General features: G+C 71.2%; 44 protein-coding genes and 1 pseudogene (2 of these 45 cut by a window edge). 17 read left to right on the forward strand and 28 right to left on the reverse strand.

Annotated features, from left to right (window positions below; all coding sequences use genetic code 11):
• Both ACIRJR_RS00230 and ACIRJR_RS00235 read left to right on the forward strand, forming a co-directional pair.
• Positions 1–1,095, forward strand: the 3' portion of a protein-coding gene (locus ACIRJR_RS00230; protein WP_403771414.1) for an MFS transporter. 252 nt of this gene lie to the left of the window's left edge; the window shows 1,095 of its 1,347 coding nt (coding positions 253–1,347); its start codon lies beyond the left edge, outside the window; the stop codon is at positions 1,093–1,095.
• A 96-nt stretch (positions 1,096–1,191) separates the two neighbouring features.
• Positions 1,192–2,190 (forward strand): ester cyclase, encoded by a 999-nt coding sequence (locus tag ACIRJR_RS00235; protein WP_403771417.1) that lies wholly within the window; start codon positions 1,192–1,194, stop codon positions 2,188–2,190.
• Between the two features lie 217 nt (positions 2,191–2,407).
• Here the strand turns inward: ACIRJR_RS00235 and ACIRJR_RS00240 are convergent, their stop codons facing one another.
• The gene (locus tag ACIRJR_RS00240; protein ID WP_403771420.1) at positions 2,408–3,874 is read right to left on the reverse strand and encodes a non-reducing end alpha-L-arabinofuranosidase family hydrolase; all 1,467 of its coding nucleotides are present in this window, start codon (positions 3,872–3,874) and stop codon (positions 2,408–2,410) included.
• A 559-nt stretch (positions 3,875–4,433) separates the two neighbouring features.
• Between ACIRJR_RS00240 and ACIRJR_RS00245 the strand changes: the two genes are divergently transcribed.
• The gene (locus tag ACIRJR_RS00245) at positions 4,434–5,867 is read left to right on the forward strand and encodes an endo-1,4-beta-xylanase (protein ID WP_403771423.1); all 1,434 of its coding nucleotides are present in this window, start codon (positions 4,434–4,436) and stop codon (positions 5,865–5,867) included.
• Between the two features lie 361 nt (positions 5,868–6,228).
• Here ACIRJR_RS00245 and ACIRJR_RS00250 read toward each other — a convergent pair whose 3' ends face one another.
• The 4 genes from ACIRJR_RS00250 to ACIRJR_RS00265 form a co-directional block, all read right to left on the reverse strand.
• Positions 6,229–6,705 (reverse strand): hypothetical protein, encoded by a 477-nt coding sequence (locus ACIRJR_RS00250; protein WP_403771426.1) that lies wholly within the window; start codon positions 6,703–6,705, stop codon positions 6,229–6,231.
• Positions 6,706–7,236: 531 nt separating this feature from the next.
• The gene (locus tag ACIRJR_RS00255) at positions 7,237–7,944 is read right to left on the reverse strand and encodes a B3/4 domain-containing protein (protein WP_403771429.1); all 708 of its coding nucleotides are present in this window, start codon (positions 7,942–7,944) and stop codon (positions 7,237–7,239) included.
• Between the two features lie 58 nt (positions 7,945–8,002).
• On the reverse strand, positions 8,003–8,641 hold the full coding sequence (locus ACIRJR_RS00260) for an FMN-binding negative transcriptional regulator (RefSeq protein ID WP_403771432.1): 639 nt from the start codon (positions 8,639–8,641) through the stop codon (positions 8,003–8,005).
• Positions 8,642–8,667: 26 nt separating this feature from the next.
• Positions 8,668–9,504, reverse strand: coding sequence for an EamA family transporter (locus tag ACIRJR_RS00265; RefSeq protein ID WP_403771435.1), 837 nt, complete (start codon positions 9,502–9,504; stop codon positions 8,668–8,670).
• 116 nt (positions 9,505–9,620) lie between these two features.
• Between ACIRJR_RS00265 and ACIRJR_RS00270 the strand changes: the two genes are divergently transcribed.
• A complete protein-coding gene (locus ACIRJR_RS00270) occupies positions 9,621–10,196 on the forward strand; it encodes a helix-turn-helix domain-containing protein (RefSeq protein ID WP_403771438.1) in 576 nt (191 codons plus the stop codon).
• Between the two features lie 374 nt (positions 10,197–10,570).
• Here ACIRJR_RS00270 and ACIRJR_RS00275 read toward each other — a convergent pair whose 3' ends face one another.
• A complete protein-coding gene (locus ACIRJR_RS00275) occupies positions 10,571–11,458 on the reverse strand; it encodes a helix-turn-helix domain-containing protein (protein ID WP_403771441.1) in 888 nt (295 codons plus the stop codon).
• Positions 11,455–12,252, reverse strand: a complete 798-nt coding sequence (locus ACIRJR_RS00280) for a peptidoglycan-binding protein (RefSeq protein ID WP_403771444.1) — start codon at positions 12,250–12,252, stop codon at positions 11,455–11,457. The genes ACIRJR_RS00275 and ACIRJR_RS00280 overlap by 4 nt, the downstream gene beginning before the upstream one ends.
• A 342-nt stretch (positions 12,253–12,594) precedes the next feature.
• Here ACIRJR_RS00280 and ACIRJR_RS00285 point away from each other — a divergent pair, with 342 nt between their 5' ends.
• Both ACIRJR_RS00285 and ACIRJR_RS00290 read left to right on the forward strand, forming a co-directional pair.
• Positions 12,595–13,056, forward strand: a complete 462-nt coding sequence (locus ACIRJR_RS00285) for a hypothetical protein (protein ID WP_403771447.1) — start codon at positions 12,595–12,597, stop codon at positions 13,054–13,056.
• Between the two features lie 304 nt (positions 13,057–13,360).
• Complete coding sequence (locus ACIRJR_RS00290) at positions 13,361–15,151, forward strand: PP2C family protein-serine/threonine phosphatase (RefSeq protein WP_403771449.1); 1,791 nt, start codon at positions 13,361–13,363, stop codon at positions 15,149–15,151.
• 155 nt (positions 15,152–15,306) lie between these two features.
• Here the strand turns inward: ACIRJR_RS00290 and ACIRJR_RS00295 are convergent, their stop codons facing one another.
• Positions 15,307–15,801: a TspO/MBR family protein gene (locus ACIRJR_RS00295; protein WP_403771451.1), complete on the reverse strand. Its 495-nt coding sequence runs from the start codon at positions 15,799–15,801 to the stop codon at positions 15,307–15,309.
• A gap of 264 nt (positions 15,802–16,065) precedes the next feature.
• Here ACIRJR_RS00295 and ACIRJR_RS00300 point away from each other — a divergent pair, with 264 nt between their 5' ends.
• The gene (locus ACIRJR_RS00300) at positions 16,066–16,644 is read left to right on the forward strand and encodes a suppressor of fused domain protein (protein WP_403771454.1); all 579 of its coding nucleotides are present in this window, start codon (positions 16,066–16,068) and stop codon (positions 16,642–16,644) included.
• Positions 16,645–16,670: 26 nt separating this feature from the next.
• Here ACIRJR_RS00300 and ACIRJR_RS00305 read toward each other — a convergent pair whose 3' ends face one another.
• The gene (locus ACIRJR_RS00305; protein ID WP_403771457.1) at positions 16,671–16,979 is read right to left on the reverse strand and encodes a hypothetical protein; all 309 of its coding nucleotides are present in this window, start codon (positions 16,977–16,979) and stop codon (positions 16,671–16,673) included.
• An 89-nt stretch (positions 16,980–17,068) separates the two neighbouring features.
• Between ACIRJR_RS00305 and ACIRJR_RS00310 the strand changes: the two are divergent.
• The 4 genes and pseudogenes from ACIRJR_RS00310 to ACIRJR_RS00325 form a co-directional block, all read left to right on the forward strand.
• Positions 17,069–17,278: pseudogene (locus ACIRJR_RS00310) on the forward strand (hypothetical protein); the annotation flags it as partial.
• A 246-nt stretch (positions 17,279–17,524) separates the two neighbouring features.
• On the forward strand, positions 17,525–17,776 hold the full coding sequence (locus tag ACIRJR_RS00315; protein ID WP_403771460.1) for a hypothetical protein: 252 nt from the start codon (positions 17,525–17,527) through the stop codon (positions 17,774–17,776).
• Between the two features lie 262 nt (positions 17,777–18,038).
• Positions 18,039–18,422 (forward strand): hypothetical protein, encoded by a 384-nt coding sequence (locus ACIRJR_RS00320; RefSeq protein WP_403771463.1) that lies wholly within the window; start codon positions 18,039–18,041, stop codon positions 18,420–18,422.
• 177 nt (positions 18,423–18,599) lie between these two features.
• Complete coding sequence (locus ACIRJR_RS00325; RefSeq protein WP_403771466.1) at positions 18,600–18,953, forward strand: cupin domain-containing protein; 354 nt, start codon at positions 18,600–18,602, stop codon at positions 18,951–18,953.
• 70 nt (positions 18,954–19,023) lie between these two features.
• Here the strand turns inward: ACIRJR_RS00325 and ACIRJR_RS00330 are convergent, their stop codons facing one another.
• The 4 genes from ACIRJR_RS00330 to ACIRJR_RS00345 all read right to left on the reverse strand — a co-directional run bounded on the left by ACIRJR_RS00330 (position 19,024) and on the right by ACIRJR_RS00345 (position 22,908).
• Positions 19,024–19,974 carry a formylglycine-generating enzyme family protein gene (locus ACIRJR_RS00330; protein ID WP_403771469.1) on the reverse strand — a complete coding sequence of 317 codons (951 nt, stop codon included), beginning with the start codon at positions 19,972–19,974 and terminating at the stop codon, positions 19,024–19,026.
• Positions 19,975–20,237: 263 nt separating this feature from the next.
• A complete protein-coding gene (locus ACIRJR_RS00335; protein WP_403771472.1) occupies positions 20,238–20,972 on the reverse strand; it encodes an esterase/lipase family protein in 735 nt (244 codons plus the stop codon).
• A 140-nt stretch (positions 20,973–21,112) separates the two neighbouring features.
• Positions 21,113–21,898, reverse strand: coding sequence for a class II aldolase/adducin family protein (locus ACIRJR_RS00340; protein WP_403771474.1), 786 nt, complete (start codon positions 21,896–21,898; stop codon positions 21,113–21,115).
• A complete protein-coding gene (locus ACIRJR_RS00345) occupies positions 21,895–22,908 on the reverse strand; it encodes a C-terminal binding protein (RefSeq protein ID WP_403771477.1) in 1,014 nt (337 codons plus the stop codon). Before ACIRJR_RS00345 ends, ACIRJR_RS00340 begins: the two co-directional genes overlap by 4 nt.
• A 211-nt stretch (positions 22,909–23,119) precedes the next feature.
• Between ACIRJR_RS00345 and ACIRJR_RS00350 the strand changes: the two genes are divergently transcribed.
• The 3 genes from ACIRJR_RS00350 (at position 23,120) to ACIRJR_RS00360 (ending at position 27,378) form a co-directional block, all read left to right on the forward strand.
• Positions 23,120–24,019, forward strand: a complete 900-nt coding sequence (locus ACIRJR_RS00350; protein ID WP_403771480.1) for an Lrp/AsnC family transcriptional regulator — start codon at positions 23,120–23,122, stop codon at positions 24,017–24,019.
• 200 nt (positions 24,020–24,219) lie between these two features.
• Positions 24,220–25,872: an amidohydrolase gene (locus tag ACIRJR_RS00355; protein ID WP_403771483.1), complete on the forward strand. Its 1,653-nt coding sequence runs from the start codon at positions 24,220–24,222 to the stop codon at positions 25,870–25,872.
• A gap of 144 nt (positions 25,873–26,016) precedes the next feature.
• The gene (locus ACIRJR_RS00360) at positions 26,017–27,378 is read left to right on the forward strand and encodes an MFS transporter (RefSeq protein ID WP_403771486.1); all 1,362 of its coding nucleotides are present in this window, start codon (positions 26,017–26,019) and stop codon (positions 27,376–27,378) included.
• A gap of 108 nt (positions 27,379–27,486) precedes the next feature.
• Here ACIRJR_RS00360 and ACIRJR_RS00365 read toward each other — a convergent pair whose 3' ends face one another.
• A complete protein-coding gene (locus tag ACIRJR_RS00365; RefSeq protein WP_403771489.1) occupies positions 27,487–28,116 on the reverse strand; it encodes a class I SAM-dependent methyltransferase in 630 nt (209 codons plus the stop codon).
• Positions 28,117–28,318: 202 nt separating this feature from the next.
• Here ACIRJR_RS00365 and ACIRJR_RS00370 point away from each other — a divergent pair, with 202 nt between their 5' ends.
• Positions 28,319–29,170, forward strand: coding sequence for a helix-turn-helix transcriptional regulator (locus tag ACIRJR_RS00370; protein ID WP_403771492.1), 852 nt, complete (start codon positions 28,319–28,321; stop codon positions 29,168–29,170).
• A gap of 48 nt (positions 29,171–29,218) precedes the next feature.
• Here the strand turns inward: ACIRJR_RS00370 and ACIRJR_RS00375 are convergent, their stop codons facing one another.
• Positions 29,219–33,322, reverse strand: coding sequence for a S8 family serine peptidase (locus ACIRJR_RS00375; RefSeq protein ID WP_403771495.1), 4,104 nt, complete (start codon positions 33,320–33,322; stop codon positions 29,219–29,221).
• A gap of 340 nt (positions 33,323–33,662) precedes the next feature.
• On the opposite strand from ACIRJR_RS00375, the gene ACIRJR_RS00380 reads away from it, so the two are divergent.
• Complete coding sequence (locus tag ACIRJR_RS00380; RefSeq protein WP_403771498.1) at positions 33,663–37,934, forward strand: S8 family serine peptidase; 4,272 nt, start codon at positions 33,663–33,665, stop codon at positions 37,932–37,934.
• 118 nt (positions 37,935–38,052) lie between these two features.
• Here ACIRJR_RS00380 and ACIRJR_RS00385 read toward each other — a convergent pair whose 3' ends face one another.
• A complete protein-coding gene (locus ACIRJR_RS00385; RefSeq protein ID WP_403771501.1) occupies positions 38,053–41,634 on the reverse strand; it encodes a S8 family serine peptidase in 3,582 nt (1,193 codons plus the stop codon).
• Between the two features lie 121 nt (positions 41,635–41,755).
• Complete coding sequence (locus tag ACIRJR_RS00390) at positions 41,756–45,298, reverse strand: S8 family serine peptidase (protein ID WP_403771504.1); 3,543 nt, start codon at positions 45,296–45,298, stop codon at positions 41,756–41,758.
• A gap of 1,160 nt (positions 45,299–46,458) precedes the next feature.
• On the opposite strand from ACIRJR_RS00390, the gene ACIRJR_RS00395 reads away from it, so the two are divergent.
• Positions 46,459–47,301 (forward strand): GH25 family lysozyme, encoded by an 843-nt coding sequence (locus ACIRJR_RS00395; protein WP_403771507.1) that lies wholly within the window; start codon positions 46,459–46,461, stop codon positions 47,299–47,301.
• Between the two features lie 125 nt (positions 47,302–47,426).
• On the opposite strand, the gene ACIRJR_RS00400 is transcribed toward ACIRJR_RS00395, so the two are convergent.
• The 11 genes from ACIRJR_RS00400 to ACIRJR_RS00450 all read right to left on the reverse strand — a co-directional run.
• The gene (locus tag ACIRJR_RS00400) at positions 47,427–48,923 is read right to left on the reverse strand and encodes an alkaline phosphatase family protein (RefSeq protein ID WP_403771509.1); all 1,497 of its coding nucleotides are present in this window, start codon (positions 48,921–48,923) and stop codon (positions 47,427–47,429) included.
• Positions 48,924–49,060: 137 nt separating this feature from the next.
• On the reverse strand, positions 49,061–50,122 hold the full coding sequence (locus ACIRJR_RS00405; protein ID WP_403771512.1) for a 2-aminoethylphosphonate ABC transporter substrate-binding protein: 1,062 nt from the start codon (positions 50,120–50,122) through the stop codon (positions 49,061–49,063).
• A 49-nt stretch (positions 50,123–50,171) separates the two neighbouring features.
• Positions 50,172–50,969 (reverse strand): ABC transporter permease, encoded by a 798-nt coding sequence (locus ACIRJR_RS00410; protein WP_403771515.1) that lies wholly within the window; start codon positions 50,967–50,969, stop codon positions 50,172–50,174.
• The gene (locus tag ACIRJR_RS00415) at positions 50,956–51,891 is read right to left on the reverse strand and encodes a 2-aminoethylphosphonate ABC transporter permease subunit (RefSeq protein ID WP_403771518.1); all 936 of its coding nucleotides are present in this window, start codon (positions 51,889–51,891) and stop codon (positions 50,956–50,958) included. The genes ACIRJR_RS00410 and ACIRJR_RS00415 overlap by 14 nt, the downstream gene beginning before the upstream one ends.
• Entirely contained in the window at positions 51,884–53,011 is a 1,128-nt protein-coding gene (locus tag ACIRJR_RS00420) for an ABC transporter ATP-binding protein (protein ID WP_403771521.1), read from the reverse strand. The genes ACIRJR_RS00415 and ACIRJR_RS00420 overlap by 8 nt, the downstream gene beginning before the upstream one ends.
• Positions 53,008–53,721, reverse strand: coding sequence for a phosphonatase-like hydrolase (locus tag ACIRJR_RS00425; protein WP_403771524.1), 714 nt, complete (start codon positions 53,719–53,721; stop codon positions 53,008–53,010). Before ACIRJR_RS00425 ends, ACIRJR_RS00420 begins: the two co-directional genes overlap by 4 nt.
• Complete coding sequence (locus ACIRJR_RS00430; RefSeq protein ID WP_403771526.1) at positions 53,718–54,842, reverse strand: TIGR03364 family FAD-dependent oxidoreductase; 1,125 nt, start codon at positions 54,840–54,842, stop codon at positions 53,718–53,720. The genes ACIRJR_RS00425 and ACIRJR_RS00430 overlap by 4 nt, the downstream gene beginning before the upstream one ends.
• A gap of 155 nt (positions 54,843–54,997) precedes the next feature.
• On the reverse strand, positions 54,998–55,765 hold the full coding sequence (locus tag ACIRJR_RS00435) for a GntR family transcriptional regulator (protein ID WP_403771529.1): 768 nt from the start codon (positions 55,763–55,765) through the stop codon (positions 54,998–55,000).
• A gap of 143 nt (positions 55,766–55,908) precedes the next feature.
• Positions 55,909–56,433 carry an O-acetyl-ADP-ribose deacetylase gene (locus ACIRJR_RS00440; protein ID WP_403771532.1) on the reverse strand — a complete coding sequence of 175 codons (525 nt, stop codon included), beginning with the start codon at positions 56,431–56,433 and terminating at the stop codon, positions 55,909–55,911.
• A gap of 88 nt (positions 56,434–56,521) precedes the next feature.
• Positions 56,522–57,100 carry a transposase gene (locus ACIRJR_RS00445; RefSeq protein ID WP_403771535.1) on the reverse strand — a complete coding sequence of 193 codons (579 nt, stop codon included), beginning with the start codon at positions 57,098–57,100 and terminating at the stop codon, positions 56,522–56,524.
• A gap of 24 nt (positions 57,101–57,124) precedes the next feature.
• A protein-coding gene (locus ACIRJR_RS00450; protein WP_403771538.1) for a hypothetical protein crosses the window boundary here: on the reverse strand, positions 57,125–57,671 show its 3' end. 2,255 nt of this gene lie beyond the right edge of the window; the window shows 547 of its 2,802 coding nt (coding positions 2,256–2,802); its start codon lies off the right edge, out of view; it ends in the stop codon at positions 57,125–57,127.

The following is a 57,671-nucleotide window of genomic DNA, read 5'->3' on the forward strand; positions in this document are numbered from 1 at the left end:
ACCCTCGTGGGCCGCTGGGGCGACCGGGTGGGCCGTAAGAAGACCCTGCTGTGGACGATTGTCGCCATGGGGGTGACCACCGCCCTGATCGGGGCGCTGCCCACGTACCAGCAGATCGGCATCGGCGCCCCGGTGCTGCTCCTGCTGCTGCGCGTCGTCCAGGGCTCCGTCTCCGGCGGTGAGTACGTCGGAGCCGTCGCGTTCATCGTGGAGTGGGCGGAGCCGAACCGACGCGCCTACTACACGTCGTACGCCTCCAACAGCTGCTTCGTCGGCACCCTCGCCGGTGCCGGTACGGCGGCCCTGACCAGCTGGGTGTTCGAGGGCGACGCCCTCGACTCGTACGGCTGGCGGCTCCCCTTCCTGCTGGCGATCCCGCTCAGCCTGGTCGGGGTGTGGCTGCGCCGTCACATCGAGGAGACGCCGGAGTTCGTCCGGGCGACCAACGAGGGGGCGGACGTCGTCAAGGACCCGATCCGCGAGGCGCTGCGCTCGCAGTGGCGGCCGATCCTGGTCTTCTGCGGGATCTCGATCATGCTCGCGATCCTGTCCTACACCTGGGTCACGTTCTATCCCCAGTACCTGACCGACACCCTGGGCCTGCCGCGGTGGATGGCCCTGACGTCGAACGCCATCTCCATCGCCGTCCTCATCCCGATGCTGCCGCTGGCCGGCATCCTGTCGGACCGCATCGGGCGCAAACCGATGCTGGTCACCGGCGCCATCGCCTCCATCGTGCTGGTCCCGGTCGCCTTCATGGTCGGCGAGCACGGCACGTTCGGGACGGCCGTCGCCAGCCAGCTCATCTACCTCGTGCCGGAGTTCTTCCTCACGGGCATCGTCACCGTCTGCGCGGCCGAACTCTTCACCACCCGCACCCGGTTCAGCGCCAGCGCCATCGCGTACAACAGCTCGTTCTCCATCTTCATGGGCACCACGCCGTTCGTCGCGACCCTGCTGGTCAGCACCTTCGGCACCATCTACGCCGTCTGGGCCTACCTGGCGGTGGGCGCGCTCCTGGCGCTGGCCGTCGTGAGCGCCTTCATGACGGAGACGTACCGCAGTCAGCTCGGCGCGGACAAGTTCGCCCGCTAGCCCCCGACCGGGCGGCGCCGGCCCCCGGCTACCCTCATGACCAGCCGTCCGCATACGCATTCACACACGCACCACACCACTGGAACGGAAAGCACCATGGCCCTGGACCCTGTCGCATACCTCCCCTACAAGGACCCGGACGACTTCATCCGCGAGGTGACCGACCGCATCTGGGTCGACCGCGACATCGCCCACATCGTCGACAACTACGAGCCCGACTCGATCGTGCACGCCAGCCTCGGCACCGTCGTCGGACGTGACGGCGTCATCGAGGGCAGCACGATCCGCATGGGCAGCACGCCGGGCCACATCGGCCAGGCCGAGGACGTGGTGTGGGAGGCGCGCGGCGACGACGCGTTCCTCAGCTCGCACCTGGTCTTCTCCGCCGACGAGCACCTGGTGGACGGCCGCAACATCCGCATCCGCAAGCGCACCGTGGCCAACTGCCTCTACCGGCGCGGCCGGATGGTGGAGGAGTGGGTCGTGCGCGACGACCTCGCGGACTGTCTGCAGCGCGGCCAGGACCCGGCCGAGGCGGCCCGTGAGCTGACCTTCCAGGGCTACAGCGGCTCGATGCTCGACGAACCGCCGCAGGACGTGCTGGTCAACGGGGTCAGCGGTGAGCGTCCGGACGAGTTCCGCCCCGAGTGCGAGATGGTGCTCCGGTTCATCGACGAGGTGTGGACGCAGCGTCAGCTGAACAAGGTCCACGACTACATGGACCGTGACCTGTTCCTCCACACGATCGGCGACCGGACGGTCATCCGGCCCGAGCGCTACCAGGCCGATCTGCTCGCCATGGTCGGCCCGTTCCCCGACGCGCGGTTCGCGGTCCGGGACATCCAGACGAACTTCTCCCCGCGCTACGCGGGCCTGCGCGTGGCAGTCCTGTGGACCATGCACGGCACCTACCGCGGCGCCCCGTCCTTCGGGCCGATCACCGGCAAGCCGGTCACGGTGCTCGGCGTCTCGCAGTTCCTGATCCAGGAGGGCCGCATCGTCAAGGAGGTCCGTGTCTACGACGAGATCTCGCTGCGCGCGCAGATCAACGCCGGCCGCGAGGAGGGCTCGCAGATCGAGGCCAACATCTACTGAGCACCCTCGGCACGGGCGGCCGCCACCGGTCTTCCGGTGGCGGCCGCCCGCCTCGTCGACCGGCCCGTCTCCCGGCGGCCGTGATCAGCTGTGCGGCCTTCTCCCCGGCGAGGACGCTCGGATCGTCTCTGCCCTTCTGCGGAGAACCGGGCGGGCTCGGCAGTCCGCCGAGCCCGCCCCGCCGGTCCCGGGCCGGAGCCGGACATGCGCCACGTCGTCAGCGCTGCAGCGTCAGCAGACCAGGCCGGTAGGGCAGGAGGCCGTAGTCGCCGCCGGAGTTGGGGCTGCGTCCCTGGTAGAGCAACCGCAGGTTGCAGGGATCGACGGTCATGGTCTGGTCAGGGCTGGTGCGGATCAGTTCGCCGTGGCTGATGTCGTTGGTCCAAGCCGCACCGCTGTTGGCCTTGCCTGCGAAGGGGTTGCTCTCGGTCGCGGCCTGGGGTGTCCAGGCGCCGTTCAGACCGGTTGCCGTGAACGAGCGGAAGTAGCGCCCCTGTGAGCCGATCGCCTCGACGATCATGAGGTAGCGGTTCTGGCCCTGCAGCTTGTAGACCTGCGGGGCTTCGAACAGGTTGTTCGTCGTATCGCTCATGACCACTGTCGAGGTCGCACCGAAGCTGCCCGGGAAGTTCCCGATCGGCATACTGGCCCGGTAGATCTTGCCGTTGTCGCCGGCGAAGAACAGGTACATGTTCGTCCCGTCACCGATGATCGTCTGGTCGATGGGTCCTGTTCCGGAGTCGGGAATGCTTCCGGAGAAGAGCACCTGCGGGGATGACCAGCCGTTCGGGTTGGTGGGATCGCTCGATGTCCGGTAGGAGAAGGCGGACCCGCCCCACTGGTAGGCGAGCACCCAGATGCCCTTCGGCGCGAAGTAGAAGAGCGTGGGCGCGACGGTGGGAGCTGACATCGCGTTCTGGCCGGCCGAGGCCATCTCCGGCCAATCGGAGAACAGGCCGAAGTTCATCGAACCCCAACTCGTCCCCGAGTCGTGCGTCGTCGCGTAGACGAGCTGTTTCCCGTCGTAGGGGACGACGGTGAAGTCCTTCAACGAGACCCACCCCGGCTTGGGCTGCGCCAACGGGCCCGATGATGCCCATCGGTATGTCCCCGGAAGGTCGCACGGGCCGGTGTTGCCGCCGCCGACCTTGACGAGCTGCCACTGCTGGTTGGTGCCACCCCAGTCGTCGTACTGGACGGTGTTCGCGTTGTCGGCGGTGGAAGCGCCCTGGACCTCGAGTGCCTTGCCACTGTGGCGCGAGACGAACCTTACGTAGCCGTCCGAGCTGTCCGCGAGTCGCCATTGCTGGTTGGCGGCGTTCAGGTCGGCCCACTGGACGATCGATCCGCCGTTCGCGGTGGACCAGTTGTGGACGTCCAGCACCTTGCCCGAGTGGCGGGACTTGATGCGGTACCAGCCGCCCCCGGAATCGACGAACTGCCACTGCTGCTGCGCCTGGTCGTTCCTGGTCCACTGCGTGATGCGGGCGCCGTCGGCGGTCGCCATGTTGTAGACGTCCAGAGCCTTGCCACTGTTGCGGTTGACCAGCACGTACGAGGCGTTGGGGTCCACGGTCGCCGCCTCGGCGGGCTGGGCGCCGAGGAAGGTGGCCACGAGCAACAAGGGCGCAAGGACCGCGAGCAGGCGTCTTGTCCGGGCCGAGAACGAAGGGCGGTACCACATGAGCTGCGCCTCCTGGGGCTGGGTCGGGGTGACCCTGACGAACAGCGGAGCGGAAAGTGCCGTGGGTCCGGGACAGTTTCGAAAGTTTCGAGAATTCCCGGATACTTCGAGGCCACAAGCTAGAGATGCGGCGCACTCCGGTCAAGGCTTGACCCTGATCTGTCCACAAACAGCACCTCACCCCAGGCCCGACAGGGGATCACGCGGACCGGACATCTCCTGGCGGTGCGGGTACAGTCCGCCAGCCCAAGGTGCATTCGCCGAGGTGAGAGACCGAGCAAGCAGCGTCCGCACACTGCCCGGCCGCGGCCCTACGGCGCCATGCCGGCCGCGGCGCCGGGACTGCATTCCGACTCACCAGGGTTAAGAAAGTTTCGGATAAAAAATCGAAACATCTTCTGCGGGGAGTATTGACGGCCCCTCACTGATGCCTCAATCATCCGTGTCTGAGGAACTGGCCATGGTCCGAGATACCGAACGTCGGCCTCGGCATTCCGTGCTGCACGGCAGATCCGCGCACCCTCAGTCCTTTCGTGATTTCCACCTTGGAGGCACAGTCATGGGCTCCTACGCCCTTCCACGACCCGTTGTCCGCCGGAAAGCTCGCAGCCTGCTGTTGACGCTGGTCGTCGGCGTCCTCGGTGCGTCCGCCGCGCTGGTCGCGCCACCGGGAGCACACGCCGCCGAGAGCACGCTGGGCGCCGCGGCGGCGCAGAGCGGCCGGTATTTCGGCACCGCCATCGCCTCGGGCAGGCTGGGCGACTCGACGTACACGTCGATCGCGAACCGTGAGTTCAACATGGTGACGGCCGAGAACGAGATGAAGATCGACGCCACGGAGCCGCAGCGGGGCCAGTTCAACTTCAGCTCCGCCGACCGCGTCTACAACTGGGCGGTGCAGAACGGCAAGGAGGTGCGCGGCCACACCCTGGCCTGGCACTCGCAGCAGCCCGGCTGGATGCAGAGCCTCAACGGCAGCGATCTGCGCCAGGCGATGATCGGCCACATCAACGGCGTGATGGCCCACTACAAGGGCAAGATCGTCCAGTGGGACGTAGTGAACGAGGCTTTCGCCGACGGAAGTTCGGGAGCCCGACGCGACTCCAACCTGCAGCGCAGCGGCAACGACTGGATCGAGCTCGCCTTCCGCACCGCGCGCGCCGCCGACCCGTCCGCCAAGCTCTGCTACAACGACTACAACGTCGAGGACTGGACCTGGGCCAAGACCCAGGCCATGTACTCCATGGTCCGGGACTTCAAGCAGCGCGGCGTGCCGATCGACTGCGTCGGCTTCCAGTCGCACTTCAACAGCGGCAGCCCCTACAACAGCAACTTCCGCACCACGCTGCAGAACTTCGCCGCCCTCGGCGTCGACGTGGCCGTCACCGAGCTGGACATCCAGGGCGCCTCGCCCACGACCTACGCCAACGTGACCAACGACTGCCTGGCCGTCGAGCGCTGCCTCGGCGTCACCGTCTGGGGCGTGCGCGACAGCGACTCCTGGCGAGCGGAGCACACACCGCTGCTGTTCAACAACGACGGCAGCAAGAAGGCCGCCTACTCCGCCGTCCTCGACGCACTCAATGCCGGCGACACCACTGAGCCCCCGGCGGGCTCCGGACAGATCAAGGGCGCCGGTTCGAGCCGCTGCCTGGATGTGCCCAACGCCAGCACCAACGACGGCACCCAGCTCCAGCTGTGGGACTGCGGCAGCGGCACCAACCAGCAGTGGGCGGCCACCGACTCGGGTGAGCTCCGGGTCTACGGCGACAAATGCCTGGACGCCGCCGGCACGAGCAACGGCAGCAAGGTCCAGATCTACAGCTGCTGGGGCGGCGACAACCAGAAGTGGCGCGTCAACTCCGACGGATCCATCGTCGGCGTTCAGTCCGGCCTCTGCCTCGACGCCGTCGGGACCGGCACCGCCAACGGCACCCGGATCCAGCTCTACTCCTGCTCGAACGGCAGCAACCAGCGCTGGAGCCTCACCTGACGGGGCCTGCCACAGAAGAACGGGCGAAACCGATGACGGCCTGCGGTGCGGCTTCCTTCGCCCTCCGGTCGGACATCGGACTGCGGGGCCCCTGGGACTTCTCTGGGACTTTCGGCCGCATGAACGTGCACGCACGGGAGACATCCGAAAGTTGACCCACGCAGTTCAACGCACTGCAATCGCGTATCGCCGCAGGCCACGGAACCGCGTGGTGTCTTCCGGGACATCTGAAAGCCTTCAGAAGAGGCACCGTCACACCCCTTCCGAGCTGCACACATACGAGGTGAGGTGGGGTGTGACGGATTCTCTGGGACTTCTCTGGGACTTTGAACCAGGAGCGACAGCTTCCGTGCACCGCGCTTCACATGATGAGACATCGGAAGCACGTCACCGGCCGTCGATGTGGGAGAAAGTGCAGGCCAGATGGGTTTCCTCGGCTCTGCAAGCGGGCTTCCAGGGCCCGGATCGTCACATGAGCGTCACGGCCGGTGCGCACGGATTCCTGCTCCCCGGCAGGCCACATCCTTGCCCCGGCCGTAGGTGTGGAACAGGCCCGCTCCGGTGACGTGCGGAAGCCGGACCGCATCCGACAGTAGAGGTCAGCGGTCTGCACCACCCCGTCGCCCGCCGCCTGCGGCCAGAGCCCGGCCGCCCCGGTTGGGCCACATCGCCCGCAGTGCTGGCTACCGAAGGTGTCCGCGACGAACTGCTCACGCTGCACCACGTCTGTGTAGTGCGTGACGCGCACAGGGTCGCCTGCGAATCGGGGAGTGATGTGCAGCGGATCGTCCGTCACCGTTGCGCGCCGGTCGCCGTCGAACGACAGTTTCGTGGTCATTTCTTGCCTCATCTGATCTGCTGGACGACCTGACCCGTGACGGCTTGACGATCACTGTGTCCGCCGTGGCACGGATGGCCGACGTGCACCGCAGCCTGATCTACCGACACGGCGATCTCCACGCCGCCGTAGGCTCGAAGCACGCAACCCCAGGAGGGCCCCGCAGGCCCTCAGGTCAGCCGCCGGTCCCTCCTCGCCGACCTCGCCAACCTCACTGAGCGTGCTACCCGTCAGGCCCAACACATCGTCCGACCAGAACAACGGCTGTCCCAGGCCCTCGGTCAAGACGCCTGGCGTGCCACCGGGCTCGGAGCCCCCACCGACGTCAACGCTCTCCAACAGAAGATCGCCGACCTCGAGCAGGGACTCGCCGACCTCGCTGCGCAGCTCGGTGAACGAGACGATGATCTGGCGGCCTCGCAGGCCGCCGACCGCGAGCTGATGACCCAGCTCAACACCCTCCACACCCGACCCCGCTGAGCCCTGGGTTCCTTGCGGACGAGCCGCGTCGATGCGCAGGGGGCTCGGCTCTCAGGTGGTGATATGCGGCCCCGCCGGGCTGAGGTAATGGACGGTGCTCTGGGCGGAGTGCTCGGCGAGCAGGTCCTGAAGTTCGCTGGCAGCGGTCTTGAGGAGATGTCCGTCGCGGGTGGCGTGGAGGGTTTCGAGGACGAAGGCGACACGGGTGGAGTCTTCGGTGACGCGGGTGCGGTGGGCGTCCCGGTGGTTCCAGTGCCGGGTGAGGACGTCGATGGTGTCGGTGTAGATGATCTCGCCGGGCTTGGGGTTCTCGACGGTGTCGGGTTCGCCGAGCGGCGTGAAGGTCTCGCTGCCGTCGGCGTAGCGGATTTCCACGTCGCCGGTGACGTGGTCGAGGTCGAAGGCGCCGGCGGGCAGGCCATGGCGGACGGAGACGGTGTTGTAGGAGTCGACGGCCGGGTTGATCCGGGGCAGAGCGCCCTTCTTCGCCAGCCGGCGGCCGAGGGCGTCGACGCTGGGTCGGATGCGGCGGGGGTTGGTGCCGAACGAGCGGTAGGCGATGTGCCATGCGTCGATACGCGGATCACTCTCGTCGGCCGGCTGCCAGGCGCCGTCGGCGAGCTGCTGCTCGAGGTCCTGCTGGGCGGCGGCCGTGGCCGGCCAAGGCTCGTGGCCGCGCAGGGCGGTGGCGGTGACGACGGCGATGAGGGTCTCAGGGAATGCTCCCGCGACGGCGGGGCTGAGGCGGAAGGTGGTCATCAAGGGGGTCCGTTTCAGGATGGTGCGGGCGCGGGCGCGGGCGGGGGTCGTGGTCGGGTCAGGCCTTCCAGGTACCGAGGCGGCGCAGTTGCTGGGTTGCGGTGGGTCCGTCAAGGCCGGTGCCGCGTTCGGTGAGCCGACGAGCGATGTCGGAGCGCTGCTCGGCGGGTTTGTGGTCGTCGTACTTGAACTTCGCCCGGACGTCGGCGACGTCCAGGCGCAGGCCGCGGATGCCGGGCAGCATCCGGCCGTAGGGAGCCTGCTCGGGGTCGATGGGTGCGTGGTCGCCGTCAGGCTGGAAGTGGGCCATCTGGTGGCGCAGCAGGGCGGCCTTGGCCTGGGGGTCGTCGATGATCGTGGCCCGGCAGGTGAACTGGATGGCCGCGTAGTAGCTGGTGGGAACGCCGTCGGTGGGCGGGACGCCGGGCTTGGCGCGCCAGGGGCCGGGGATGAAGGCGTAGTCGCCGGTGACAGTGAAGGTGACGTGCGGGTCGGCGTCGATCGCCGTCCAGACGGGGTTGGGGCGGGCGAGGTGGATCAGCAGGGTGCTGCCCTCCGCCGTGAAGTGGGTGGGCACGACGACGGGCGGCTGGCCGGGCAGGCCGTTGACGCTGAGGATGCCGAAGTCATGGCCGTCGGCGATCCAGGTCTGCCATTCGGCGTCGTCGAGGGCGGCGTCCCAGGGCTGGATGAACATGCCGGGCTCCTTCCGGGGGGCCAGGGTCAGGTGAGGGCGAGGAGGCTGACTGCGACCGTGGCGGTGCCGAGTCCGATCAGTTGCCCGCGGTGGATGCGTTCGGCGAGGACGCTGCGTGCGAGCAGGACGGTGCCGGCCGGGTACAGGGCGGTGATCACGGCGACGACGGCCAGGTCGCCACTGCGGGCGGCAAGCAGGAACAGCAGGTTCGCCACCGAGTCCAGCACGCCGGCCGTTGCCGACATCGCGTACGCGGGCTTCTCCGATCCGAGCCTGCGGTACATCAGGCCGGCCGCGGCCAGGACAACCGCGGAGGACACGGCACGTCCGACGATCAGCGGGCCGACGCCGCTGTCCGTCGGCGCCTGATGCAGGAAGACCAGCTGCAGGGCGATCGCCCCGCCCGCGCCGAAGGCCATCAGGAGCGCGGAACGCGACGGGCGCGCGCTGCCGGCTCCGTGTCCGGCGCTGACCAGTACCACGGCCGCCAGCGCGAGGGGCAGGCCGATCAGCCCGGCCGGCCCCAGGCGCTCGCCCTGGAACAGCCCGACGCTCACCGGCAGCATCGCCGAGACCAGTGCGGTGACCGGGGACAGGACGTTCATCGGGCCGATCGCGAGCGTGCGGTAGAGCAGGGCGAACGCGGCGGCAGACGCGACGCCGGACGCAGCGCCCCAGGCGAGGGTCGCGGGGGCGAAGGAGGCGCCGAGGAAAGGCCACAGCAGCAGCTCGACGGTGAGTGAGGCCGGGGCGGCGATCATCACTGTGCGCAGGACGTGGGCCTTGCGGGAGCCGAGGCCGCCGAGGAAGTCGGCGCATCCGTAGGCCAGGGAGCTGCCCAGGGCCAGCAGCAGAGCGATCACAAGTACATCCCTTATCATCAATGGAACGACTACACCGTACAACGCACCGACCGGAAGATGTCAACCAAACGACCGTGTGGTGCATTGCACTGACCCATCCCTGGAGGGGTGACGTGATGGCCGAGACCGAGGCAGCGCTGCGGACGCTCGCGCACAACGTCCGCGCGGCCCGAACCCGCGCCGGACTCTCCCTGGACGAACTGTGCCGCCGCGCCAAAGTGAGCAAGGGAGCCCTGGCCGGACTGGAGAAGGCGCAGGGCAACCCGAACTTCGCCACCCTGGTCCGTCTCGCCGACACCCTCGGCATCTCGGTGTCCGCGCTGATGGAAGGGCCCGCCGAAGGCCGCGTCCGGGTCGTGACCGCCGATGCCGTCATGCCCCTGTGGAAAGGCAAGCGGGGCAGCGAAGCCCGGCTCATGCTGACCACCTCGGGATCAGCCCCGGTCGAGGTCTGGCGCTGGACCCTGGAACCCGGCGAGGAATACCCCAGCCACCCCCACCAAGCCGGCGTCGTGGAGACCATCAGCGTCACCACCGGGCAGATGATGCTCGTCGTCGACGCCACCGAGCATCCCGTTACCGCTGGACAAACTGCCACCTTCGACGGCGACACCACACACACCTACCGCGGCGCGGGCACCGAAACCTGCCACCTGATCATGACCGTCCACATCCCGCCCGGCCCCGCGTAGCACTCCACCGTCCACGACACCTGTCGCGCATCGAACTGACCGTTGCCAAGCACTTGGCCGGCACAAACGTCGCTTGGCCGGCGAGCACTTACCTTGCCAACCCGACAGAAGCGATGTCGCGGGCCCATGCGGTGGTGCCCCACGGAGTGGCCCGGGAGGGCCAGGCGATGGCGCCGGATTCGTCGATCAGTTCGGTCGCTGGGTGCCGCAGAACTTCCGGGCCCCGGCTGTGCTCTCTGTGCGGCGCGGCCCAGGAGTTGGATCTCCTCGAGCGGGGTTCGAGGCCGGCTTCGACCACCACCGACCGCACCCCACCCGCCTGCCTCCCACTGCGAATTCCCGACTTCAGCATGGACACGCCCGAGGGCCGGTCGCTACTGACGAGGGCCTGACGCCACTGGAGGTGAGGGCGGCCGGGTCGTGGTGGCGGCCCCGCCTACTCGGGCCTCGAAGCACTCCCGTTCGCCGTCGGCCGACGCGGGCCGGAAGCAGGCGCGGACGGTGCTGCCGGGACGCGCTTCGGTCATCTCGGTATAGATGAAGGTCGCCGCGTCGTCCTTGTTCCTGATGCGCACGCCGTAGGTCGGGCCGCCTGCCGTGACGTCCACCCGGTCGCCGATCTCGGTCCCCCAGCTCCGGGCCCAGCTCGTGCCGCACTTCTTGCTGTAGCGCAGCTCGACGTGGGCTCCGGTGGCCGTGCGGTACGAGGCGAGGCTGTCGGGGCCGATGCCGCAGATCAGGCGCATCGGGTCCCGGCCCTCGCAGGCGGCTCCATGGCATTGAGGAGCAAGGGAGAACGGGACGGAGGCCGGCGGCGGTTCGTTCTCGGCCTCCGAGTCGGGCAGCAGGAAGAACAGCAGGGCCGCAGCACCACCGACCACCACGGTGTACGCCGACGCCAGCACCACCGGGAGCCTGCCCCCACCGAGGTGCCGCCGCCCGGTTCTGACGGGCGTCGGCACCTCCTGGGGAAGTGGCCGCGGTGACTCGTCCGCGGGAGGGCTGGATGCGGGGACCGCCGCGCGTCCGCTCCACTGCGACTCAGCGATCTCCCACAGGGCCAGCAGCCGCCCGTCCGGTTCGTTCGCGAGACGGCACAGTTCCCGTACGGCCTGGCGAGGAGGCAAGCTCTTGCCGTTGAGGTAACGCTCCCACGAGGACTTGCTGTACGCCGTCCGCTCCGCCAGCGCCGCCAGGCTCAGCCCTGCACCGGACCGCAGCTCCCGCAGCGCCGCCGACAGCCTGGTGTGTTCCGAGGTCACTTCGGATCCGTCCTCCGCAGGGCCTGCCAGGTGGGCGGATCGATGACTCCGTTCACGATCAGCCCGTTCTGCTTCTGCATGAGCTCGACCGCTCGCCGCGTCTTCGGGCCGAAGACGCCGTCGATCTCCCCCGGCGCGGTGCCCGCCCGGCCCAGCAGGCACTGCGCCTCGGCCACTTCGAGCCCCATCTGGGTGTTCGACAGGAGGGTGTCCGTGGTCCGACTCAGGCCCGCGTACCAGCGGCCGTCACGCTGCTCCAGCCGACAGGTGTAAAGGACCGGCACCAGGGACTCCGACACGGTGGCCAGGGTCGTCGGGACAGCATCGCTGCGCTCGCGCGCGAGCTGGGCACGGGCCTCGGTGAGCCGCACGGCCAGCAGGAGCGCCGCGGAGGCGGACAGCACCGTGACCACGGCTCCCGCAATGACCGCGGCGCGCAGGTGACGCCTGTAGGGCTGCTGCTCCGTGGGAGTGTGTGCCGGTGTCGTGGAGAGGTCCGCAGGGGCGTCGGCGGCGACTGCCCGTCCCTCCGCCCAGCGTTGGGCGGCGATCTCGTGCAATACCAGCAGCCGATGAGGATCGGCACCGCCGACGCGGGCCATCGCCTCGACGGCCTCCCGGGGCGGCAGAGACCTGCCGTTCAGATACCGCTGCCACGACTTCGCGCTGTACCCGGTCTTCGCGGCCAGCTGACGGGTGCCCAGTTCTCCGTGGTCCTTCAATGTGCGCAGTCGCACGATTAACTGGTGGATGTCCGGGTGTAGTTCCGCAGGCAGCTCTTTCCAACGCGACATGTCTCCCCCACCCGCGTCAGGGGCCGCTGGTCCGGGCCCCGTATCCCGGCCTCATTCTGCATCAGCTGTCACGAGGATCACAGAGCGGGCATGTCGCCCAGGTGCGCCTCAGCCCGGCGCAGAATCAGTCATTTCCTCTCGCCACAGTTCCGCCGCAGTCCCGTCAGAGTCCCGCCGCAAGGACTCGACGGGCGACATCTGTGCAGGTCAGCGCATGGGACGCCCCGGGATGAGGTCACTTCTGCGTTGCCTGTGGCCGACGCCGCGCCGAACCCGCAGTCTCGTTGCGGAGCCGGCCGACGCGGTGGGCTTCACCCATGCAACCTCATCAGGAGTGTCTCCATGAACCTGAACAGAAAGCTGGCGGCGACCCTGCTCACCGCCGGACTGGCCGCGACCTCGACCGGACTGGCGGCCCCGTCCGCCTCCGCCAGCAGCATGCACGGCTGCTCGTACCCGCGTGTGTGTCTGTACGACGGCTCCTATGCCAACGGCAGCATCTTCAGCTGGTACCAGGAGACCAAGTACCAGGCCATCATCGGCGGAGGGAACCGGGTGGACGCGGTCGTCAACACCCTCAACGACGACTCCGTCTGGCTGATCGACCAGGGCGCCTCCCCGGACGCGTACATCTGCATCCCGCGGAACACCGCCGCGAACCTCGGCAACTACGCCCACCCCAACGGCGGCACCTGGGCGAACGACGCCGACGCCGTCAAGATCTGGGGGGATCCCGACAACGGGAAGTGCAGTGGCACCTACCAGGTGCAGCAGGGCCGCATCGCCGACGGCTGGCGCCCCTGAGCTTCACGTTTGACCTCGCAGGTCAATCGACTCGCTGATCTGCGGTTCTTTCGGGGACAGCGAAGGCGGCCGTTCCTCACGCTTCGAGATGTCGAGTAACGAAGTGCGAGAGAACGGCCGCTGCCCACGAGTGTCCCCGGTGAGGTGTCCGCAGGCGGGGCGTTCGGCGTGGTGTCCCGCCTTCGGGTCGAGTTCCACGATTCCCGACGCGACCGCCACCCGGCCTACTCCGACTGGCGGCCCCGGCCCGTCGCCTCGATGCTGTTCCGGCGCCGCCCGCACACTCCGCACCGAGAGGCCCGCCATGCCTGTGGACGAACCCCCCTCGGTGGGCGGCGTGCGCTCCCGTCTGGAACTCCACGCGATCCAGGAGCTGCTGGAGGCCCAGCGGCGCCGGGTCACCGCGTACTGCGAGCTCCACCGGGCCGGCTCCCCCGCCCCCGAGCCGTCCGCCCCGTCGGCTGCGGAGCCCTCGCTCCGCCCCTCCGGGCAGGAGGTGCTCGACGCCCTCCCGGTGGCCGCTCTGCTGCTCTCCCCCGTCTTCGGCGCGGACGGTGAGCTGCGGGACGCCCTTTACCTGACGTACAACTCCACCGCTCGCGCCTACGCGGACCTTCGCTTCCCTCCGGGCTCCGTGCCCCCGTGGGCCGGGCCGGTTTCACTGTTCGAACGCTTCCCCGCCCTTGTGCGTTCGGCGGTCCCCCGCATGCTGGCCGAGGCGATTCGGCAGGGCACGCCGCAGGGGCCCGAAACGGTGGAGTGGCTCATCAGCACGCCCTCAGGGCCGGTCCGGAACAACGACGAGGTCCGTATCGCCCCCTGCGGTGACCACTACCTGCTCACCTGGGAACGGGGCAGCCGGCTCCGCATGGCTGCCGCCGCCCAGCGGCTGGTCCGCACATGCTGGGCGGAGTGGAATCTCGCAGATCATGATGTCGAACCCTCCCGTGGCTTCCGCCAGGTGCTCGGCCTGGCCGACGACGCGCCGGTGCCCGGGCTGTTCGATCTGGCCACCACCGCCACACCGGACAGCCTGCCCGCTCTGTACCAGACGCTGTACGACGTCATCCTGCGCAAGCGCACCACCGAGTGCGAACTGCGCCTCCGCGGCAGGGGCGGGCGCGTCTTCCGTATGGTCGCCGAACCCGTACGCATCGCTCCCGGCGGCCTGGTCTGGGCCGTGCGGGCCGTCCTCATCGACGTCACCGCGGACCGGCGGCGGCGCGAGGCGGCACAGCGCGCCGCGCGGGAGGCACGCCGCGAGCACGAGCGCGCCGAAGCCGTCGCGGAGGTCGCCGGCGTCCTGCGCGATGCGGTGCTCCCCCATTTCCAGGACGAGCTGGACACCCACGGCATCGAGGCGGCTGCCGTCTACCGCCCCGACGCCCGCGAGGCCGGGGTCGGCGGGGACTGGTACAAGGCCCGCAAGCTGCCCGGCGGCCGTCTCCTGATCGCGCTGGGCGACGCCCGCGGGCACGGCCTGGAAGCGGTCACCCTGATGGCCAAACTGCGGTACGCACTCGCGGGTCTGGCCTACACCGGGCAACCCGTCGAGCGGCTGACACAGTGGCTCAACGAGGTGGCCTGCGCCGACGGCAGCGAGTCGACCGCCACGGCGATCATCGCCCGCTACCACCCGGAACGCGCGCTGCTCCGTTGGACCTGCGCCGGACATCCCCGCCCCGTCCTGGTACGCGGTGGCCGCGCCACCCAGCTGCCTACGCCCGAGGGCGGCCCCGGTCTCTCGCTGGGTGTGCTGCCGGCAACGGCCTACAGCGCCACCGCAACACCACTGGAGATCGGCGACATCGTCCTGATGTACTCCGACGGTCTGACCGAACGCCGCCCGGCCGACCCGGACAAGGACACGGACCGCTTCCTCGCGGAAACCGAACGCTGCTTCCGGGAAACCGCCCCGGGCGTCGGCCACGCCGGGCTCCAGGAATACGCCGAACGGCTCGTGGCCCGCCTGGACGGCCCGCACCGCACCGACGACGCGACGCTCCTCGCCCTGCGCCGGATCAGCGACCAGCAGGGGCCGGCGCGCGGGAGACCCCGAAGCCCGCAGGTCGGCAGGGGTTGCGGCGCGGCGTGAGCGCGGTCGGGTCCAGCGCGGACAGAACAGCGGCCCGACGGCCTTGCCGTCGGTGCTGCACCGAGGTGCCTCGGCCAGAACCGTCATTTGGGTCGCGATGCCTCGCCGCTGTCCGGACCTGCACCGCTGCTGGACGCGGGACAGCGCCCGGCCCGTCAGGAGTTGGAGAGCCAGATCGAGAGGTTGAGGGCCGAGGCGAAAGCCACCCAGAGCATGTACGGGACAAGGAGAAGCGCGGCGGCCCGGCGATGGCGGGCGAAGTGAACGATCGTGCCCAGGACAGCTGCGAGGAGGAGGCAGATGTCGAGGAATGCCAGCCCGTACTCATCAGCGGCGAAGAAGAGCGGAGTCCATGCGAGGTTGAGAAGGAGCTGGATCGACCACCAGGTCATGGCGGTACGTGTCGGGCCGTGAGGGTTTCGGAGCACCAACCACGCGGCGACGGCGATGGTGCCGTACAGCACGGTCCACACCGGGCCGAAGAGCCATCCGGGCGGCGCCCAGGCCGGTCGGTCCAGCGCCGTGTAGGTGTCCCCCGCTCCCGCGGAGGCCAGTCCGCCGAGTGCGGCGACGGCGTAGCAGACGGCGAGTAGGCCCAGAAGGACGAGCCGACGTGGGCCCTGGTACCTCTTCGAAGATCCTGCGTTCACGGCACACTCCGTCCCTCGGTGCTGATGACACTGTCCCGTGTTCCCGTCGGAGCGCCGGCGAGACGGGCGAAGCGCGTCCACTCACGCGGGCGGTACGCCTGTCTCCGGAAGGCAGCGCTGCGGGCCACCGCTGTCCGGGCCGCTGACGGCCTCGGGGCTGGTAGGCGCGCATGTTGAGGTGTCGCGTATTCGCGGCTGAGGCCCACGGACCATGACGCTGGGTGAGGAGTCGGGCCGGTTGATTGTGTCTGGCATGATCGCGCGGTGAGTGATGCGAGGCTGCTGGCCGTGGAGGCCGTTGAGTCACATGTCCGTGCGTTCTTCGAGGGGCATTCCGTTGAGGTCGTCGTCTGCGACCTGAGGCCGGAACGGCGCGAGGTCCTGCCCGACCTGCGGGTTCTCGTTGTCGGCCCCGGTCCACGCAGCGATAGCTGGGCCTTTGTGACCGCCGGGTGCTGGGCCGCGATGGAGAAGGACGGTCACGGGCTTGAGTTCGTCATGACCGCCCACGTCCGCGAACAGCGGTTCATCGACCTCATGGCCATGATCACGTACTACCACTGCGGTGGGCATCAGCTCGACCTGGAGCACAGCATGCCGATCGGTGAACCATGGGTGCCGGGCTCGAACTGCGACCACCTGCTGATCAGCCTGCCCTATCTCCACGGACCTGACCTTGAACACTGTCCGTTGCCCGGGGGGCAGGCCCGCATCCTGTGGACCTTGCCTGTGACGGCCGCCGAAATCGAGTTCCGTAGGCATCAGGGTCATGAGGCGTTGGAGCAGCTCTTCGACGAGGTGGAGATCATTCCCACTGATCCTTTCCGGGCATCGGTCGTGTGAGACGACGGCCGAACCGCTCCCGGCGGTCACCGCGAGTGATCACCAGGAGCGTATCGGCTCCAGGTTCCGCCGGCTTCGGTCACCAGGCGGGTGGCGGTCTTGTCGTGGTAGCCGAGTGCTTTCGCGATGACGGGGGCCGGGGCTCGGAGGACGAGCTGACGGATCGCGGAGGTCCTGCCGCGCTGTGGAGGGACGCCGATCTCACACAGATGGACTTGCAGGCTGACCGGGTTCATCGGCTGTCCGGGCTGACGGCCGGGGAAGAGCCATTTGTGCTGGTGCAGCGGTTCCGAGTCCTGGGCGATGACCGCGGGCGGCAGCGTGAGGCGAGGCATCCTGCCGGTCTTCATGCACCACCGCAGGAATGACTGGGACGGGCGGCGGGTGGCCAGGCTCTCGGTGTGCCAAGTGTCGATGTCGGCCAGCCGTTGCCCAACTGCGGGCCCTGCTGCCCGAGGAGCGGGAGTACGACGTTCGGGACGAGGACGTTGCCCGGCTCTCCCCGCTCAAGCACGCCAACCTCAACGTGCTGGGCCGCTACAGCATCCGCGCTTCGGACCCGGCCAGCGGCTGCCTGCGCCCGCTGCGCGCCCCTGTCGCATTCGGTCCGGACGAGGAGGACGGCGCGAAGGACGAACGGCGGCCGTACAAGGGGCCTCACATTGTGCGGGCGCGACGAGGCGGACCACGGAACTTTCGCGGATCCGAACATATAGAGGAGGGGTTGGATGAACGTTCGAACCAGTGTGGTGCAGGCGGGGTTTGTCGCTGAGGCCACCGGACCGGAACCGGACGAGTTCCGTCCGCCTCGGGCGACCCCCGGTCCTCCTCGCCCGCCCGGCCGACGTTTCGGCCGGGGGGCGAGGGGCAGGCGGCGGCCATGGACAGAAACGATGAAGTCGTGGAGACCCGCGGCGACGAGCACCACGTGGTGCTGTCGGCGGACACCAACGGGGACGGCAAGGCCGACGTCTGGATGACGGACACCACCGGCGACGGCAAGGCGGACGTCTACCAGTTCGACACCACCGGCGACGGCGAGATCGACGTCACCATGGTCGAGCGCGCGGCGGAGGCCGGCGAGGACCGTGTCGTGGTCGAGGGGGACGGCGGACATCCGGTGGAACCCTGAGCACCCACGCAGCCTGCCCCGCCCCTCGGCATCCGTGTCCGGGACTCCTGGACGGAGTCCCGGACACAGGCATGAGGGTGCGGGGCTCCGGACACAGGCATACGGGTGCGGGGCTCCGGACACAGGCATGAGGGCGTGGGGCTCCCCGGAGGCATGTGGCTCCGACGTCGTACCGCGCAGTGCTGCCGCCGGGATCCCGCGACCGTTCTTACCTCCGAGTAACATCAGGTCCGTCCGCCCCGGCCGAGTTCCAGGAGCCCCCATGGCACGCGTCCCGCTCGTCCCGCGCTCGCCCCTGCTGCTCGCCGGCCTGATGGCCGCGGCCGGGGTCGCGCACTTCGCCGCCCCCAGGTCCTTCGACGGGATCGTGCCGCGCAGCCTGCCCGGCGACCCGAGAGCGTGGACCCGGGCCAGTGGCGCCGTGGAGCTGGCGCTCGCGGCGGGACTCGCCCTGCCACGCACCCGGAGCCTCAGCGCCCGCGCCACCTCGCTCTTCTTCGTGGGTGTCTTCCCCGCCAACGTCAAGATGGCGTACGACTGGCGCGACCGCCCCGCCGCCGCCCGGGCACTCGCCTACGGCCGGCTCCCCCTTCAGATCCCGCTCTATCTGTGGGCCCGCTCGGCGAGCCGCTCCACGGCCGGCTGACCGGCGAGCACTCAGCGGCCGGCGGGCTCACCGGCCCACGCCGCGCACCCGGCACGCGAGACACGACGGCGCGGTCCGCCCGCCCTCTCGTAGTCGACGGACCGCCGCGCGACGCGGCCCTCGGCGCGACAGTCTGCTGGTGGGGGCGGCTCCGGGCGGTGGCATAACGTCATCCGCATGACCGAGCCCACCGCCTTCGCCGTGCACATCCCCGACGCCGACCTCGAGCCGGAGCCACTCGAGTCCTCGCAGATCCTCGCAGGTTCTCCGGAGGTGTCGGGGAAGGTCCTCTGGGAGTCCGAGGACGGCCGGCGGATCCGCGGCATCTGGCAGATCACTCCCGGAGTGGTGACCGACACCGAGGCGGACGAGCTCTTCGTCGTCGTCAGCGGCCGCGCCTCCATCGAGGTCGACGGCGGCCCGGCGCTCACCGTGGGCCCGGGCGACCTCTGCGTCCTGCGCGAAGGCGACCGCACCACGTGGACCGTCCACGAGACCCTTCGCAAGGCGTACGAGATCACGCTGCCCTGAAGTGGCCCCCGCGTTCCGCGCGCCCGCCGCGGCCTGCGCCTGGTCCGGGCGAGGGGTCCGGCCCCGGTGCTCAGGCCGGGTAGGCGACCCGGAAGCCGAGGTTGCCCGTGGTGCTGTCGGCCGTGTTGGACGTGCGGGCGGCCACGCGGTAGCGGTTGCAGTACGAGTCGTGGCACAGGTACGAGCCGCCCCTCATGGCGCGTGTGCCGGGGTTCTCCGGGTCCCACAGGTCGGCGCACCACTCCCACACGTTGCCGGAGACGTTGTACAGCCCGTAGCCGTTGGGCCGGAAGGCGTGGACGGGGGCGGTGCCCGCGTAGCCGTCCTCGGAGGTGTTCTTGGTCGGGAAGCTGCCCTGCCAGATGTTGCAGTGGTGCTCTCCGCCGGGCGTGAGCTCGTCGCCCCAGGGGTACCGGGCCTGGTCGAGGCCGCCGCGGGCCGCGTACTCCCACTCGGTCTCGGTGGGCAGCCGGCCCCCTGCCCACGCGGCGAAGGCGGCTGCGTCGGACCAGCCGACGTGGGTGACGGGATGGTCCCAGCGGCCCTCGAGGCTGCTGCCGGGGCCCTCCGGTGTGCGCCAGGTCGCGCCCTGGACACCGCACCACCAGGGGGTGGCGTCGGGTCGCGGCGAGATGCGCCGGAGTTCGCCCGGCAGGAAGCGTGCGAAGACGTAGCTCCAGCCGTAGCGTTCGGCTTCCGTGCGGTGGCCGGTCTCCGCCACGAAGGCGGCGAACCGGGCCGTGGTGACCGCGTAGGCGTCGATGGAGAACGCCTCCACGGCGGCCTCCCGCACCGGCCCCTCGCGGTCCGCCCGGTTCGCGTCGGCGTCCTCGCTGCCCATGCGGAACGTGCCGCCGGGCAGGGCGACACGGGTGCCGTGGGCAGGCTCGGTGTTCTCCTTGGCAGGCGGACCGAGGGGCAGGCCGGGCGGCCCGGCGACGGCCGTTTCGGATCCGCCTGCGCGCGGGGGCGCGCAGCAGGACGGACGGTCTTCCGCCCCGCCGGGGGTGCAGCCGCTCATCGCGTTCCACCGGTGGCGGGCTCCACGGCACCGGGCGCCGCGGCGGCGGTCTGCAGGTCGTACATCGTCGTCATCCAGTGATCAGCGGTGGAACAACTCGTCCGGATCAGTGTGCAGGGCGTCCGGTCCCGCGTGGCGCCCGGGGTCAGGCCGGTCGTGCGGCGACGGTCGCCGGTGGTCGCCGACGGCCGTCGCCGCGCGTTGCCGTTCGCCCTGGACCGGTCACGGAGGACTGGTCACCGCCTGTTCGGCGCGTGCCTGGGTCAGGAGGCGACGAAGCGGGCGATCTGGCCCAGCGTGATCGTGTCGGCCAGGAACCCGATGTGGGTCTGGCAGAGCACGTTGTTGTTCGTCGCGCCGCTCAGCCGGGTGCTGGTGTACGGGATGATGACGCCGTCGCACGCCGAGTACCAGGTGGCGTACCTGGTGCTGCCGGGGGTCTCGTCGCCCGAGGTGATCTGGGAGATGAAGGAGGAGCCCGGGTACATCTGCTGACAGGTCGTGTAGACGAGGCAGGCGCTCGCGAACGTCGTCCCGTGGTTCGCGCCGGCGATCGAGGCGAGGTGGCTGACGCTGGTGTTGCCGCCCAGCACCTTCAGGTAGTACTGGCTGACGAGACCGCCCATCGAGTGGTTGACGATGGCGACCTTGCTCGCACCGGTCTGGGACTTGACGTTGTTGACGAACGTGGCCAGTCCCTGGGCGTTGTTGACGTTGTTGCCGTACGAGTCGTAGTCGTACGTGAAGAGCTTGGAGCCGGACCAGCCGTTGAGCTGGAAGACGCTCTTGGCGGTGACCCAGTTGGACGCGTTTCCGGTGTATCCGTGGACGAAGACGACCGGGGTGCTGGTCGACAGCGCCTGTGCGGCGGACGCGGCCGGTGCGGCCTTGGTCGCGGTGTCGGCCGCGCCGGCCGTCGATGCCGAGGAGAACATGGTGAACGCGACCGTGACGGCTGCGAGGACGCCGAGAAGCCGGCGCGGTGGACGACGACGCATGGAGCACTCCTGACGAGGATGCGGGTGCTTGACGCGACCACACTCGTGGGAGCGGGGTACGGGCGCCATCGGTGAAATCACCAGTGACCGGGGCCTCTGGCCCGCCCCGCGCGTCTCCGGTGCCCCGAGGCGCCCGTTTCTCAGTCCTTGTAGTCCGGGGCGATCCGCTCGACGAGGCGCAGCAGCGCGCCCCAGGCCAGGTCGTAGGCGATGTCGTCCTGGAAGTCGGCCGTGGCCTCGCCCGCCAGTTGCCGTGCGGTGTATTCGCAGACCTGCTCCGGAGGGAGCACCAGCGGGACTCCGGCCGCCTGGGCGGTGACCTGGATCTCGCAGGCCTTCTCCAGGTAGAACATGCGCAGGAAGGCCTGGGCGGCGCTGCCGCCGACGGTGAGCAGACCGTGGTTGCGCAGGATCAGCGCCGGATGGCCTCCGAGGTCGGCGACCAGGCGCTCCTGCTCGTCGAGGTTGAGCGCGACGCCCTCGTAGGCGTGGTAGCCGACGCGGTTGTGGAACTCCATCGACATCTGGTTGACCGGGAGCAGCCCGCCCTCCTGGGCGGCGACGGCGCAGCCCGCCCTGGTGTGGGTGTGCAGCACGCAGTGGGCGTCGGTGCGGGCCTTGTGGATCGCGCTGTGGATCACGAAGCCGGCCGGATTGACGGGATGCGGGGTCGGCTCGACCGGGTTGCCCTCCAGGTCGATTCTGACCAGGTTGGATGCGGTGATCTCCTCGAACATCAGCCCGTAGGGATTGATCAGGAAATGGTGGTCCGGGCCGGGCAGCCGCTGCGATATGTGGGTGAAGATCAGGTCCGTCATGCGGAAGTGCGCGACCAGACGGTAGACGGCGGCCAGTTCGCGCCGCAGGCGCAGCTCCTCGGCGGCCGTCTCCTCTGCGGCGGCGGGGGTGGTGGGTGTCTCGGTCACGCGGGTGCTCCTTGCCGGAGGGGGGCGGGCTGGGCTTCGGTGGACTGCTCCGCCGGGACGACGGCGGGGGTGTGCGGGCGTCCGGTGGTCCACCAGGCGAGGACGTTCCGGGCGGGTTCGAGGACGTAGGCGCGCAGGGACGCGTCGGTCAGGAACGCGCTGTGCGGGGACAGTTGCAGCCGGGGATGGGTCCGCAGCCGGTCGTCCGCGGCGGGGGGCTCGGTCGGGAAGACGTCGAGGGCCGCGCCCGCGAGGTGACCGCTGTCGAGGGCGGCGAGGAGCGCCTCCGGGTCGACGAGATCACCGCGGGAGACGTTGACCAGCAGTCCGCCGGGGCGCATGCGGGCGAGCAGCGCCGCGTCGGCCATGCCACGGGTCTCGGGGGTGGACGGGGTGTGCAGCGACAGGACGTCGGCCTGCGCGACGAGGTCGTCCAGGCCGAGCCGTTCGACTCCCGCGGGCCAGTCGGCGTCGGCGGCGTGCGGGTCGTAGGCGGCGATCCGGCCGAAGACGGGGGCGGCGAGGCGGGCGAGGGTGCGGGCGATGCGGCCGAAGCCGACCAGGCCGAGTGTCGTCCCGCTCGCGCGGCGGGGCACCTCGGTGAAGTCCTCGTTCCAGCCGCCGGACCGCACCACGGCGTCGGCCTGAGGCAGCCGGCGGATCAGGGAGAGCGCGGAGGCGAGGGCGTGCACGGCGACGTCCTCGGTGGCGGAGTGCGGCAGGTTCGTGACCCAGAGCCCGCGGCGCGCGGCCTCGTCGGTGTCGACCATGTCGTGGCCCGCGGACATGGTCGCGACGATCCGCACCCGGGGCAGGTGGTCGAGGAGGGCCGCGTCGACCCGCGCGTAGCCGACGATCAGCGCGTCGGCGTCGTGGGCGGCGGCGGCGATCCTCTCCGGATCGCGGCTGCCCACCACACGCACCTCGAAGCCGCCTTCGGTGAGCAGCTCGACGCCGGGTCCCGGGTCCAGCTCCTCCGTGTCGGTGATCACGGCAACGGGGCGCGCCACATCTACCTCCATAGACGATTCGATCGTTCTTCCATGCCGAAACCTACGTTTCCGCTGCATGATTTGTCTACGTCGGACGAGATGACTGGCCATGCGGCCGTCGGCCACCCGGGCGGTCCACCGACGGGGCACCCGGGCGGCTGACCGACAATGAGCGGGCGCCCGGCCGCCGCACGGCCGGCCGGAACCGGAGCACGGAGGGGATCAGCACATGGAGCTCGACGAGACGGACCTGTCGATCGTTCGGGAACTGCAGACGGACGGCCGGCTCACCTACGAGACGCTGGCCCAGCGCGTGGGCCTGTCCCGCCCGGCGACCCGGATGCGGGTCCAGCGGCTGCAGGAGTCGGGCGCCGTGCGGGTGGTGGCCATCGTGCACCCGGCGGTGCGCGGCCTGTCCGCCTCCGCGCACCTGTCCATCAGCACCGAGGGTGCCGCGGCCGAGGTGGCGCGGGCGGTCGCCGCGCTCCCCCAGGCGCCTTTCGTGACGCTGACGAGCGGCCGCTGGGCGATCATGGCGGAGCTGCGGACCGCGGGGTTCGGCGAGCTGGAGCGTGCGATCGAGCGCGTCCGCGCGACTCCGGGCGTACGCACCGTGGACCCCTTGGTCGCGACGCGGCACGTCAAGGACCCGTACCTGCTGACGGAGGAGCCGACGGTCACGGCCCTGGACGCCGTCGACCAGCGGATCCTGGCCGAGCTGGAGGACGACGGGCGCCTGCCCTTCGCCGAGCTGGCCCAGCGCGTGGGGCTGTCCGCGGGAGCCACCCGGTCGCGGACGCTCCGGCTCCTCGAGGGCGGTGTGGCCGAGGTGGTCGCGCTGGTGCGGCCCGACGTCCTGGGGATGGGCTTCCTGTGCGGCTTCAGCCTGCGGGTGGCCGGGGAGGCGTCCGCGGTCGCGGAGCAGGTGGAGCGGCTCACCCGGGTGACGTTCCTGTCGACGTGCCTGGGCCGCGCCGAGCTGGTCGGCACGATCACGGCGGAGTCGATCGGCGCGGTACGCGCGGCCCTCGAGGAGATGCGCGCGCTGCCGGCGGTGCGCGAGGTCGAGAGCTGGTTCCACCTGGAGCTGGTCAAGGAGCGCTACGACATCGGCCCGCGTCCCGCCTGATCCGGGAGGCCCACCGGAGGGCACCCTCCGACAGTGCGAAGAGATCAAGACTGACGATACGTAACCTGAACATCGATTTGGCTTTACAAAAATTGACCACCTCCCCCTCTGGTCAATCAGTCGTTCGTTTCATATCGTTCAGCGAGCCGAATCGTCTGTCGGCACTCTTCTGCACATCCCCGCTCGAAAGCAGCCTCCCCATGTCCCGTCACACCGAGACCCCCGAGCGCACCCTGCTCGTCACGGGTGCCGCCGTCGCCGCCGCGGGCACCTCGGTCCGCGCCGAAGCCCTGGCCGTACGCGGCGACCGCGTCGTGCACGTCGGCACCGCCGAGGACGCCCGTGCGGCGCTCGGCCGGGTCGACGAGGAGCTGTCCCTGGACGGCGGTCTCGTCCACCCGGGCTTCGTCGACGCCCACTGCCACCCGGTCATGTACGGGCAGGCACTGGCCTGGGTCGATCTCCGCCCCGAGCGCGTACCCGACATCGACTCGCTGGTCGAGGTGCTGCGCGAGGCGGGACGCGATCTGCCGGCCGGTGTCCCCGTCCGCGGCTTCGGCTACGAGCACCGCAGGCTCGCCGAGCGGCGTCACCCCACGTGCCACGACCTGGACCGGGTCGCCGAGGACCGCGAGGTCTACGTGATGAACGCCTCCGGTCACGGCGGCGTCGTCAACTCCCACACCCTGCGCACCTGCGGCATCACCGCAGGCACCGCGTCGCCCGAGGGCGGCAGCATCGGCCGGTTCGAGGACGGTGAGCCCGACGGGCAGCTGTGGGACGCCGCCTGCGACCTGCTGACCGGGCCGGCCGGGGTGAAGATCGGCAACCACGGGCCGAACTTCCACCTCTCCGAGCCCGAAGAGATCATGGCCGACCATCTGCTGCGCGCCCAGGAGGTCTTCCTGGCGGCCGGAGTCACCACGGTCGGCGACGCCCAGGTCTCGCGGCGCGAGATGGAGACCTACCTGCGTGCCGCCGACGACGGCAGCCTGCGGATGCGCGTGTCGGCCTACCTGACGTCCGCGCTCCTGGACACCGCCCTGGAGCTCGGCGCGGTGCGCGGGTTCGGCGACGACCGGTTCCGGATCCAGGGCGTGAAGTTCTACGCCGACGGCACGCTCGGAGGCTGGACCGCCTACTTCCCCGAGGGCTACGCCGCCGACTGCTGCCACCACGGCCAGCTCTACCACTCGGTCGAGGAGTACGCGGACATCGTCCGCCGCGCCCACGCGGCCGGACTGCAGACCGCCACGCACGCCCAGTCCCCGTACGCCATCGGCATGGTGCTCGACGCCGTCGAGAAGGCGCAGGCAGACCGGGAACGCCCCGGCATGCGGCACCGCATCGAACACTGCGGCCTGCCCACCGACGAGCAGATCGACCGCATGGGCACGCTCGGCGTCATCCCCGTCATGCAGCCGCAGCACCACCTGCGCACCGGCGACGGCACGCTGACCGCCGTGGGCGAGCTCGGCCACCGCTACAACCCGGCCGGCCGCTGCGCGGACGCCGGTGTCCCCGTGGTCTTCTCGTCCGACGCGCCGGTGGCACCGCCCGCCCCGCTGGAGGCGGTGGCCGCGGCGGCGACCCGCCGCACCGTGCTCGGGACGGTCCTCGGTGACGAGGCACTGCGCCTGCCCGTCGAGGCCGGTCTGCACGCCCACACGGCGGCCGCCGCCCGGGCACTGCACCGTGAGGACGCGGTCGGGGCGCTCGCCCCGGGCATGCTCGCCGACTTCGTCGTCCTGGACGCCGACCCGCTGACGGTGTCCGCCGAGGAGCTCACCGGCATCCGCGTCCGCGAGACGTGGGTGGGCGGACACCGCGCCTGGGCCGCTCCCGGCCGCTGATTCCACGACCGGCCGGGGCCCGCTGCCCCGGCACCGCTCCTTCCGCCCGGGCGGGCCCAGCCGGCCCCCTGCCGGGGTGCCCCCGCGTCCCGCCGGAACCGCGCCCCTCCACCGTCCCCGTCCCTCACCCTGCCGGAGGTCCCCATGACGGACCGCACCACCCCGGGCAAGTCCCGGAGTCCGTACCGCTCGGCCTTTGCCGCCCTGGCCGGCACGTCCATCGAGTGGTACGACTTCTACGCGTTCGCCACAGCCGCCGCGCTCGTGTTCGACGACGTCTTCTTCCCCGCCGACATGCCGGCGGCCCTCAAGACGATCGCCTCGTTCGCCACCTTCGCCGTGGGCTTCCTGCTCCGTCCGCTCGGCGGAATCGTCTTCGGTCACATCGGTGACCGGGTCGGCCGCAAGAAGACCCTGGTCATCACACTGCTGATGATGGGCATCGCCTCGTTCGCCATCGGCCTGCTGCCGACGTACGGACAGGTCGGGGCCCTCGCGCCGATCCTGCTCATCACCCTGCGCCTGGTCCAGGGCATCGCGATCGGCGGGGAGTGGGGCGGGGCCGTGCTCATCGCGGTCGAGAACGCGCCCAAGGGCAGGGCCACCTTCTTCGGGTCGTTCGCCCAGCTCGGCTCGTCGGTCGGCGCCCTGCTGTCCACCGGCGCCTTCAGCCTCGTGAACCTCTTCGGGAGCGAGGCCTTCCACAGCTGGGGCTGGCGCGTACCGTTCCTCGCCTCGTCGGTCCTCGTGGTCATCGGCCTGGTGGTCCGCACCAAGCTCGAGGACACCCCGGTGATGGACGGCGTCCACGCCGAGCAGTCCCGGAAGGCCGGGGAGTCCGGGGCGGCCCGGCTGCCGGTCGCCGAGGTCCTCCAGAAGGACTGGAAGACGGTCCTGGTGGGTGTGTTCGCGCTGGCCACCGCCACCGGCGGCTACTACGTGGTGACCAGCTATCTGCTCTCCTACGGCACCGACGAACTGCACCTGTCCGAGTCCATGCTCCTCAACGGCCTCTCCCTCGCCGCGTTCCTGGAGCTGGTCGTCACCCCGTTCCTCGCCCTGCTCGGAGACCGCGTCGGAGCACACCGGGTCGTCGTCGCCGGGCTCGCGGGGGTCGTGCTGCTGTCCCTGCCGCAGTTCATGGTGATGGGCACCGGGAGCGTCGTCCTGATCTATCTGACGATGCTGGCCATGCGGCTCGTGATGTCCGCGCTGTACGGGCCGATCGCCGCGATCCTGGCCGACGGCTTCGCCCCGCACGTGCGCTACACCGGCATCTCGCTCTCCTACCAGGTGTGCAACATGATCTTCGCCGGTTTCGCCCCGGTGACCGCGGTATGGCTCTCCTCCCTGGCGGGCGGGGCGTACTGGCCGCCGGCGGTGGCCCTGATGGCCGTCTCCGTCATCGGCATCTGGTGCACTCTGCGGCTGCGGACCTATCACCGTCTCCGGGTCGGCGCCGGGACACCGCCGGCCGAGCGGGTCACGGTGCCCGCCGGAGCCTGACGGGAGGACTCCGCTCAGGGTGGCCCGGCCCGGCCCGGCTCCGCGACACGGAGCCGGGCCGGGCCCTCTCCGTACCGGGCCGGCCTCCCTCCCCGTGCCGCGCCGGACTCACTCGGCGGCGGGACGGGCGTGCACGCTGACGGCGTAGCCGCCTCCGTCGACATAGGGGTCGCCGTTCCACGTGGCGTACCGGTGCAGCAGGGTCAGTCGGGCCGTACCGCACCAGTCGTCCACCTCCGCCAGGGTCACCGGCGGTTCCGGTAGCGGCAGATGGGCCGCGTCCAGTCCCATGCCCGTGACCAGCAGGCCGCCGGGGCGCAGTGTGGCGGCGAGCTGCCGGACGACGTCCGGCCCGGTTCCGGGGGCCAGCAGGGGGATGACGTTGCCGGCGGCGAGCACCAGGTCGTAGCCCGGGTCCAGGGCGAGGGCGTCCAGACGGGCCAGGTCGCCGAGGATCCACTCCTGCGCGGGGGCGTCTCGGCGGGCGACGTCGAGCATGGAGGAGTCGACGTCCACGCCGGTGCAGTGGTGGCCCAGTTCGGCGAGCCGGATCGCGATGCGGCCGGTGCCGCAGCCGGCGTCGAGGACCCGGGCGGCTGGCCGCAGCAGTTCGGCGCAGAAGGCCGCCTCGCCGTGGACGTCGTGGCCCGACTCGGCGAGCCGCGCGAAGCGCTGGGCGTACTCCTCCCCCGCTTGCCCGCCGGTCAGTTCCGCCCAACGGTCCTGGTGCCCAGTCATGTGCGGTGCGCCCTTCGGTCAGCCTCGCCCCACAGGTACGAGGTCGGTGTCTTCGGCTCCCGCGCGGTCCCGCCGTTCCCGTGCTCCGGAGAGAGGAGCGCGCGGCCGGCGGAGAGGCGGAGCCGGTCCACTCTCCCACTGCCCGGACACCGTGGGCGGAAGGTGATGGCGCGGCAGGTGGGACGGCGACGACACTGGACCCATGTCTTCCGATCTTGGAATGCCCTCCCGGCCGACCGCCGGCCCCGACAGTCCCGTGCCGGCCGGCCCCTCGGGCGCCGACCGGCGGCCCGGCTCCGGGCTGCGCTCCCGCTTCACCGATCTGCAGGAGGACCTTCGCCGGGCCGACGCCTCCCTGACCCGTCTGCTCGGTCAGTGGGAGTCCGGCCCCGGAGAGGACTCGGATGGGCTCGTCACGATCCGGTCGCGCCGCGAGGAGCAGGCCCGTCGGCTCAACGAGCTGGAGTACGGCGCACGTTCCTCGCTGCTCGTCTTCCAGTCCGGGTCGAACACGGTGGCCCCGGTACCGACGACGCTGCTGGGGGACGCCGGCCGGCGGGAGGACGAGCCCGACGCGCTGCGGTACGACGGCAACCCCGAGGCCGCCTACCGCGTCGTCGTGGACCGCGCCTTCCTCTCCGAGCCGGCGGCCCTGCGCGCGCTCGACGAGCGCCTCGCCGCAGGGCACGACGTCCGTGTCGTGGACCAGCCGCTGATCAAACTCGTCGTCGCGGACGGCGAGACGGCGCTGGTGCAGCTGGAGCCGGGCCGTTCGATGGAACTGCGGGCACCCCTGGCGCTGCTGGCCGTCGAGCTGTTCGAGTCGGTGTGGAGGCGTTCACGGCCCTATCTGCGCGAGGACGGCGACCTGAGCCCGATGGACCGCCGGATACTCCAGCTGATGCTCTCCGGGCTGACGGACGCGGCGACGGCCAACCAGCTCGGCACGTCACCGCGTACGGTCCAGCGGCGGGTGCGTGCCCTGATGGACCTGACCTCGGTGACGTCGCGGGTGCAGCTCGGCTGGTACGCGATGCGCAACAACTGGGTCTGACGGCGGACGGCGGCGGGTCCGGGGCCGTGGCCCCGGACCCGCCGGGAGTCACATCCGGCTCACGTAATCCTGAAGGGTCCTCCCGTGCAGCGTCTTCACGGGATCGGTGACACGGGGCGCGGTGCTGTTGTGCCGGAGGTAGTTCGTCACCACCCAGTTCAGGTCCCGGCCGTCGACCGTGCCGTCGTGGTCGATGTCCGCGGCGCGGTCGGAACCGCCGCGTGCCGTGTACACGGCCGCCGCGTCGCGTACGTCGATGACGTCGTCACCGTTGACGTCACCGGCGACGAGCGCCGCCGAGGACGAGCCGCTGGTGCCTGCCACGTCGCCGTAACCGTCGAGGCCGAGGTCGATGTCCTCGTACCAGGTGAAGTGGCCTGGCACCGCGACCTCGAAGCGGTACGGCTCGTCGGCCGGGGCGAGGCCGTCCGCCGACATCCGTGCGTCCTTGCCGGCCTCGGGCGTGCTGCGGGTTCCGTCGGGGGCCGTGAGCGACGCCTCGAACCCGTCGAGGCTGTAGTCGCGCGTGGTGTCGTAACCGTAGTCCTTGGTCAGCAGGGCCTCCGCCGCCGGCCGCGCGCCGAAGGTGGACTCCGGGTTCAGCATGCGGACCGATCCGTAGTACTGGATGTTCAGCTGCACCTTGGTGTCCGCCGTGTCGACGGCGTACGTGGTACCGGTGTTCAGGCCCGCGGAGGCCGTCCAGTGCTCACCGGTGACCCGGTAGGTCACGTTCAGCAGCGGCATCGTGTCATCGGTCAGGCCGTCCGTGCCGGCGACGTCGAAGGAGAAGGTGCTGCTGGAAGCGGCCCCGTCGGACGTGTCGGTGCGCCGGATCCCGGACGGGCCGTGGGCGGCGAGTTCGGCGGTCGGCTCGACCCCGACGAGCTCGACGTTGCGGTCGTCGTAGCGGATCTGGGTGCTGAAGGACTTCCAGTGCCGGAGGTCGTGTGCGGTGAGGGTGTACGTGACGCGGTCACCGGCGCGGGCCGCGCGGGCGTCCGCGTTCCCGACCACGTAGGGGATCCCCTTCTTGATCAGGTTGAGTACGCGGACGCCGCCGATGTTGCCCGCGGCGTCCGCGGGCCAGAGCTTGACGTACGTCGTCGGCGCGCCCGGGGAGAGGGCGATCGAGGCGCCCACCTTGCCTTCGGCGTCCGGGTTGGTGCGCCCTGTGGGCGCGTTGGGGCTGTACGTCGAGTAGAGAAGCACGTTGTCGTCCTGGCCGATGTCGAGCCCGGCCTCACGGATCGCGTCGGTCTGGCCGTCGCGCAGGGTTCCCGCCACGGCGAACGACGTCGCGTCGGCGGGTCGTTCGACGACCACCGGGTGGGACGTGTCCCAGGCACCGTAGGCGTCCTCGTAGGACGGGGCCCGCGAGTCGACGTACACGTCCCGCATCTCGGTGTCGGTGCCACCCTGGGCGTCGGTTCCCACGATGCGCAACTGGTACGCACCGTCCTCGATCCAGCGGCCCCGGGGGTCGACGGGGGTGGCTTCGCGTCCGGTGAACGGGAAGTACCAGGGGCCGACGGTCGCCGGGCCGTAGAGGACTCCCTCGGTGAGGCCCACCGTGTTCACTCCGCCGATGTAGCCGAGGTCCTTGCCCCGGGAGTCGGCGAGGAACACGTCGACACTGCGCAGCTGGCCTGCCATCTTCAGGTTGAAGGCCGCCGCTCCGCCTCCCACGGGTCCTTCGTCGGAGTCGTGGTTCGCCGACAGGACCGACTTGGTCATCTCGACGGACGTGAAACCGGACGCGGCCACCCGCATCCCGAAGGGGACGCGCAGGGTGCCGTGGCCCTTGCCCAGGACGGGGGTCAGCGTGACGCGGCCCTCGTAGTAGCCGGCGGGGGCGGTGGAGGGGACGTTCAGGAGGGCGCGGACCTTCGCCGTGCCGTGTCCGCCGACCGTGACGAGCCTTCCGGTGGTCAGCGTGACGTGCGCGGCGGCGGCGTCGGCGGAGGTGCCCGAGCCCCGGGTGAACGTGGTCGTCACCCGGTAGGTGGCGCGCTCGGCGCTGTCGTTGACCACGCGCAGCGTGTGGACGTCGGTCGTCCTGCGGCCGAGCGCCAGTACGCCGAGGTCCAGCGCCCCGGTGCTGTACCCGATGTCACCCGGGGTCCCGTCCAGGGCGACATACGGCGTGCGGGCCCGGACGTCCACCGCGGTCGTGGCGTGCACGGCGGCGTACGGGTCGACGGCGCCCGCGCCCGCCTCGAAGACGCTGCCGTCACCGGGCAGCGGTGCGGCGGTGTTCATCAGGGCCGTCTTGATGTCGTCGGGACCGAGGTGCCGGTCGTGCTGGAGCATCAGCGCGGCGGTCCCCGCGACGTACGGGGCCGCCATCGAGGTGCCGCTGAGGCGTGCGTACGCGTAGGTGTGGTCGCCGCCCTCCGGGTCGACGACGTCGGCCGGGACGGAGGACAGGACGCTGACGCCGGGTGCCGCGACCTCGGGCTTGATGGCGCCGGTGCCGTAGACGGGGCCGCGCGAGCTGAAGGGGGCGAGTGAGCCGTCGCCCAGGGTGAACGTTCCGGCGGCGGTGAGGGTCAGTCGTGCGGAGGCCTCGGCGGCGAGGGCTGCCCCGCCGGCGGCCGTCAGTGAGAACGCCGGGACGTAGGCCTGGCTCTCACCGATGTAGGAGGGGATGTGGCCCTCCTCGGCGTCGTCGTTGACGAGGAGGACGGCCACGGCGCCCTCGCTCTTCGCGCGCTTCACCTTCTCGTCGAGGCTGATGCCGCCGCGCTCGACCAGGACGGCCTTGCCGGTGACGTCCTTGCCCGTGTAGCCGGCGGCCGTGCCGGTGCCCACGTCCGCGACGGGCCAGGTGCCCTGGGTCAGTTCGCCGAGCGCGTCGTCGAACGTCGTTGCGAGCAGTCGGCCTTCGGCCTCCACGGCTCCCGAGCCCAGGGTGTACGCGGGCAGGGTCTCCGGCTCGTCGTGCGCCCCGACGGTGAGCGCCAGGGCGGCGGCGCCCGGGGTGCCGAGGGTCTGCGCGCCCGGCCCGCTGTTCCCGGCGGCTATGACCGTGGTGATCCCGGCGAGGACCAGGTTGTCGGCGGCCAGCGCCTGCGGGCTGAGGGGATCGTTGACCATCGCACCGAGCGACATGTTGACGACGTCCATGCCGTCGTCGGCCGCCCGGTCCATCGCGGCCATGATGTCGCTGGTCCGCCCGGTGCCGTACGGGCCCAGCACCCGGTAGGCGTAGACGGCGGCGCCGGGGGCGACACCGTGTGCGGCGCGCTCCTTCGAGGCCGCGCCCCGTCCGGCGACGATGCCGGCGACGTGGGTGCCGTGCTCGGTGTAGTAGGTCGAGCCCCGGTCGGTCTCGGCCCGGCCGGACGCCTTCCAGTCCGCGTACGTGGTCTCCATCGGGTCGGAGTCGTCGTCGACGAAGTCGTACCCGCCCGCGTAGGCGCCCTCGAGGTCGGGGTGGTCGTAGTCGATGCCGGTGTCGATGATGCCGACCTTGACGCCCTTGCCGGTGACGCCCTCGGCGTGCAGGCGTCCGGGCCCGTCGTCGCCCCCTGTACGCGCTCCGGCGCCCGTGGTGTTCCCCTCCGGGTCCGCGAAGGTCCTCACGGGGGCGTCCGGCCACACCGCGGTGACCTCCTCGTGGTCCAGCAGGTCCGCGACCCGGTTGCCGGGCAGCCGCAGGCTCACGCCGTCGAAGCTGTGGGTGTAGGTGCGGCCCGGGCGGGGCGGAGCCGCCGCCTTCCTGCCTCCGCTCCTGGCGTCGTCGTGCGGGAACATGCCCTCCAGGGCGGTGCGGAAGGTGTCCTGGGCCTTCGTCACGGCCTTGCGGGCGTCGGCGTCACTGAGGCTGCGGCCTTCGGCGGCGGCCAGGAGCCGGGCGGTCCGGGCGGGCGGGGTACGCAACTGCACGATGACGTCGACGGGGTCGGAGCTGTCCAGGGCCGCCTCGTCGGTGACGTGCAGGCCGCCGATGTCGAGGTCGGCCATGCGGTGCAGGGCTCGGAGCTCCTGGCCGTCGAGGGACGCGAGCACGTCCTGGGCGCTCTTCGGACCGGCCTGCGCGAGCGGGGCCGCCGCCGCGGAGGGCACCGCGGCGGCCAGCGCCGCGAGCACGGCCGCCGCGGCGGTCAGGGCGAGGCGTCCGCGCCGCCCCGGGACTTGCGTCATCATTCCTCGGCTCCGCATCCGGTCGGTGGGGGTGCCTCCCGCCGCGAGCCGGGGCGGTGAGGTGGGGATCGCCCGATCATGGGGGACGGCCCGGGCCGGGCGGAAGGAGGGACGCTGACGGGTTTGCGACGTGGCACCAAGTCGCCACCCGGCGGGCCCTTCAACCGCCCTTCCTTCATGGCGACTTGACGCCTGACACATATCCGCCACGGATCCGGGGTGCAGGGCACCGCCGGTCTCGGTAGACCCATGAGCACACCCCGCCCGACGGTCCGGGGGAGCCCGCGGCCCCCTGGCGGACATCCCCGGTCCCCCTCGCGTTCCGCCACCCGAAAGGCAGCCCATGCCACGCTCATCCCCCCGCCGCGGACGGCGGTTCACCGCCGCCGCCCTGGCGGCCGGGCTCACCGGGTCCCTGCTGGGCCTGTCGGCCCTGCCCGCCCAAGCGGCCGGCATACCCCGGCCGCTGGGGTCACCGGTGCCCGACTCCGCGAAGTCCGCGCTCGCCTCCTCCCAGGACAAACTGGGGTCACACGACCGGACGCTGCTGCAGAAGGCCGAGAGCCGCGAGAGCGATACGGTCACCGTCATGCTCGCCACCGGCGCGGGCGACACGAAGGCACTCCGCGGGAAGATCGCGGACATCGGCGGCCATGTCGGGAAGGCCGACGACGGACTCGGCTACGTCCGCGCCACCGTGCCCACCGGGAAGGTCACTTCGCTCGCCGCGCTCTCCTCGGTGCGCGCTGTCGACCTGAGCGAGAGGTACAAGGTCCCCGACCCCTCCCCGGTCACCGCCGGGGACTCCAGGACCGCCGCCGGCAAGGGTTCCGGCACCCCTGCCGCACCGGGCAGGAACACCCCGGCCGCCAACCCGTACCTGCCCGTGGCGGAGACGGGAGCCGTCGGCTTCGCCGCCGACCACCCCTCCTGGGACGGCCGCGGTGTCACGGTCGGCATCCTGGACACCGGTGTCGACGCGTCCCACCCGGCGCTGCGGACCACCTCGGACGGCGAACCGAAGATCCAGGACTGGGTGACGGCCACCGATCCGGTCACCGACGCCGATCCGACGTGGCTGGAGATGCGCACGAAGGTCACCGCGGTCAACGGCACCTTCCGTTACGGCGGCGTCGACTACCGGGCTCCGGACGGCACGTACCAGTTCCAGATCTTCGACGAGGACACGACCTGGGGCGGCGAACTCGGCGGCGACGTCAACCGGGACGACGACTACAAGGACCGGTTCGCGGTCCTCTACCGGAAGTCGGACCACCGGATCTGGGTCGACGCCGGGCTGGACCACGCCTTCGGTGACGACGACGTCGTCCAGCCGTACGCGGCGAGCGGCACGTGGGGCACCTTCGGCACCGACGACCCCAGGACCCCGGTCGCGGAGTCGATGCCCTTCACCGTCGAGTACCGGGACGACGTCGACCTGTCGGCGCGTGGTGGCAGCAGCGTCGGCAAGAGCGCCGACTTCGTGAACATCGGCATCGTCTCGGGCGCCCACGCCACCCATGTCGCCGGCATCACCGCGGGCCACGGGCTGTTCGGCGGGAGGATGAACGGTGCCGCGCCCGGCGCGCGGATCGTCTCGGAGCGGGTCTGCCTCTTCGCCTCCGGCTGCACTTCCCACGCCCTGGCCGAAGGCATGATCGACGTCGTGGTGAACAAGGGCGCCGACGTCGTCAACCTCTCGATCGGCGGACTGCCGGCGCTCAACGACGGGAGCAACGTCCGCGCGGTCCTCTACAACCGCCTCATCGACGACTACGGCGTGCAGATCGTGGCCTCGGCGGGCAACGACGGCCCCGGGATGAACACCGCCTCCGACCCGGCGGTCTCCGACAAGGTACTGGCCGTGGGCGCCTCCGTCAGCAAGGAGACCTGGTGGGCCGACTACGGCTCGAAGGTCCGGGCGCGGCAGTCGCTGTTCCCCTTCTCGGCGCGCGGTCCACGCGAGGACGGCGGGATGAAGCCGGAGGTCGTCGCGCCGGGCGCTGCCGTCTCCTCCATCCCGACCTGGCTCCCCGGCGAGGGCGTCCCCGACGCCGGTTATGAACTCCCGCCGGGTTACGGCATGTTCAACGGCACCTCGATGGCCTCACCGCAGGCCGCCGGAGCCGTCGCACTGCTGCTGTCCGCTGCGTCGCAGTCCGGCGTGAAGGCCTCCCCGGCGTCACTGCGCTCGGCCCTGACCAGCTCGGCCGGCTTCCTCGACGATCAGCCGGCCTACGCTCAGGGCGCCGGGCTGATCTCCGTCCCGGCGGCCTGGAAGCTGCTGAGGAAGGGCGCCGAGCCGACCGCGTACGCCGTGAAGGCACCGGTCTGCGGGGTGCTCGCCGGTCTCCTGCCCACTCCGAAGTCGGGCGCGGGTGTCTACAACCGCTGCGCACCGGGCGAGGGCGGGCAGGAGCCGCACCGTTCCAGGACGTACGCGGTGGAGCTCACCCGCACCGGTTCCGGCAGCCGGACGGCCCAGCTCTCGTGGCTGGGCAACGACGGGACGTTCAGCGCGCCGCGCACGGTGAAGCTCGACGAGGGCAGGCCGACTCGGATCGAGGTCCGGGCCCGGACCGGGTCCACCGGCGCCCACTCGGCGCTGCTGCGCGTCGACGACCCTGCCACGGCCGGAGTCGACCGCCTCGTACCCGTCACGGTCGTCGCCGCCACCGACCCGGCGAAACCCTCGTACGCGGTCTCCGGCAAGGGCACGCTGGACCGCAACGAGACGCGGTCGCTGTTCGTGGCGGTGCCGAAGGGCGCCGCGGCACTGGAGGTGGACCTGTCCGGCATCGCCAAGGGCAGCCAGACGCGCTTCCTGGCGGTCGATCCGCAGGGAATGCCCGTGGACGGCACCACGTCGAGCCGCTGCTTCACCAACTTCTCGGACGAGGAGGAATGCTCCACCGGGTCACGGACCTACGAACAGCCCATGCCCGGCGTCTGGGAGTTCGAGGTGGAGGCCCGGCGCACCTCGCCGGTCCAGGACAACAGCTACCGGCTGGCCGCCACCGTCCTGGGCGCGACCCTGGACCCGGCGTCCTCGGTGATCGCCGAGGCGGCGCTGCACTCGCCGGTCGAACGGACCTTCAAGGCCGTAAACCGCCTGGCACCGGTGAAGGCGCACGCGGCGGGCGCCTCGCTGGGCGCGCTCGCCGAAGCCCATCCGACCCTGGAGGACCAGAAGATGACGGGCAAGCAGATCACGGTTCCCCGTGACGCGACCCGCCTCGAGGTCGACCTCGGCAACGCCTCCGATCCCGACGCCGACCTGGACCTGTACCTGGTCGCCCAGTCCGGCGCGCTGATCGCCTCCTCGACCAACGGAGGGGCCCGCGAGTCGCTGACCCTGAAGGACCCGGCACCCGGCTACTACCTGATCTACATCGCCGGGACGGACATCCCGTCCGGCAGCACCACGTTCGACGTCCAGGACACCATGTTCTCGAAGTCGCTGGGCTCGGTGACGGTGGACGACGCCGGTCCGGTCCGTCTCTCCACCGGGGAGAGCACGAGAATCCGCGGCCGGCTGGTCGCGGACACCGCGCCACCGGCAGGAAGGCGGTTGGTCGGACGGTTCTCGCTGGCCACGGACGAGGGGACCACCCTGGGCAGCGCGGACGTGCTGCTCGGCAAGGTGACTCAGCCGAAGGCGGACGTCACCGGCTCGTTCGGGCCGGCGCTCGGCTTCAGCCTGGACGACGAGGGACGGGTCTCCGGCTCCCAGCAGGTCTCCAGCGTGACCCGGCCGGCCCGCTGGGCCCCGGACAGCGGCGTCACCCTGCTGGACGACGGGGAGGACGGCAGCGGCTACGCGCTCAACCAGAGCCCGTCGAAGGGTTACGCCACGGGCCAGTTGACCGTCGGCAAGGTCACCAGCGCCGCCCTCTGGGATGCGGAGGGCGCGCTCACCACGCTGCCGCTGCCCGACTGGGAGGCGTACTCCTACGCACGCGGCTTCGCCGTCACCGACGAGGGCACCGTGATCGGCAACGCCACGGGTTACGTCGACAACCCGGCGACGGGCCGCGACATGCAGGTGAACGATCCGTTCGTGTGGGACGCGGAGAGCGGCTACCGCAGGCTCCCCCACCTGACGGACAACCGCTCCCTGACCGAACCGCTCGCGATCAACGGGAACGGAGTGGCCGTCGGCCACTCCGCCAAGGACGGCAGGCGGCGCGCGGTGCGGTGGGACGCCGACGGTGGGATCACCGACCTGGGCACCCTTCCGGGCATGGCGGACAGCACCGCCCGGTCCGTCAACTCCGGCGGCACGGTGGTCGGCATCAGCGGCGACGACGCCTTCGTATTGGCTCCGGGCGGCACGATGACCCGGCTTCCCGACTTCGGCTTCGACGCCGAGGCGCTGCAGGTGAACGACGCGGGCTGGATCACCGGGACCGCCGAGACGGAGCCCGATGTGACCACAGCCGTGGTGTGGGACCCCCAGGGCCGTATGTACGACCTGGGCGCGATGGTCGACGCCTCCCACTGGGCACCTTTCGAGGGAATCGGGGTCAACAACCGTGGCGCGGTGGCGTTCTACGCGCAGGACCTGAAGGACGGCGGGTCGACGAAGGTGGTCGTGGCCGACCTGCCCGGCTGATCTCCTCCTCGCGCCTGTCGGCGACACCACAGGGGCCCGCCCGCCCCGGAGTTCACCTCCGGGGCGGGCGGGCCCCTGTACGACCGGCCCTGGCCGGTCAGCTCCTGAGACGGGCCGGTCAGCTCTTGAGATCGGGCCGCTGCGTGACCCGTACGGTGTTGACCAGACTCCGGCCGGTGACCGGTGTCAGGGCCAGGTCGAGCCGGCCGTCGGTGACCTTCACCGTGAAGGTCCTGGTCAGAGCCCTGTGGTCGCCGCCCGCCTCCAGGGCGATATCGACGTTGGAGACCTTCTCGGTGCCCTCCGCGCTCACGTCGAAGACCCGGCGGCCGGGCTTGGTCCCCTTCAGTTCGGCGAAGCCCAGCTCGACCTGGTAGACGCCGTCCGGCACGTCGTCGAAGCGGTACTCCTTCGCGTCCTGGACCGCCGTCCGGTAGAGCTCCTGCTCCTCGGTGCCCGCGATCTCCTCACCGGTCCTGATGGCTTTCGGGTTCCCGATGTAGCCGTACGATCCGGCCACCCACGCCCGGTCGGGGCCCCAGCTGTCGCCGGACCGGTCGACCACCGGGTCGCTGTTGCCGGACCCCGCGTCGATGGCGGCCCGGTAGGCGGGCACGACCACGGTGACCGCGAGCTCCACCACCGGAGCGCGGGCGCTCTCCGAGGCGATGACGACGGTGCCGTGCAGCGTGGTGCCCGGCTTCGCCTGTCCGGTCCCGATGGCCAGGGTGACCTGCTGCCGTCCGCCGGGGTCCAGCCGCCCCTGCGCCGGGCCGGCCGTCACCCAGGCCGCGCCGCCCTTCTCCTTGACGGTGTAGCCGGCGGCGGAACCGGAGTTGGTGAGGGTGAGGCCGCGTTCCCGTGTCTCACCGGGCGGGATCATCAGCGTCCAGCCCTCGCTCCGGTCCACGGCGACGGCGCCGGTGGTCAGGGCCGTCTCGGTACGGAGGACGGACAGTCCCTGGAGTTCGGCGGTGCGGGTCGCGCTCCCGTAGTGCTCCGCGGTGATGTCGACACGGTAGTCGTCCGGGCCGTCCACCGGGATCTGGAGCAGGTAGGCGCCGTCGCCGCGCGTCCTGGCCGTGGCGACCTTGCTGTCGCCCCGGGTGACGGAGACCTCGGCGCCGGACACCGCCTTGCCGTCGTTCGCGTCGGTCACGGTGCCGGAGACGACGGCGTTCCGCTCGGGTGTGAACCTCAGGGACATCCCGTCGCGGACGGAGAGTTCGTTCGCCGCGTACTCGAAGCCCTGGGTGCCGTCGTGGCTCTCGGCGCCGATCGTTGCTCCGGTGCCCTGTTCGTATCCGCGGCCGCCCGCGTCGATGTCCTTGTAGTGGAAGGAGTAGGTGCCGTCCTCGTTGATCCCGGCGGAGAACCCCACCCGGCGGGCGCTGTCGCCCACCAGCACCATGTCGCGCCATTCCACGACGTAACTACGGTGCGGGGCAGTGCCCTTGACGGAGGTGTAGACGCCGGAGGCGCCGTCCATCCGCAGGTCGTCCCAGAACGGGTACAGCACACCGTTGGCCCCGGACCTGTCGGGGATCCGGGCGTTGGCTCCGGACAGGGAGAGGGAGCCGAAGATCAGCGCGCCGTCGACGGACACCCAGCCCTTGTCGTACGTACGGCCGTACAGGGCGACCGGGAACGGCAGGTCCACCGCGGCGTAGCCGGTGAGCGCGACCTTCGTGTCGCCCGTGGGGAAGTCCTCGTCGGTCTGCCGGCAGGTGGTGCCGGTGCTGTCGGTCCTGGTGGGCAGCTCGATGTCCTTCGTGGCGCTTCCGGTCGCCACGTCGAGGGTGGTCCCGACGGCGGCGGCGCACTTGTTGAGAGGCGTCACGTCGAGCGGGTAGCTGCCGACCGGCAGCTTGAGGGAGTATGCCCCGTCCTCGCCCGTGGTGGCGGTCGCGGGGGTGCCCCGGACCTTGACCACCGCGTCGGCCTCGGGCCCGGAGTCGCTGGTGACGGTGCCGGTCACCGTGCCGGTGGGTGCGGCGGCGAGCTCCGCGTCCCGGGTGACGGACCGGTCCTCGACGACGGTGACGGTGGCCTTCTCGGTCAGGTAGCCGTACAGCGTGACGGTGAGCGCGTACTCGCCCGCGACGAGCCGGGGGAAGGCGTACGTGCCGTCCTTCTTCGTGCGCCGCGTCGCGTGCACCGGCCCGTCCACGGCCACCTCGGCGTCCGCCGCCGGGCCTCCACCGGTGGTGACCGTACCGGCCAGTGCGCCGAGTGCGTCGCTCGGAGCCGCCGTGACCGCGTCGTAGGCGTCGAGCCGGCCCTCGCCGTAGACGTTGTCGTCCTCCGCGGTGCCGCCGCACGTGGTGTCGCCGACGTCGTGCGCCGTGGTGTCGAGCAGGGCCTCGGTCGCGGCCACGTCACCGCGCAGGGCGGGCGAGGCCGACCACATCAGCGCCACCGTGGCCGCCGTGTGCGGGGACGCCATCGACGTACCGGACTTGGGTGCGTAGCCGCCGCCGGGGGCGGCGGACCGGATGTTGGCGCCCGGGGCGGCGATGTCCGGTTTGACGGTGCCGTCCACACCGGGGCCCCGGGAGGAGAAGGCGGCGACGCGGTCGCTGCTGTCGAGCGCGCCCGAGGCGTAGGTGTTGACGTAGGCGCCGGGCGAGCCCGCGGTGTCGCAGGACGGCCCGTTGTTGCCGTTCGAGAAGGCCGGGAAGATGCCGGCGTCCCGCCACGCCTGGACCATCGGCTGGTACCAGGTGTCGAGGACGGCGGCGCCCCAGGAGTTGTTCACCACGTCCGGGGCGAGGTCGGGGCGCGGGTTGCGGCCGTCGGAGTCCGTCGGTGCGAGGATCCACTGCCCGGCCGCCAGAAGCGCCGACCGGGGGCAGTCCGTCGTGCCGCAGCCCTTGGCCGCGATCCAGGTGGCGCCGGGCGCCACGCCGATCTCGTTGCCCGCGCCGTCGTCGCCGACCATGGTGCCCATGGTGTGCGTGCCGTGCCCCTGGTCGTCGCACGGGCCGTCGCCGAGTTTCGCGCAGTTCCCGGTCGGGTCGAACCAGTTGTAGGCGTCGTCGCGGCTTCCGTCCGCCTTGAGGCCGCGGTAGGTGGACGCGAGCGCGGGGTGCAGCGAGTCGACGCCGGTGTCGATGTTGGCGACGACGACGCCCTCCCCGCGCACGCCGAGTTCGTCCCACACCTGGGGGGCCTTGATCCGGTCGACGTTCCATTCGACCCCGTCGACCGCGGCCTCCTGCACCGCCGGCAGCTGTTCTGGAAGCCGGACCGGTACGTCGGCCCGGATCGCGGCCACGTCGGGGCGGGCGGCGATCCTCTCGGCGAGGGCCTTGGTGCCGGTGACCTTGACGGTGTTGCTGATCCAGTAGCTCGTGTAGGGGACGTCCGCCTTCTCCAGCAGGGACTTCAGCCCCGCCTGGGTCCTGCGCGCGTGGTCGGTGCTCGCCTCGACGACGGCCTTGCCCCGGCCGGTCTTCGTCCTCGCCTTCCTCGCCGCCGAGGTGTCGGCCTCGGAGTCGAGCTGTACCCAGAACGACTGGCGGTCGCTCTTCGCGAAGTCTCCCAGGACCCGGCTCTCCGCCTTCTGCCGGAGCGCGGTGCCTCCGGAGGCGGGGGCGGGTCCGGCCACCGCCGGGGCCGCGCCCAGGAAGGGCGCGGCGAGGGCGGCGACCAGTGCGGCGGAGAGCATCCCTCTGCGCCTCGGTCTGTGTCTGATCAACTGGAGCTCCTCGTCTCGCCGGCCGGGGATCGCCCGGCCGGATGTGTGCCGCTGTGTGCGGTTGCGGGGCGCCGCGGGCCGTCCCCTCCGCCGGGTCGGGCGCAGGGGACGGCCCGCGGGTTCAGCCGGCCAGGTCCGGCCGCTGGGTGACGCGGACGGCGTTGACGAGCGTCTTGCCGGTGTGAGCGACCAGACGGAGGTTCAGCCGGCCGTCCGTGACCTGGACCGTGTAGGTCTTGGTCAGGGCCTTGTACGTCCCTCCGGCCTCCTCGGCGATGTCGAGGTCCGCGGCCCGCTCGGTTCCCTCGGCCATCACGTCGAAGACGCGTGCGCCGGGCTCGGTCCGGCTGATCTCGGCGAAGGCCAGCTCGACCTGGTAGGTCCCGTCCGGCACCGCGTCGAAGCGGTACTCCAGCGCGCCCTTGAGCGCGGTGGAGAACAGCGCCTGCTCCTCGGTCCCCTCGACGGACTTCCGGGTCGACACGGCGTTCGCCCCGCCGACGTATCCGTAGCCGCCCGCCTCCCAGGCCCGGTCCGGGCCCCAGGTGTCGCCGGAGGCGTCGGTCGTGGCGGTGGGCGATCCGCTGTCCAGCGCCGCCAGGTAGGCCGGGACGACCACGGTGACCGGGACGGTCAGTTCCGGTGACCGCCCGCTGTCCGAGGTGATCACGACCGTGCCGCGCAGGACGGTGCCCGGGGTGACCGCCGTGGTGTCGACGGTCAGCCGCAGCTGCTGGTCGCCTCCCGCCTCCAGGTGGCCTGATCCGACGCTGAACCGCAGCCAGTTGGCACCGTCCGCCTCCCGGACCGTGTAGTCGGCGGCGGAACCGGTGTTGGCGAGGTCCAGGGTCCGCCGGCGGGTGGTGTCGGCGGGGACGACCAGCGTCATCGCGGTGTGCGGGGTCACGGTGACCGCTCCGGTGCGCAGAGCGGTGTCGGCGCGCGACGTCGAACGGGCCGCCAGCTCGGCCGTCCGGCTGCGGGAGGTGTAGTGCGCGGCGGAGACGGTGACGTCGTACTCGGCCGTGCCGGTGGCGGGCACCTGGACGAGGTAGGTGCCGTCGCCCCCGGTGGTACCGGTGGCGACCTCGTCTCCGTCACGGGTGACGGACACGGTGGCCCCGGCGAGCGGCTTGCCGTCGTTGGCGTCGGTCACCGTGCCGGAGACGGCGGCACTGCGTTCGGGCCGGAAGGCCAGGGTCATGCCGTCGGTGACGGTGGCCGCGTTGTAGGAGTACTGGAGCGCTGCGGTTCCGGCGGCGTTCTCGGCGGCGATGGTGGCGCCGAGCCCCTGGGCGTACTGGCCGCCGGTGGGGCTCTTGTAGTGGTAGGAGTAGTCGCCGTCCTCACCGATCACGACGGCGAATCCGATCTTCTGGGTGCGGGCGTTGCTCGGCACCATGTCGCGCCATTCGACGACGACTTCGCGGTGCGGTGCGGTGCCGCGCTGGGACCAGTAGATGCCGCCGGTGCCGGTGGCGAGCTGGAGGTTGTCCCAGAAGGGGTAGAGGGAGCCGTTGGGGAGGCCGGTGTAGGGCAGGGCCCTGTTGGTGGAGAGGCCGACGTTCTGCTCGAATGAGAGGTATCCCTCGATGTCCGCCCTCGCCTCGCGGTAGGTCTTGCCGTAGAGGGAGACGGGGAACGGGAATCTGACGGCGGCGGAACCGGCGTACGGTCCGCCGGGGTTCAGCTGGGTCTCACCGGTGGGGTAGGCGGCGTCCTTCACCAGCCGGCAGGTGGTGCCGAAGGTGTCACTCCTGCTGGGCAGCAGGAGGTCACGGTGGTTGGCGCCCGCGGCGACATCGACGGAGTAGGCGCCGACCGTGGCACACCGTGAGGCGGGAGTGATGGTCAACCGGTGTGTTCCCGCGGGGACTTCGATGGAGTAGGTGCCGTCGGCGGCAGAGGTGGCAGCGGGGGCTCCGGGCCATTCGATCGTCGCCCCTGCCTCCGGACCACCGGCCGTGCTCAGGGTTCCGGTCAGGGTGCCGAGGGGAGCGACGACGAGTTCGAGATCGCGGGTCGCACTGTCTCCCTCGGTGATCGTGACGGTGGAACGAGCCTCCCCGTAGCCGTACTTGGAGACCCTGACGTCGTAGTCGCCGACCATCAGCTTCGGCAGCGCGTAGCCGCCGTCCGCCCCGGTGTCCGCCGTGGCGTACATCGGTCCGTCGAGTTCCACGGTGGCCTCGGCGAGCGCCTTGCCTTCCGCGGTGACGGCGCCGGACAGCGCTCCGAGAGGCCCGCGCGGGGTGGCGGCGACGGCGGCGTACGCGTCGAGGCGCCCCTCGCCGAAGACGTTGTTGTCCTCCGCGGTGCCGCCGCACGAGGTGTCGGCGACGTCGTGCGCGGTCCGGTCGAGCAAGCGCTCGGTGGCGGCGATGTCACCGCGTATCGCCGGGGAGGTCGCCCACATCAGTGCGACCGTGGCCGCCGTGTGGGGTGATGCCATCGACGTACCGGACATGACCGCGTAGGCGCCCCCGGGGGCCGCTGAGCGGATGTCCACACCGGGCGCGGCGATGTCCGGCTTGACCGCGCCGTCCTCGCCCGCGCCTCGCGCGGAGAAGGACGCGATGTCGCCGTCGCTGTCGAAGGCACCCGAGGCGTAGCTGTTGGTGTAGGCGCCGGGAGAGCCGGCCGTCGCACAGTTCGGGCCGTTGTTGCCGTTGGAGAAGGCGGGGAAGATGCCCGCGTCCACCCAGGCCTGGACCATCGACCTGTACCAGGTGTCGATGACGTCCGCGCCCCAGGAGTTGTTCACCACGTCCGGCGCCAGGTCCGGCCGCGGGTTCCGTCCGTCGGCGTCGGTGGGTGCCAGGATCCACTGGCCGGCCGCCAGGAGCGCGTCCTGGGGGCAGCCCAGGGTGGTGCACGCCTTGGCGGCGATCCAGGTGGCCCCCGGCGCCACGCCGATCGCGTCGCCCGCGCCGTCGTCGCCGACCATGGTGCCCATGGTGTGCGTGCCGTGCCCCTGGTCGTCGCACGGCGCGTCGCCGGAACAACTCGCGGTCGCGTCGAACCAGTTGTAGGCGTGGCTGTATGTGCCGTCGTCGCCCAGCCCGCGGTAGCCGCCCATGAGGGCCGGGTGCTGGTAGTCGACGCCGGTGTCGATGTTGGCCACCACGACGCCCTCGCCGCGTACGCCGAGGTCGTCCCAGACCTCGGGCGCGCCGATGCGGTCGAGGTTCCACTCGACCCCGTCGGCCGCTGACACCTTCTTGCCGGGCAGCGGATCGGGGCGGTCCACCTGGGTGTCGGCCTCGATCGCCGCCACCTCGGGACGGGCGGCGATCTTCTCGGCGAGCGCCTTGTCGCCGACGACCTTGATGGTGTTGCTGATCCAGAACGCCTCGTAGTGCGCCCCTGACTTCTTGATCAGGTTGCGCAGGCCCGCCTGGGTGCGCTCCGCGTGCTCGGTCCTGGCCTTGATGACCGCCTCGTCCCGGGCGGTCCTCGTCTTCACCTTCCTGGCCGCCGAGCTGTCCGCCTCCGAGTCGAGACGCACCCAGAACGCGACGTCGTCCCGGTCGTCGAACGTCTCGACGAGCGTGCTCGGCGCCTTGCTCCGCAGCGTGGCCGGAGGCGGCGCCGGGTCAGCGGACGCCGGGTCCGCCCCGAGCAACGGCACCCCCAGCGCCGCGGCGAGGGCGAGGGCGAGCATGCCTCGCGTGCGGGGCGAGTGCCGTCCGTGACGGGTTCTCCGGTCCGGTCTCGGCTGTTGTCCTTCGTGTGGTCTCACGAGCTGACTCTCCTTCAGGAGGGCAGACGGTCACGGGTCGCGGAACGGCCTGCCCGACAGGGCGGTGTGGTCCGCCATCCGGCCCGGTCGGGCGGATGGGTGAGGCTGATCCCATGGACGGATGCGCGAGGCCGGGGACACGAGGGGCCTGCTCCCCCGTGGCGGGCCGAGAGGTCCGCACAGCCCCTGACCTGCGCCGTACGCCGCGCACGTGGTGCCGGCGCCGCCGGACTTCCCCGCAGGCCGAAACGCGCGAGGACGGCCGCTACGCGCGATGGAAACCCGGCAGAGCCGCCCCCCGCCCCACCGGACCCGGCTGCCGCTGCCGCTGCGGCGGATGCGGATGCCGCTGCGGATGCGGATGCGGATGCGGCTGCGGCTGCGGCTGCGGCTGCGGCTGCGGCTGCGGCTGCGGCTGCGGCTGCGGCTGCGGCTGCGACGGGGCCGAACTCCCCTCGGAGCGACGGACCGTGGCGTCCCGGGCGAACAGTGGCGCCGGGGCGCTCCTCCCGGTGGAGGCATGCCTCATCACACGAACTCTCCTTCGTGGAAGGGGGATCACCGCAGAAGTATGCGTGGGCAGCGGAGTGTGGCGACTCGGTCACCGTTGGCGAGATGGCGACATGACGCGCTTACGTCAGAGCGGTCACGCGCGGCCGGGCCGGACCGCGGCCGCTCGCCGGCGGGGGGTGCCGTTTTCAGTCCGTGAATTCTTCCTCCGACGCCGGGCCATCACCGCAGCTCGCCGACCTCCCCCATGGTCTAGACCATAGAGAAATCCTGAACCCCTTTACTTCACACGGTCGTTCATGGGTCACTCATGACGCGTCCACAACAAATCCACGTGGTCGTGACAGACATCGAGCAGCCTGTACACCCACGTTCCGCCATCTCCTCGTCCCGCCGCACCGATCGCCCCGATGCCCCGGACGGCCGGTACCGGTCCAGTACGGCCCACCGGCTACGCGGGTAGACCCGCTGGCCGACGGGCACCCCCGCACCTGTCTTCCGCACCCCCTACGCGCCTGGAGGCACCCGTGTCGTTCCGAGTCCGCACCCGCCGATCCGTCCGCAGGACCGTCATGGCTGCCGCAGCGCTCGCCATGAGCGTGGCTCTCGCCCCGATGATGTCGGCGGGCCCGGCCGCCGCGCAGCCGGCACCGTCGAGCAGCACGATCCCCCTCGGCGCCGGCTACATGGGCATCGGCTACACCGAGGACGGCTCGTCCTTCGCCCCCGACGCGAGACAGCTCCGGCTCGACGCCGAGGGCGTCGCGGGACCGCTGGCCACGCAGCTTCCGGGCATCGACGTCTCCCACTACCAGGGGTCGATCAACTGGGCGTCGGTCAAGTCCGCGGGCATCAAGTTCGCCTACATCAAGGCGACCGAGTCGACCACGTACACGGACCCGCAGTTCAGCGCCAACTACGGGAACGCCCACGCCCGGAACGTGATCCGCGGCGCCTACCACTTCGCCCGCCCCAACCTCTCCGGCGGCGCGGCCCAGGCCAACTACTTCGTCGCCCACGGCGGCGCGTGGTCCAAGGACAACCTGACGCTCCCCGGGATGCTGGACCTCGAAGGCGGCTGCTACAGCAAGTCGACGTCGGCGATGCGTACGTGGATCCTCGACTTCTACAACGCGTACAAGGCGAAGACGGGCCGCGACGTGGTCATCTACACCAGCCCCAGCTGGTGGAACACCTGCACGGGCAGCTGGGGCGGCATGTCCGCCAAGAGCCCGCTCTTCGTGGCACATTGGACCAGCGCGGCCAGTCCCTCGATCCCGGCGGGCTTCCCGTACTGGACGTTCTGGCAGTACAGCTCCACCGGTTCGGTCAGCGGCATCAGCGGGGCGGTGGACCGCGACCGCTTCAGCGGCACCGAGGCGCGGCTGCTGGCCCTGGCCAACAACACCGCCTGACCGGCACCATGCGTGCGGGACGCCACCGGACACCCGGGGCGTCCCGCACGGCCGCGGTCAAGCACCGGCCGCCGTCAGCAACCGGCCGCCGTCAGCAACCGGCCGCTGTCAGGAGCCGGCCGCTGTCAGGAGCCGGCGAGGGAGACCGCGTCGACGGTCCAGAACCAGTTGTTGCCGCCGGTGTAGCGGAATCGGATCTGCGCGGTGGTGACGCCTGCGGGCACCTGGAGGGTGATGCTCTCCACCCTCGACGCGACATCTCCGGTGTAGGTCTTCACCACCACGGGAGCTCCGCCGTCGTACGAGACGAGGACCTGGCCCTTCTGCGGGGCCTCCTGACGGTAGTACGTGGTGTACCGCAGGATCGCCGGTGAGCCACCGGTGACCTTCCAGGCGGGGCTGACGAGCGTGGAGTCGAAGGTGCCGCTGTAGCTCTTGTCGACCCACTCGTCCCCGTCGGCGACGGCGAAGACGTTTCGGGCCCGGACGTTGTTCTCACGGCCCTGGCCCCGCTCGGACGCGGTCCAGAACTCGTCGGTGGTGAAGGCCCAGCCGCGCCACTCGGTGACGCCCCCCGTACCCATGGCGCTGTTGTCGACGGCCCAGCCCGTGGGGGGCGTGTGGGTGAATCCGATGACCGAGGCCCCGGTGCCGGTCTCGTCGGCCCGGGTGCCGAGCTGCGGGCGCAGGGCGTCGAAGGCGTCGGGGAGGGGTTGCTGGAGGGGCCGTCCGTCGAGACCCCAGGACGGGTCGACGGGGATGCCGAGGTGGGCGAGGGCGGAGACGGCGACATCGGGCATCTTGATGTCGTGGCGGGTGGAGCCCGGGGTGATGCCGCCTCCGGCGGCGATGAGGAAGGTCTGCCGTTCCGACGCGCTCGCGCCTCCGTGGCCGCCCGCGTCGGTGTGGCCGTGGTCGGCGGTGATCATGATCAGCCAGTCCTCCGAGGCGTACGAGGGCCTGGCCCTGACGGCCGCGACGATCAGGCCGACCTGCGCGTCGGCGTCGTGCACCGCGGTGAGGTACTGGGAGCTCGCCGCGCCGTAGCTGTGGCCCGCGTGGTCGATGTTGTCCAGGTGGACGAAGACGGCGTCCCGGTTGCCGTTGCGCAGTTCGGCCACCGCGCGGCTGGTGGTGCCGGTGTCGTACTCGGCGGACGGGGTGGAGACTCTGGTGTCGACCTTCGAGGAGAAGATCGTGGTGGTGACGGGCGCCCAGGACGCGACCGCATAGGTGGACAGCGAGGGCTTCGCGGTCTCGATCCGGGTGAGGAAGTCGGGATACCGGGCGAAGGCGTGGCCGGTGAACGCGTTGTCCTTCACCAGGTGCTTGTCGGGCCACACCCCGGTGATGAGGGTCGACCATCCCGGCCCGGACAGCGTGGGGGCCAGGGGGTCGGCGTACAGCGGGCTGAGCGAGGTCAGTCCGCCAGCCATGAGGGCGTCGAGGTTCGGCGCGTCGGCGTCCTTGATCCGGCCGAGCATCGCGCCGTCGAGACCGATGACCAGGACCTTGGGGGTGCGGGCCGCGGCGTGCGCGGTGACGGCCGCGGACAGCGGTGCGGCGGCGGTGACGAAGGCCGCGGCGGCCAGGAGTGAGCGGCGGGACATACCTGCGGACATGAAGCGCCTCCATTGCGATGACAGAAGACTGCAACTCGCTTGCTGACAAGCGGAGTTGCGATTGGGTCCAGACCTGTTGCCCTTCCGCTACGAAACACCGGCGGTCCAGGACGCTCCGGTGATCCGTCCGGCAACGGTCAGCTTCCGGTGGCCGACTTCCAGGCGTCCACATAGCTGTCCAGGTTGGTCCCGATGTCCGCCCAGTCGGGCTCGAAGATCTCCACGCCCTTCATCAGCCGGGCCAGTTCGGTGGCGTTGGCGTCGGTGGCCTTCACGTCCTTGCGGGCCGCGAACCCTCCTCCGACCGCGCTGACGTCCTGCTGGGCCTGCTCGGAGAGCATGAAGTCCAGGAGCTTCCTGCCGTTCGCCGGGTGGGGCGCGTGGTCGACCAGTCCGGCCGCGTACGGGAGGGCGAAGGTGGTGGGAGCGCCGCCCTTCTTCGCGGGGAACCAGATGCCGAGGTTGGGCATGTCCTTGGACTGGGCGAAGTTCATCTGGACGTCACCGTTGGCGACGAGGAGTTCGCCCTTGTCCACCTTGGGTGCCAGCTTGCCGGTGGACGCGGACGGCCCCACGTTGTTGGCCTGGAGCTTCTTGAGGTACTCCATCGCCGGCTCCTTGCCGCCGAAGTCGTGCATCGCCTTGATGAGCACCGCGGTCCCGTCGCCCGCGACGCCGGGGGTGGAGTACTGGACCTTCTCCTTGTACGAGCCGTCGAGCAGGTCCTCCCAGTCCTTCGGCGCGGCGGCCGGTTCCTTCTTGTTGTGGACGAAGCCGAAGTAGTTGTTGACGACCGAGGTCCAGGTGGAGTCGGGCGCCTTGTCCGCGGCCCCGACCTGGTCGGAGCCGGCCGGCTCGTACGCGCTCAGCAGCTTCTTGGAGTCCGCCTGCTGGATGAAGGGCGGGAGGGTGACGAGGACGTCCGCCTGCGTGTTGGACTTCTCGCGCAGCGCGCGCTGCACCACCTCCCCCGAACCTCCCTCGACGTACTCGACCTTGATGCCGGTCTTCTTCTCGAAGTCCTTGAAGACCTTGTCGTACCAGCCGTCGCCGTTCTCGCCCTTGAGCCCGTCGGCGCTGTAGACGGTGACGACCTTCTCGTCGGAGGCGGCGGACGAGCCACCGCAGGCGGAGAGGGTGGCGGCGAGGGCGAGGCAGCCGGCCACGGCGGCCAGGGGCTTGACGGGGTTCGTACGCATGGGTGTCGTATCTCCAGGAATGTCGTTCGGTTACGGGGGATGCGGCGGATCAGCGGTAGGAGGCCCTGGTACGGATGCGGGAGACGCCCAGTAGCACGAGGAGCGTCGTCCCCATGAGGACCACGGCGACCGCCGCGCCGGTGAAGAGCGAACCGCGGTCGGTGGCGGCGAAGATCTGCACCGGAAGCGGTGTCCAGTCGGGCGGGTAGAGCATCATCGTGGCGCTCAGCTCGCCCATGGACAGCGCGAAGCAGAGCCCTGCCGCCGCCGTGAGCGACGGCAGCAGCAGCGGCAGCCTGACTCGCCACAGGACGTACGCCGGGCGGGCGCCGAGTCCGGCCGCCGCCTGTTCGTACATCGGGTCGAGACGCACGATGGCGGCTGAAACGGACTGGTAGGCGAACGCGGTGACAAGAACGGTGTGCGCGAGGATCACGATCCAGCGCGTCCCGTTGAGCAGGACGGGCGGCCGGCTGAAGGCGACGAGCACCGACAGTCCGACGACGACGGACGGCACGGCGACCGGGAGCACGAAGAGCGCGTCCAGGAAACGCTTCCCGCGGCTGCGCAGGGAAGCGGCGGCGAGGGCCGCCCAGCTGCCAACGGTGAGGGCGAGCAGGCTCGCCGCCAGCGCGGTCGTCAGGCTGGTCCCCAGGGCCTGGAGGGAGTCGGCGTCGGCGGCTGCGGCGTAGTGCGCGCCCGTGGGACCGGAGGGGAGGGCGCCGGACCAGTTCGTGGCGAAGGACGCGGCGACGACGACCGCCAGGGGGACCGCGAAGAGCGGGACGAAGAGGACGAGGAAGAGGACGCCCGCGGCCCACCTCCCGGCACGGCTATGCACCAGCACGACGGCTCACCACCCGGTAGACGCCGTAGAGGCCGACGGAGATCACGATGTTGACGACGGCGACGACGCAGGCCGCCGGGTAGTCGGACTCCAGGATCGCCTTGCTGTAGACGAGCATCGGCAGTGTCGTGACGCCCTTCGCACCGGTGAACAGCACGATCCCGAATTCGTTCAGGCACATCACGAGGACCAGGCTGCCGCCCGCCGCGAGCGCCGGGAGCGCCTCGGGGAGGATCACCCGGCGCACGATGCGGACCGGTCCGGCGCCGAGCGAGGACGCCACCTCCAGCTGCGCGGTGTCGAGCTGCGAGAAGGCGGCGAGAAGGGGGCGCATCACGAACGGGGTGAAGTAGGTGATCTCGGCCAGCAGCACGCCCCAGGGCGTGGTCAGGAAGTGGAAGGGGCCGTCCGCAGCTCCGGTGACACCCGTCCAGATGCCGTTGGCCATGCCGACCGTGCCGTAGACGAACAGCAGGGCGAGCGTGATCAGGAAGGACGGGAAGGAGAGGAAGACGTCGATGAACCTCGCCACCGCCCGTGCGCCGGGGAACGGCACGAAGGCGATGACCAGGGACAGCACGAAGCCGAGGACGAGGCAGCCGACGGTGGAGCCGACGGCGAGCCAGACCGTCGTGGTGAGCGCCGAGCGGAAGGACTCGGAGGCGAAGACCTCTGTGTACGGGGCGAGGGATGTGCCGCCCTCGTCCGGGGTGAAGGACTGCTGGACGACGAGGGCCAGCGGATAGAGGAAGGCGAGGGCGAGGGCGACGACGGGCGGCAGAGCCCAGAGCGATGCCGGGACACGCCGTGGAACTCGCGGGGCCGGGGCGGCCGGCGGCGCGGGGGGACCGGGCAGGACGTCGCCGGAGTACTGGCCGGGCAGGGCCGCCGTGCCGGGGGCGATGCCGGGGGCGCTAGGCATGGGGACCCCCGGCGGAGGTGGCGGCGAGGACGGGCGGCACCTCGGCGGGTCCCCCGCCGGCCGTCACCGCGGGGAGCAGGACCGCGTCCCCGGGGGCGAAGTGCAGTGTGACGGTGTCCCCGGGCGCCGGCGCCTCCCGCAGTTCGCGCACGTCCGCCATGACGCGGTGGCCGGCGGCGTCGACGTACAGCCGGTGGGTGGAGCCGCGCCACTGGATCTCGGCGAGCGTCCCGGTGAGCGCGTTGGCTCCGGGGCCGAGGCCGACCAGGTGCGGCCGGACGCAGAGGGTCGCCGCGGCGCCCGCCACCGCCTCTCCGGGGGTGACGGTGAGCGGCTGCCCGGCGAAGTCGGCGCTGCCGGGGTGGGTACCGACCGTGACCGGAAGAAGGTTGGCGTTGCCGACGAAGGAGGCGGTGAACTCCGTACGCGGGCGGCGGTAGAGCTCCTGCGGCGTGTCGCAGTCCTGGAGCCGCGCGCGGTCCATGACGGCGATCCGGTCGGCCAGGGTCAGGGCCTCGACCTGGTCGTGGGTGACGTAGAGGATGGAGACGTCGGGCAGTTCGCGGTGCAGGCGCGCGAGTTCGGCGAGCATCCCGGAGCGCAGCTGCGCGTCGAGCGCGGAGAGCGGCTCGTCGAGCAACAGCACACCGGGGCGGATGGCCAGCGCGCGGGCGATGGCGACGCGCTGCTGCTGGCCGCCGGACAGCTCGCGGGGATGGCGGTCGGCGTAGGCGGCCATGCCGACGAGTTCGAGCGCCTCGGCGACCCGGTCCGTGATCTCGGCCTTGGCGACCTTGCGGGCCTTGAGCCCGAAGGCGACGTTCTCCCTGACCCGCATGTGCGGGAAGAGCGCGTACTGCTGGACGACCATGCCGATGCCCCTGCGGTGCGGGGGCATCGCCGTCACGTCGCGGTCGCCGAGGTACACCCGACCGGACGAGGGCCGCACGAATCCGGCGACGGCGCGCAGCGCTGTGGTCTTCCCCGAGCCCGAGGGGCCGAGCAGGGCCATGAACTCGCCGGGTTCGACCGCCAGATCGAGCCGGTCCAGGACGACGTCGCCGTCGTAGGCGACCGTGACCTGGTCGAAGCGGATCCCGGAGGCCGTCGCGCCGCTCATGCTTCGGCCAGGGCGATGAGGTCCGGCAGTTCCGCCACCGAACCGAGGATGTGCGTGGCCCCGTTCCGGGCGAGCTGGTCCTTGGCGTGGGCCCCGGTGAGGACGCCCGCGACGATCTTCGCCCCGGAGCGTACGCCGCTGAGCATGTCGTACGAGGTGTCCCCGGCCACGACGATCCGCCGGACACTGTCCACCGCGCCGGTGCGCAGGAACGCGGCCAGGACCATGTCCGGGAAGGGGCGGCCGCGTCCGCCCGCGTCCGCCGGGCAGAGCGTCAGCGGGACGAGGTCCTGCCAGCCAAGCGCCGCCAGGATGGCGTCCTGGGTGGTGCGGGCGAAGCCGGTGGTCAGTACCACGGTACGGCCCTCGGCCGTCAGCCGTTCGACGGCGTCACGCGCACCGGGCAGCGGGGCGACACGGCCGCCGTCGACGAGGGCACCGTACGCCTCCTCGAAGGCCGCGTTGGCGCGCCGGGCCGACTCCTCGTCGCCGAACAGGTGCCGGAAGACGGAGATCTTGGATTCGCCCATGGTGGCGCGTACGTAGTCGAGTTGAGCCGCGTGCCCGCTCGATCCCGGCCGTACGCCGAGGTGCTCGGCGGCGGCGGAGAACGCCTCCTCCACGAGTCCGCCGTCGGCGACCGTGGTGCCGGCCATGTCGAGGACGACGAGGTCCAGCCTGTCGTTGTGCGTCGATGTCACGCGTGTCACCAGCCCAGTTCTTGTGCGGTCGTTTCGGCGATGGCGGGCGAGCAGGTCATGCCGCGCCCGCCGGGCCCGGTGACCAGCCAGACGCCGTCGCGCACCTGCTGGCGGTGGACGACGCGGCTGGTGTCGGTGCACTGGGCGTAGACCCCGGCCCACCGGCGGCTTACGCGCGGCAGGGGGCGGCCGAGGAAGGACTCGACGACACCGGTGAGGTGCTCGTACGGCTCCTCGGCGGTGTCGAAGGCGAAGGGGTGCTCGTACTCGTGTGTGTCGCCGATGGTCAGTCCGCCGTCGCGGCGCTGCACCATGAGCAGTTGCATCCGGTGGGCGGCAGCGGTCGGTGCCTGCGGCTGTCCGGATTCGAGGGCGTCGAGCGCGCCTCCGGCGTAGGCCGGGTAGTAGCGGAAGCTGTCGGCGTCGGCCACGGAGGTGGTGAGCGGCTCTCCGAGCGGGTCGGTCTGCATCATCTGCAGACGGACCCGGCGTACCGGCAGGTCCGGGCCGGCCAGCTCGCGGACGAGGCCGCCGAGCCAGGCGCCCGTGGCGAGGACGACCGCGTCACCGGTGTGGGTGTCGCCGTGGTCGTCACGCACGGAGGCGGTGCCCGTCACCTCGCGCACCTCCCGGCCGCCGAGGTAGGTGTACTTCCCCGACGCCAACAGGGCCTGCTTCAGTGCGAGCTGGGCGACACGTGGCTCGACGGCCGCGTCCCGCTCGCACCACAGTGCCGCCTCGAAGGCCCCTCGCAGGGCGGGGTTCACGGCCCGCGCCTCGCCGGCGGTGAGCAGCTTGTAGCCGCGCGCCGCCGCGTCGGGCCGGGCCACGGCCGCCTCCGCGACGGCGAGCTCCAGCTCCGTGCGGAGCGGGGTCAGCGATCCACAGGGCCTGAAGCCGAGCTCCGGCACCAGTCGCCCGATGGACTCCCACAGCTCGCGGGCCCGCAGGGCGGTCTCCAGCTCCTCGCCGGCCGCCCGGCCGCTGACCCAAATCTGTCCGAAATTGCGGAGGGAAGCTCCGCGCGCCTCGCTCTCGCGTTCGATCTGTACGACCTCGTGGCCGCGGTTCACTGCGTGCCAGGCGTGCATGGTTCCCACCACGCCGGCTCCTACGACGATGACTCTCACGACGGCAACGCTCCTCGGGGCGGGTGGCCCCGGCGCGTCCGCGAGGCGACGGAAGGGTGAACCGGGCCGCAAGCTTGGACTAGACCCGTTATGTTCTCGTTATGCAAATGAACGAGTCGGCCGCTCCTGCGTGTACGCCACACGCCCGGGAAGAGCTACCGGTCCTGACCGCCCAGGTGGGCGGTGAACGAGAACCGGTCACCGCGGAAGAGGGTCCGCACCCGCTCCAGCGGCCGCCCCCCGGGGTCCCGGGAGAGGCGGTGCAGCAACAGCATCGGAAGGGCGGGCGGTGTCCCGATCAGGAGCGCCTCACGCGGTGTCGCGAGGACGGTCTCGATGCGCTCGTCGGCATCGCCGAAGGCGGCGCCGAGCCGGTCGCGCAGGTAGGCGTAGAAGGAGGAGTCGGGGTCGAACTCCACGTCCAGGCGGGGGACCCGGGCGACGGTGACGTACGTGCTCTCCAGGCCGACCCGCTCTTCGTCGGCGAGCAGGACGCGCTCCATGTGCCACACGGGCTCACCACGCGGCACCTCGATCTCGACGGCCAAGGCCTCGGGACAGGGGAACTGTTCGAGCCCGATGAGGTGGCGGCCGGGTGTGCGGCCCTGGCGTCGCACGCCCTCGGTGTAGCTGGCCAGCGAGAGCGGCTGCTCGAGCTTGGGCCCGGCGACGACGGTGCCCCGCCCCTGCCGGCGCAACCGTCCTTCCAGCAGGAGCTCCCGCAGCGCCTGGCGCACGGTCTCGCGGGAGACCTCGTACCGGAGAGCCAGGTCCCGCTCGGTGGGCAGTGGCGCTCCTTCGGCCAACTCGTCCAGAAGGAGCGAGATACGCGCCTTCACGGCGTAGTACTTCGGGATGCGGCCGTGCTCCGGGATGCCGGAGCGGATCGGTGCGCCAGGTGCCTGGTCGTTCGGGTAGTCCACCGGCCGATGGTGTCAGACGGAGGTGAACGCCTTTCCCGGCCGGAGGCCCGGCGGTCCCCGCACGCTTCACCCAAGGCCCACCCAGGCCGGGCGCGGGCGGGTCGGCGACGTCCGCGACCGGGCCGCCGAGGTGCGGCGCGGGCTCAGCCGGTCAGTGCCTCTTCGAAGCGCGCGTACGCCTCCTGGTCGAAGAGCACGAAGCGCACCTCGGCCACCGGGGGAAGCGTCGCCTCCCGCACCGTGCGGACGGCGATCCGGGCCCCGTCGTCGAGCGGCCAGCCGTAGACCCCCGTCGAGATGGCGGGGAACGCGACCGTGCGGGCGCCCAGTTCCGACGCGACCCGCAGGGACTCCCGGTAGCAGGAGGCCAGCAGGGCGGAGCGGTCCTCCTCGCGCGACCAGACCGGCCCCACCGTGTGGATGACGTGCTCCGCGCGCAGCCGGCCGGCCGTCGTCGCCACCGCCTGCCCGGTGGCCAGCCCCTTGCCGTAGTGCGAGGCCCGCAGCTCGCGACAGGCGGCGAGGACATCGGGCCCGCCCCGCCGATGGATCGCGCCGTCGACCCCACCGCCCCCGAGGAGCGAGGAGTTGGCGGCGTTCACCAGGGCGTCGGCGTGCTGCTCCGTGATGTCTCCGCGCACAAGGACGATGTGCGGCTGTGTCGTCATCCGGCCATCCTGCCGCAGCAGCCCGGATGCGGCATCCGAAGACAGGGAGGACATTCCGGCGACGTCCCGAAGATCAAGGACGGCCGCTTCAGCCTCCGGCCCGCGTCGGAGCCACGGCTTCCGAGGGAGCCGCGTCCCCGGCGCGTACGGACCGGGAAGCGGCCGTCCCGTGGCTCGGCTCCGCGTCCGCGCCGTCCGCCGCACGGACCTGGCCGCGCAAGGTGCCGTGGATCCGCAAGGTGCCGTGGATCCGCTCGACGGTGCCGTTCTCGTGCCACCAGGTGAAGTACCAGTACACGGTGGGCCAGGGCGGGAAGGTCTTCGGCAGTTGGCGCCAGGCGCATCCCGTCCGCACCACGTGGAGGAGGGCGTTCACGATCCGCCTGCGCGGGTGCTTCTCCCGACGCCCGCCCTTCGGACCGACCCTCGCCGCCGGCAGCAGCGGTTCGACCAGGGCCCACTGCTCATCCGTCAGATCCGACGGGTACCCACTCCCACAACCACTCACACCAGGCTCAACGACCCCTTCTGTCCCAGGACACGACAGACGTCGCACGCGACCTCGGCGGCGCCTGGAACCGGTCCGGCATCGGTGACCGGGGGGCCGCCGGGGAACAGCGCGTGCCGTCCGTGCCGCGTGCGGCTCCGCACGCGGCACGGACGGCACGCGTCGCTGCCTCCACCCCCGGAGTCAGGCCCCCGCCAGCAGCGCCTCCACTGCCGCCGCCGTCTCGGGGTGGCGGCCTACGAGCACCGCGCCCGAGGGCTCCGGGATCTCCGCCTCCCAGGTGCCCTCGCAGCCCAGCAGTTCCGCCAGGCTGTCGCAGGTCTCCGGGTGGGCGGCGAGAAGGACGGCCCGGCGCGCCGTGCCACCGCCGGCCGCCGCCGGGGCCGCCGGTGCCTCCGGGACGGCCTCCCACGGCGGGACCCACGCGTCCAGTGCCGCGAGGCGGCCGGGGAAGACGCGTCCCGCCTCGCGGACCAGCAGCGGGGTCAAGTCGGAGCCCTCGGAGCGCAAGGTGGTGATCAGCGTCGGCAGCCAGGGCAGCAGCACCGGGTCCGGCAGCCGGGCGAAGGCCTTCGACACCGCCTCGACCACGAAACCGGCCAGCTGCGGCACGGGCTCCAGAGCGTGCAGGAAGCCGCTGAGATAGCGCGGGTAGGCGGGAACCACCAAGGGGTTGTCCAGCAGTGCGTCGCACCGCTCCCTCAGCTCGGCTCGGGTGAGCTGCCCGAGG

The organism is Streptomyces sp. NPDC102402, from assembly GCF_044765765.1.
In the GTDB taxonomy this organism is placed as follows: domain Bacteria; phylum Actinomycetota; class Actinomycetes; order Streptomycetales; family Streptomycetaceae; genus Streptomyces.

Excerpts from the sequence above, each read along its gene's own strand:
- ACIRJR_RS00360 (WP_403771486.1), top strand. The coding sequence starts at position 26,017 with ATGACGGACCGCACCACCCCGGGCAAGTCCCGGAGTCCGTACCGCTCG.
- ACIRJR_RS00280 (WP_403771444.1), bottom strand. The coding sequence starts at position 12,252 with ATGTCGCGTTGGAAAGAGCTGCCTGCGGAACTACACCCGGACATCCAC.
- ACIRJR_RS00305 (WP_403771457.1), bottom strand. The coding sequence starts at position 16,979 with ATGCCTCGCCTCACGCTGCCGCCCGCGGTCATCGCCCAGGACTCGGAA.
- ACIRJR_RS00255 (WP_403771429.1), bottom strand. The coding sequence starts at position 7,944 with ATGACCACCTTCCGCCTCAGCCCCGCCGTCGCGGGAGCATTCCCTGAG.
- ACIRJR_RS00240 (WP_403771420.1), bottom strand. The coding sequence starts at position 3,874 with ATGTGGTACCGCCCTTCGTTCTCGGCCCGGACAAGACGCCTGCTCGCG.
- ACIRJR_RS00290 (WP_403771449.1), top strand. The coding sequence starts at position 13,361 with ATGCCTGTGGACGAACCCCCCTCGGTGGGCGGCGTGCGCTCCCGTCTG.
- ACIRJR_RS00330 (WP_403771469.1), bottom strand. The coding sequence starts at position 19,974 with ATGAGCGGCTGCACCCCCGGCGGGGCGGAAGACCGTCCGTCCTGCTGC.
- ACIRJR_RS00405 (WP_403771512.1), bottom strand. The coding sequence starts at position 50,122 with ATGCGTACGAACCCCGTCAAGCCCCTGGCCGCCGTGGCCGGCTGCCTC.
- ACIRJR_RS00395 (WP_403771507.1), top strand. The coding sequence starts at position 46,459 with ATGGCTGCCGCAGCGCTCGCCATGAGCGTGGCTCTCGCCCCGATGATG.
- ACIRJR_RS00335 (WP_403771472.1), bottom strand. The coding sequence starts at position 20,972 with ATGCGTCGTCGTCCACCGCGCCGGCTTCTCGGCGTCCTCGCAGCCGTC.
- ACIRJR_RS00325 (WP_403771466.1), top strand. The coding sequence starts at position 18,600 with ATGACCGAGCCCACCGCCTTCGCCGTGCACATCCCCGACGCCGACCTC.
- ACIRJR_RS00355 (WP_403771483.1), top strand. The coding sequence starts at position 24,220 with ATGTCCCGTCACACCGAGACCCCCGAGCGCACCCTGCTCGTCACGGGT.
- ACIRJR_RS00420 (WP_403771521.1), bottom strand. The coding sequence starts at position 53,011 with ATGAGCGGCGCGACGGCCTCCGGGATCCGCTTCGACCAGGTCACGGTC.
- ACIRJR_RS00375 (WP_403771495.1), bottom strand. The coding sequence starts at position 33,322 with ATGATGACGCAAGTCCCGGGGCGGCGCGGACGCCTCGCCCTGACCGCC.
- ACIRJR_RS00315 (WP_403771460.1), top strand. The coding sequence starts at position 17,525 with ATGGACAGAAACGATGAAGTCGTGGAGACCCGCGGCGACGAGCACCAC.
- ACIRJR_RS00350 (WP_403771480.1), top strand. The coding sequence starts at position 23,120 with ATGGAGCTCGACGAGACGGACCTGTCGATCGTTCGGGAACTGCAGACG.
- ACIRJR_RS00245 (WP_403771423.1), top strand. The coding sequence starts at position 4,434 with ATGGGCTCCTACGCCCTTCCACGACCCGTTGTCCGCCGGAAAGCTCGC.
- ACIRJR_RS00440 (WP_403771532.1), bottom strand. The coding sequence starts at position 56,433 with ATGACGACACAGCCGCACATCGTCCTTGTGCGCGGAGACATCACGGAG.
- ACIRJR_RS00260 (WP_403771432.1), bottom strand. The coding sequence starts at position 8,641 with ATGTTCATCCAGCCCTGGGACGCCGCCCTCGACGACGCCGAATGGCAG.
- ACIRJR_RS00270 (WP_403771438.1), top strand. The coding sequence starts at position 9,621 with ATGGCCGAGACCGAGGCAGCGCTGCGGACGCTCGCGCACAACGTCCGC.
- ACIRJR_RS00380 (WP_403771498.1), top strand. The coding sequence starts at position 33,663 with ATGCCACGCTCATCCCCCCGCCGCGGACGGCGGTTCACCGCCGCCGCC.
- ACIRJR_RS00320 (WP_403771463.1), top strand. The coding sequence starts at position 18,039 with ATGGCACGCGTCCCGCTCGTCCCGCGCTCGCCCCTGCTGCTCGCCGGC.
- ACIRJR_RS00415 (WP_403771518.1), bottom strand. The coding sequence starts at position 51,891 with ATGCCTAGCGCCCCCGGCATCGCCCCCGGCACGGCGGCCCTGCCCGGC.
- ACIRJR_RS00250 (WP_403771426.1), bottom strand. The coding sequence starts at position 6,705 with ATGACCACGAAACTGTCGTTCGACGGCGACCGGCGCGCAACGGTGACG.
- ACIRJR_RS00400 (WP_403771509.1), bottom strand. The coding sequence starts at position 48,923 with ATGTCCGCAGGTATGTCCCGCCGCTCACTCCTGGCCGCCGCGGCCTTC.
- ACIRJR_RS00235 (WP_403771417.1), top strand. The coding sequence starts at position 1,192 with ATGGCCCTGGACCCTGTCGCATACCTCCCCTACAAGGACCCGGACGAC.
- ACIRJR_RS00365 (WP_403771489.1), bottom strand. The coding sequence starts at position 28,116 with ATGACTGGGCACCAGGACCGTTGGGCGGAACTGACCGGCGGGCAAGCG.
- ACIRJR_RS00390 (WP_403771504.1), bottom strand. The coding sequence starts at position 45,298 with ATGCTCGCCCTCGCCCTCGCCGCGGCGCTGGGGGTGCCGTTGCTCGGG.
- ACIRJR_RS00370 (WP_403771492.1), top strand. The coding sequence starts at position 28,319 with ATGTCTTCCGATCTTGGAATGCCCTCCCGGCCGACCGCCGGCCCCGAC.
- ACIRJR_RS00285 (WP_403771447.1), top strand. The coding sequence starts at position 12,595 with ATGAACCTGAACAGAAAGCTGGCGGCGACCCTGCTCACCGCCGGACTG.